Origin of the sequence: Streptomyces sp. NPDC029216, from assembly GCF_040648015.1 — a bacterium.
Classification (GTDB): Bacteria; Actinomycetota; Actinomycetes; order Streptomycetales; family Streptomycetaceae; genus Streptomyces.
This window is the reverse complement of sequence record NZ_JBEZWL010000019.1, coordinates 1-57671: the sequence shown is the minus strand read 5'-3', so window position 1 is coordinate 57671 and position 57671 is coordinate 1. Positions and strand designations below refer to the sequence as shown.

At 68.6% G+C, this 57671-nt stretch carries 46 protein-coding genes and 2 pseudogenes (1 of these 48 running past the window's edge); 32 read left to right on the top strand and 16 right to left on the bottom strand.

Translation table 11 applies throughout. From position 1 onward, the window contains the following. A protein-coding gene (locus AB0F18_RS10585) for an SMC family ATPase (protein WP_362057264.1) crosses the window boundary here: on the bottom strand, nucleotides 1-2534 show its 5' portion. The gene continues 478 nt to the left of window position 1, outside the view; only the first 2534 of its 3012 coding nucleotides appear in the window; the start codon lies at nucleotides 2532-2534; the stop codon falls past the left edge of the window. Next, nucleotides 2531-3697 carry an exonuclease SbcCD subunit D gene (locus AB0F18_RS10580; RefSeq protein ID WP_362057261.1) on the bottom strand — a complete coding sequence of 389 codons (1167 nt, stop codon included), beginning with the start codon at nucleotides 3695-3697 and terminating at the stop codon, nucleotides 2531-2533. Before AB0F18_RS10580 ends, AB0F18_RS10585 begins: the two co-directional genes overlap by 4 nt. 225 nt (nucleotides 3698-3922) lie before the next feature. On the opposite strand from AB0F18_RS10580, the gene AB0F18_RS10575 reads away from it, so the two are divergent. Further along, nucleotides 3923-5245, top strand: a complete 1323-nt coding sequence (locus AB0F18_RS10575) for a vanadium-dependent haloperoxidase (protein ID WP_362057258.1) — start codon at nucleotides 3923-3925, stop codon at nucleotides 5243-5245. Between the two features lie 15 nt (nucleotides 5246-5260). Here the strand turns inward: AB0F18_RS10575 and AB0F18_RS10570 are convergent, their stop codons facing one another. Further along, nucleotides 5261-5890, bottom strand: coding sequence for a YigZ family protein (locus AB0F18_RS10570; RefSeq protein WP_362057255.1), 630 nt, complete (start codon nucleotides 5888-5890; stop codon nucleotides 5261-5263). A 486-nt stretch (nucleotides 5891-6376) separates the two neighbouring features. Here AB0F18_RS10570 and AB0F18_RS10565 point away from each other — a divergent pair. Next, nucleotides 6377-7619 (top strand): annotated as a pseudogene (locus AB0F18_RS10565) (IS110 family transposase). Here AB0F18_RS10565 and AB0F18_RS10560 read toward each other — a convergent pair. After that, nucleotides 7616-8050 (bottom strand): hypothetical protein, encoded by a 435-nt coding sequence (locus AB0F18_RS10560; protein ID WP_362057252.1) that lies wholly within the window; start codon nucleotides 8048-8050, stop codon nucleotides 7616-7618. The pseudogene AB0F18_RS10565 and the gene AB0F18_RS10560 sit on opposite strands and share 4 nt — an antisense overlap. Nucleotides 8051-8218: 168 nt before the next feature. Between AB0F18_RS10560 and AB0F18_RS10555 the strand changes: the two genes are divergently transcribed. After that, entirely contained in the window at nucleotides 8219-8623 is a 405-nt protein-coding gene (locus AB0F18_RS10555; RefSeq protein ID WP_362057341.1) for a CoA-binding protein, read from the top strand. 16 nt (nucleotides 8624-8639) lie between these two features. On the opposite strand, the gene AB0F18_RS10550 is transcribed toward AB0F18_RS10555, so the two are convergent. Beyond that, the gene (locus AB0F18_RS10550) at nucleotides 8640-9230 is read right to left on the bottom strand and encodes an XRE family transcriptional regulator (RefSeq protein ID WP_362057338.1); all 591 of its coding nucleotides are present in this window, start codon (nucleotides 9228-9230) and stop codon (nucleotides 8640-8642) included. Nucleotides 9231-9337: 107 nt separating this feature from the next. On the opposite strand from AB0F18_RS10550, the gene AB0F18_RS10545 reads away from it, so the two are divergent. Next, on the top strand, nucleotides 9338-10204 hold the full coding sequence (locus AB0F18_RS10545) for a DMT family transporter (protein WP_362057249.1): 867 nt from the start codon (nucleotides 9338-9340) through the stop codon (nucleotides 10202-10204). A gap of 53 nt (nucleotides 10205-10257) precedes the next feature. On the opposite strand, the gene AB0F18_RS10540 is transcribed toward AB0F18_RS10545, so the two are convergent. Then, a complete protein-coding gene (locus AB0F18_RS10540; RefSeq protein ID WP_362057246.1) occupies nucleotides 10258-11007 on the bottom strand; it encodes an acyltransferase in 750 nt (249 codons plus the stop codon). Nucleotides 11008-11138: 131 nt separating this feature from the next. Between AB0F18_RS10540 and AB0F18_RS10535 the strand changes: the two genes are divergently transcribed. Further along, nucleotides 11139-11705 carry a gamma carbonic anhydrase family protein gene (locus AB0F18_RS10535; RefSeq protein ID WP_362057243.1) on the top strand — a complete coding sequence of 189 codons (567 nt, stop codon included), beginning with the start codon at nucleotides 11139-11141 and terminating at the stop codon, nucleotides 11703-11705. Nucleotides 11706-11754: 49 nt separating this feature from the next. On the opposite strand, the gene AB0F18_RS10530 is transcribed toward AB0F18_RS10535, so the two are convergent. Both AB0F18_RS10530 and AB0F18_RS10525 read right to left on the bottom strand, forming a co-directional pair. After that, nucleotides 11755-12417 carry a DedA family protein gene (locus AB0F18_RS10530; protein WP_362057335.1) on the bottom strand — a complete coding sequence of 221 codons (663 nt, stop codon included), beginning with the start codon at nucleotides 12415-12417 and terminating at the stop codon, nucleotides 11755-11757. Nucleotides 12418-12594: 177 nt separating this feature from the next. Further along, nucleotides 12595-13047: a DUF4442 domain-containing protein gene (locus AB0F18_RS10525; RefSeq protein WP_362057240.1), complete on the bottom strand. Its 453-nt coding sequence runs from the start codon at nucleotides 13045-13047 to the stop codon at nucleotides 12595-12597. Nucleotides 13048-13143: 96 nt separating this feature from the next. Between AB0F18_RS10525 and AB0F18_RS10520 the strand changes: the two genes are divergently transcribed. Then, nucleotides 13144-14181 carry a hypothetical protein gene (locus AB0F18_RS10520; RefSeq protein WP_362057238.1) on the top strand — a complete coding sequence of 346 codons (1038 nt, stop codon included), beginning with the start codon at nucleotides 13144-13146 and terminating at the stop codon, nucleotides 14179-14181. 92 nt (nucleotides 14182-14273) lie between these two features. After that, nucleotides 14274-15596, top strand: coding sequence for an MFS transporter (locus AB0F18_RS10515; protein WP_362057235.1), 1323 nt, complete (start codon nucleotides 14274-14276; stop codon nucleotides 15594-15596). Here the strand turns inward: AB0F18_RS10515 and AB0F18_RS10510 are convergent. The 4 genes from AB0F18_RS10510 to AB0F18_RS10495 all read right to left on the bottom strand — a co-directional run bounded on the left by AB0F18_RS10510 (nucleotide 15583) and on the right by AB0F18_RS10495 (nucleotide 18821). Next, nucleotides 15583-16374 (bottom strand): fused MFS/spermidine synthase, encoded by a 792-nt coding sequence (locus AB0F18_RS10510; protein ID WP_362057332.1) that lies wholly within the window; start codon nucleotides 16372-16374, stop codon nucleotides 15583-15585. The two genes, AB0F18_RS10515 and AB0F18_RS10510, sit on opposite strands and share 14 nt — an antisense overlap. An 87-nt stretch (nucleotides 16375-16461) precedes the next feature. Beyond that, nucleotides 16462-17322: a patatin-like phospholipase family protein gene (locus AB0F18_RS10505; RefSeq protein ID WP_362057232.1), complete on the bottom strand. Its 861-nt coding sequence runs from the start codon at nucleotides 17320-17322 to the stop codon at nucleotides 16462-16464. Nucleotides 17323-17408: 86 nt separating this feature from the next. Further along, nucleotides 17409-18590, bottom strand: a complete 1182-nt coding sequence (gene tuf, locus AB0F18_RS10500; protein WP_362057229.1) for an elongation factor Tu — start codon at nucleotides 18588-18590, stop codon at nucleotides 17409-17411. 90 nt (nucleotides 18591-18680) lie between these two features. After that, nucleotides 18681-18821 carry a hypothetical protein gene (locus AB0F18_RS10495; RefSeq protein ID WP_362057226.1) on the bottom strand — a complete coding sequence of 47 codons (141 nt, stop codon included), beginning with the start codon at nucleotides 18819-18821 and terminating at the stop codon, nucleotides 18681-18683. A 164-nt stretch (nucleotides 18822-18985) separates the two neighbouring features. Here AB0F18_RS10495 and AB0F18_RS10490 point away from each other — a divergent pair, with 164 nt between their 5' ends. The 3 genes from AB0F18_RS10490 (at nucleotide 18986) to AB0F18_RS10480 (ending at nucleotide 21532) form a co-directional block, all read left to right on the top strand. Then, on the top strand, nucleotides 18986-19702 hold the full coding sequence (locus AB0F18_RS10490; RefSeq protein ID WP_362057223.1) for a VTT domain-containing protein: 717 nt from the start codon (nucleotides 18986-18988) through the stop codon (nucleotides 19700-19702). A 48-nt stretch (nucleotides 19703-19750) separates the two neighbouring features. Beyond that, on the top strand, nucleotides 19751-20629 hold the full coding sequence (locus AB0F18_RS10485; protein WP_362057220.1) for an undecaprenyl-diphosphate phosphatase: 879 nt from the start codon (nucleotides 19751-19753) through the stop codon (nucleotides 20627-20629). A gap of 663 nt (nucleotides 20630-21292) precedes the next feature. After that, entirely contained in the window at nucleotides 21293-21532 is a 240-nt protein-coding gene (locus AB0F18_RS10480) for a GNAT family protein (protein WP_362057217.1), read from the top strand. A gap of 1248 nt (nucleotides 21533-22780) precedes the next feature. Here AB0F18_RS10480 and AB0F18_RS10475 read toward each other — a convergent pair. After that, nucleotides 22781-23290, bottom strand: a complete 510-nt coding sequence (locus tag AB0F18_RS10475; protein ID WP_362057214.1) for a helix-turn-helix transcriptional regulator — start codon at nucleotides 23288-23290, stop codon at nucleotides 22781-22783. Nucleotides 23291-23735: 445 nt separating this feature from the next. Between AB0F18_RS10475 and AB0F18_RS10470 the strand changes: the two genes are divergently transcribed. The 18 genes from AB0F18_RS10470 to AB0F18_RS10385 all read left to right on the top strand — a co-directional run bounded on the left by AB0F18_RS10470 (nucleotide 23736) and on the right by AB0F18_RS10385 (nucleotide 52862). After that, nucleotides 23736-24128: a hypothetical protein gene (locus AB0F18_RS10470; RefSeq protein ID WP_362057212.1), complete on the top strand. Its 393-nt coding sequence runs from the start codon at nucleotides 23736-23738 to the stop codon at nucleotides 24126-24128. Between the two features lie 138 nt (nucleotides 24129-24266). Then, entirely contained in the window at nucleotides 24267-25571 is a 1305-nt protein-coding gene (locus AB0F18_RS10465; RefSeq protein WP_362057209.1) for a hypothetical protein, read from the top strand. 57 nt (nucleotides 25572-25628) lie between these two features. Next, complete coding sequence (locus tag AB0F18_RS10460; RefSeq protein ID WP_362057206.1) at nucleotides 25629-27890, top strand: phage tail tip lysozyme; 2262 nt, start codon at nucleotides 25629-25631, stop codon at nucleotides 27888-27890. Nucleotides 27891-28084: 194 nt separating this feature from the next. Next, nucleotides 28085-29068, top strand: a complete 984-nt coding sequence (locus tag AB0F18_RS10455; protein ID WP_362057203.1) for a hypothetical protein — start codon at nucleotides 28085-28087, stop codon at nucleotides 29066-29068. Further along, nucleotides 29065-29766, top strand: coding sequence for a hypothetical protein (locus AB0F18_RS10450; protein ID WP_362057201.1), 702 nt, complete (start codon nucleotides 29065-29067; stop codon nucleotides 29764-29766). Before AB0F18_RS10455 ends, AB0F18_RS10450 begins: the two co-directional genes overlap by 4 nt. Before the next feature lie 74 nt (nucleotides 29767-29840). Then, nucleotides 29841-30629, top strand: coding sequence for a hypothetical protein (locus tag AB0F18_RS10445; RefSeq protein ID WP_362057198.1), 789 nt, complete (start codon nucleotides 29841-29843; stop codon nucleotides 30627-30629). After that, nucleotides 30626-31336, top strand: a complete 711-nt coding sequence (locus AB0F18_RS10440) for a hypothetical protein (RefSeq protein ID WP_362057195.1) — start codon at nucleotides 30626-30628, stop codon at nucleotides 31334-31336. The genes AB0F18_RS10445 and AB0F18_RS10440 overlap by 4 nt, the downstream gene beginning before the upstream one ends. 63 nt (nucleotides 31337-31399) lie before the next feature. Beyond that, entirely contained in the window at nucleotides 31400-31924 is a 525-nt protein-coding gene (locus AB0F18_RS10435; RefSeq protein WP_362057192.1) for a hypothetical protein, read from the top strand. Then, complete coding sequence (locus AB0F18_RS10430) at nucleotides 31924-32970, top strand: hypothetical protein (protein ID WP_362057189.1); 1047 nt, start codon at nucleotides 31924-31926, stop codon at nucleotides 32968-32970. Before AB0F18_RS10435 ends, AB0F18_RS10430 begins: the two co-directional genes overlap by 1 nt. Nucleotides 32971-33058: 88 nt before the next feature. Further along, nucleotides 33059-35338, top strand: coding sequence for a relaxase MobL (gene mobL, locus AB0F18_RS10425; RefSeq protein ID WP_362057186.1), 2280 nt, complete (start codon nucleotides 33059-33061; stop codon nucleotides 35336-35338). 86 nt (nucleotides 35339-35424) lie between these two features. After that, complete coding sequence (locus AB0F18_RS10420) at nucleotides 35425-35973, top strand: hypothetical protein (protein WP_362057183.1); 549 nt, start codon at nucleotides 35425-35427, stop codon at nucleotides 35971-35973. Between the two features lie 367 nt (nucleotides 35974-36340). Beyond that, nucleotides 36341-38095, top strand: coding sequence for an AAA family ATPase (locus AB0F18_RS10415; RefSeq protein WP_362057180.1), 1755 nt, complete (start codon nucleotides 36341-36343; stop codon nucleotides 38093-38095). A gap of 141 nt (nucleotides 38096-38236) precedes the next feature. Continuing rightward, nucleotides 38237-40294 carry a hypothetical protein gene (locus AB0F18_RS10410; protein WP_362057177.1) on the top strand — a complete coding sequence of 686 codons (2058 nt, stop codon included), beginning with the start codon at nucleotides 38237-38239 and terminating at the stop codon, nucleotides 40292-40294. A gap of 136 nt (nucleotides 40295-40430) precedes the next feature. Continuing rightward, the gene (locus AB0F18_RS10405; RefSeq protein ID WP_362057174.1) at nucleotides 40431-44477 is read left to right on the top strand and encodes a type IV secretory system conjugative DNA transfer family protein; all 4047 of its coding nucleotides are present in this window, start codon (nucleotides 40431-40433) and stop codon (nucleotides 44475-44477) included. 166 nt (nucleotides 44478-44643) lie between these two features. Beyond that, nucleotides 44644-50199 (top strand): hypothetical protein, encoded by a 5556-nt coding sequence (locus AB0F18_RS10400; protein ID WP_362057171.1) that lies wholly within the window; start codon nucleotides 44644-44646, stop codon nucleotides 50197-50199. Between the two features lies 1 nt (nucleotide 50200). Then, a complete protein-coding gene (locus AB0F18_RS10395; protein WP_362057165.1) occupies nucleotides 50201-51940 on the top strand; it encodes a hypothetical protein in 1740 nt (579 codons plus the stop codon). Nucleotides 51941-51981: 41 nt separating this feature from the next. Continuing rightward, a complete protein-coding gene (locus tag AB0F18_RS10390; RefSeq protein ID WP_362057163.1) occupies nucleotides 51982-52347 on the top strand; it encodes a hypothetical protein in 366 nt (121 codons plus the stop codon). Between the two features lie 131 nt (nucleotides 52348-52478). After that, a complete protein-coding gene (locus tag AB0F18_RS10385; protein ID WP_362057160.1) occupies nucleotides 52479-52862 on the top strand; it encodes an HU family DNA-binding protein in 384 nt (127 codons plus the stop codon). Between the two features lie 172 nt (nucleotides 52863-53034). Here the strand turns inward: AB0F18_RS10385 and AB0F18_RS10380 are convergent, their stop codons facing one another. Both AB0F18_RS10380 and AB0F18_RS10375 read right to left on the bottom strand, forming a co-directional pair. Next, entirely contained in the window at nucleotides 53035-53580 is a 546-nt protein-coding gene (locus AB0F18_RS10380; protein WP_362057157.1) for a hypothetical protein, read from the bottom strand. Continuing rightward, nucleotides 53540-53947 (bottom strand): hypothetical protein, encoded by a 408-nt coding sequence (locus AB0F18_RS10375; RefSeq protein ID WP_362057154.1) that lies wholly within the window; start codon nucleotides 53945-53947, stop codon nucleotides 53540-53542. The genes AB0F18_RS10380 and AB0F18_RS10375 overlap by 41 nt, the downstream gene beginning before the upstream one ends. A gap of 509 nt (nucleotides 53948-54456) precedes the next feature. On the opposite strand from AB0F18_RS10375, the gene AB0F18_RS10370 reads away from it, so the two are divergent. Beyond that, a complete protein-coding gene (locus AB0F18_RS10370; RefSeq protein ID WP_362057151.1) occupies nucleotides 54457-54765 on the top strand; it encodes a hypothetical protein in 309 nt (102 codons plus the stop codon). 150 nt (nucleotides 54766-54915) lie between these two features. Beyond that, nucleotides 54916-55410 carry a LysM domain-containing protein gene (locus AB0F18_RS10365; RefSeq protein ID WP_362057148.1) on the top strand — a complete coding sequence of 165 codons (495 nt, stop codon included), beginning with the start codon at nucleotides 54916-54918 and terminating at the stop codon, nucleotides 55408-55410. Between the two features lie 332 nt (nucleotides 55411-55742). On the opposite strand, the gene AB0F18_RS10360 is transcribed toward AB0F18_RS10365, so the two are convergent. Further along, complete coding sequence (locus tag AB0F18_RS10360; RefSeq protein ID WP_362057145.1) at nucleotides 55743-56261, bottom strand: hypothetical protein; 519 nt, start codon at nucleotides 56259-56261, stop codon at nucleotides 55743-55745. Nucleotides 56262-56500: 239 nt separating this feature from the next. Here AB0F18_RS10360 and AB0F18_RS10355 point away from each other — a divergent pair. Together AB0F18_RS10355 and AB0F18_RS10350 are read left to right on the top strand one after the other, a co-directional pair. Beyond that, nucleotides 56501-56677, top strand: a pseudogene (locus AB0F18_RS10355) (helix-turn-helix transcriptional regulator); the annotation flags it as partial. A gap of 33 nt (nucleotides 56678-56710) precedes the next feature. After that, nucleotides 56711-57376, top strand: a complete 666-nt coding sequence (locus AB0F18_RS10350) for a helix-turn-helix transcriptional regulator (RefSeq protein WP_362057329.1) — start codon at nucleotides 56711-56713, stop codon at nucleotides 57374-57376. Nucleotides 57377-57671 lie beyond the last annotated feature (295 nt).

Sequence of the window (57671 nt, the reverse complement as noted above, 5' to 3'; positions counted from 1 at the left end):
AGCACGTACGACTCCAGCCGCATCTTGCGCTCGTTGTCGGCGGAGGTGCCGGCGGTGAGCCCGGCGAGGCGGGCCACGCGCTCGTACGCCTCGCGCAGCGGGCCCAGGGCGCGCAGCTCCTGCTCCGCCTGCCGGGAGAGCCGGTCCAGCTCGGCGCAGCGGACCCGGGCGGCGTCGACGGCCGAGGCGGCGGTGCGCAGCCGGGCGGCGGCCCGTTCCCCGGCGGCCTCGGCCGCGGCGGGGTCGGCCGGGGGCAGGGCGGCGGCCGCGGCGGTGTCCGCCTCGGCGCGGCGGTCGGCGAGCATCGCCTCCTCGGCCTGCCAGGCGTCCAGGCGGTGCTGGAGGGCGGTGCGTTCGTACTCGGGGAGCACGGCGTCGGCGGCCGCGTCGGTGGTGTCGAAGCCGGCCTTGAAGGCGGCGTCGGCCAGCTGGTCGTCGGCCTCCTTCAGCCGGGCGGCGGTGGCCTCGGCCCGGCGGAGGGCGGCGGCGGCCGTGGTCACCATCCGGATGCGGTCCTCCAGGGTGCGGGCGCGGGCCGCGACGCTGGGCGAGTCGCCCCGTACGAGGACCAGTTCGGCTTCGAGGGCGGCCTGCTCCCGGTCGAGTGCCTCGCGCCGGGAGGCCCGGGCGGCGGCCCGGCGCTCGGCGTCGAGCCGGTCGGAGCTGCGCGCCTCGTGCTCCCGCTCGGCGCGGGCGAGGCGCTCGCGGGCGGCGTGGAGTCCGGCGGCCTCGGCGTGCGCGGCGGCGTGCCGGGCGCTCAGGTCGCCGGTGAGGGCGAGGAGTTCGGCGGTGGTGGCGTCCCCGGCGGCGGCGGCCGCCTCCGCCTCGGCCTCGCGGACGGCGGCGAGCCGGCGTTCGACCCCGGCCCGGCGTTCCTCGGCCTGCTCGAAGCGGGCGTGGGCGGCGTCCTCGGCGGCCCGGTCCACGTGCCCGGGGGCGGGGCGGGCCGGAGCGGGGTGTTCCGCCGAGCCGCACACCGTGCAGGGCTCCCCGGCGGTCAGGGCCCCGGCCAGTTCGGCGGCGATGCCGCGCAGCCGGGCCTCCTTCAGCTCCAGCCAGCGCTCCTTGGCGGCGTACGACTCCTCGCGTACGGAGTCCAGCTCGCCGGCGGCGGCTTCGGCGTCGGCGGCGAGGGCGTCGCGCCGCCGGGCGGCGGTGAGCTGCATCCGGGCGGGCTCCAGCCGGCCGGCGAGCTGCTCGGCCAGGGTGAGGGCCTGCTGGGCGGCGTCGACCCGCTCCTGGAGGGCGGCGCGGGTGGCCTCCCAGCGGGCCAGCCACTCGGCGGACTCCTGGTGCTGCTCGTCGGCGTCCCGGGACTCCCGCTCCAGCGTGGCCCGCTCGCGGCCGATCTCGGCGCTGCGCTGTTCGGCCCGCTGGGCGGCGCCGGCCGCGCCGAGGTCCTCGCGCAGGCGCTGTTCGACGGCGCCGAGCTGCTCGGCGCCGGCCCCGGCGAGGGCGGGGGGCAGCTCCGCCCGGGCGAGGGTCTCGGCGTGCGCGGCGGTGAGGTGGGCGGCGGCCGCGGCCCCGCGCAGCTCCAGGGCGGGGGCGACGAGGGCGCCCCGGCGGGCCCGGTCCAGCAGCTCCCGTACGCGTGCGCGCTCCGGTGCGGCCTGCTCCAGCAGGGCGGCCCGGCGGGCGGTCTCGGCGTGGCGGCGCTGGAGCCGGTCGAGTTCCCGGGCCTCCTCGGCGGCGCGCCGGGCCGCCGCGTGGCGTCCCTCGGCGGCGGCCAGGGCGTACTCGGCGACGGTGAGCCGCTCGCGGGCGGAGCAGCGGGCCACGGCGGCCCAGGCCCGGACGGCCTCGGCGAGGCCGGGGTCGCCCGGCTGGTGGGCGGGCAGCGGCCAGGCCCGCAGGTCGGCGCTGTCGCCGGCGGCCTGGGCGAGGCGCTGGGCGGCGGCGAGCACCTTCTCGTCGCCGGCCCGCACCCTGGCCTCGGCGGCCCGGCGGCGCTCGGCGAGCAGGTTCTCGACGGCGGCGAAGCGGCGGGTGTCGAAGAGCCGGCCGAGGAGCCGGCCGCGGGCTTCGGCGCCGGCGCGCAGGAACTGGGCGAACTCCCCCTGCGGGAGGAGGACCACCTGGCAGAACTGCTCGCGGCTCATGCCGAGGAGCTGTTCGATCTCCTCGCCGATCTCCTGGTGGGAGCGGCTGAGCGCGGTCCAGCCCGCGGGCGTGTGCTCGCGGAGCCGGCTCTGGGCCTTGTCCTTGGTGGTGCCGCTGCCGCGCTTCTTGGGGCGGTCCTGTTCGGGGCGGCGGGTGATCTCCAGGCGGCGGCCGCCCGCGGTGAGTTCGAGGGTGACCTCGGTCGGGGTGCCGGGGGCGGCGTGGTCGCTGCGCAGGGTGGTGCCGGGGGCCTGGCGGGAGCCGGGCACGGATCCGTAGAGGGCGTAGCAGACGGCGTCGAGCACGGAGGTCTTGCCTGCGCCGGTGGGGCCGTGCAGGAGGAAGATCCCGGCGCCGGAGAGGGCGTCGAAGTCGATCGTCTGGGGTTCGGCGAAGGGTCCGAAGGCAGTGACCTCCAGCCGGTGCAGCCTCATCGGGCGGTCTCCTGACGGCCGTCCTCGACCCGTACGGCCTCGAAGGCGCCGCGCAGCACGGCCCGTTCGGCCTCGTCGGCGCTGCCGCCGCCGCGGACGTGGGCGACGAAGTCCTCGGCGATCTCCTGGTCGCTGCGGCCCCGCAGGCGCTGGGCGTAGGAGGCCGCGCCGTCCTCCTCGCGGCCCTCGGGTTCGAAGGCGAGGCTGAGGGTGTGGGGGAAGCGGGCGGTGAGGCGGGCCATCGGGTCCTGGGGGCGGACGGGGTCGGTGAGGGTGGCCTCGACCCAGCTGTCCTCGCGGTCGGCGAGCGCGGGATCGTCGAGGAGGTCCTCCAGGCGGCCGCGCAGCCGGGCGAGGGGCCGGGGGACGGGGGTGTCGAGCCGTTCGGCGGTGATCTCCCCGCGCGGGCCGAGTTCGACGAGCCACATGGTCTTGCGGTGGTCGGCCTCGGAGAAGGAGTAGGCGAGCGGGGAACCGGAGTAGCGGACCCGTTCGTTGATCGTCTGGGAGCCGTGGAGGTGGCCGAGGGCCGCGTAGTCCACGCCTTCGAAGACCGACGCGGGTACGGCCTCGACCCCGCCGACGGCGATGTCGCGTTCGCTGTCGCTGGGCTGCCCGCCGGTGACGAAGGCGTGCGCGAGGACGACCGAGCGGGTGCCGTCGGGCCGTGCGGCCAGGTCGGCGCGGATCCGGTCCATGGCCGCGCCGAGGACGGCCTCGTGGCTGACCTTCTCGGCGGCGAACTCGTCCTTGACCAGGGCAGGTTCCAGGTACGGCAGCCCGTAGAAGGCCACGTCCCCGTGTACGTCGGCCAGCACGACGGGGTCGGCACAGCCGGCCGGGTCGGTCCTGAGGTGGATCCCGGCCCGTCCGATCAGCCCGGCGCCGACCCCGAGCCGGCGGGCGGAGTCGTGGTTCCCGGAGATCATCACGGTGGGCACGCCGAGGTCGGCCAGGCGGTGCAGCGCCCGGTCGTAGAGCTCGACGGCGGGCAGCGGGGGCACGGCCCGGTCGTAGACGTCCCCGGCGACGAGGACGGCGTCGACCTCGTGCTCGCGCACGGCTTCGACGAGGTGGTCGACGAAGGCGGCCTGGGCTCCGAGCATGTTCACGCGGTGGAAGGACCGGCCCAGGTGCCAGTCGGAGGTGTGCAGGAACTTCACTCGACCGCTCCGACCCGCACGCCCGCTCTCCTCCACGACTCCGCACCGGCACCGCTGCGCGCCGGCCTTCCAAGGTAACCCGTCGGCCGCCCCGCCCCGGCCCGCGGGGGAAACCCGCCCGCTGCGTTACGGGGGCATGGCGGCGGTGACAACGTTCCGTGGCCGGTCCCCGGTGGCGGCTTCGCGTGCTTGTCCGCCGTCGCGGCCGCTCGCTAGCTTCGCCGCATGCCTTTCCCGCGACCTTCCCGCATACCGCTGCCGGGCCCCGCCCGCGTGCCGCTGCCCCGTCCCTCCCGCACGCGTCCCGCGCTGCTCGCCGCGGGCGGCGCGGCGCTGCTCGCGCTGACCGCCACCGTTCCCTCGGCCGCCGCGCCCGTACGGCCGGACCGGGCCGGCGCCGGTCCGGTGGTGCTCGACTGGTACGACGTCACGGCGCGGACCGTCGCCGCGACGGCCGCCCCGACGCAGATCACCAACAGCCGCACCTGGGCCGTCGGCTGGACGGCCGCCGCCCGCGCCGCCCACGAGGCCCCCGGCGGCGGAGCGTCCCGGGACCGGTTCCAGGACGCGGCCGTCGCCTCCGCCGTCCACGACGTGCTGGTCGTCCTCGCCCCCTCCCGCAAGGACGACCTCGACACTGCCCTCGCCGCCACCCTCGCCGGGATCCCGGACGGCCCGGCCGAGGACCGGGGCGTGGCCGCCGGGGCCCGTCAGGCCAGGGCGGTGCTCGCCGCACGGGCCGGCGACGGCCTCGACCCGGCCTCGTCCAACGCCCCCTTCCCCGTTCCCCCGGCCGCCCCGGGCGTCTGGCAGCCGACGCCGGACGGCTACGCGCCGGCCATCCAGTACGGCAACCGGCTCGCCAGGCCGTTCCTGCTGGAGCGCGCCGACCAGTTCCGCCCGGGCCCGCCGCCCGCGCTGGACTCCGGCCGCTACCGCGCAGACCTGGAGGAGGTGCGGGCGTACGGCGCGGCCGACAGTACGGTGCGCACGCCGCGCCAGACGGAGACCGCGAACTTCTGGTTCAGCGGTTCGCTGACGCTCTACACCGACGCGCTGCGGGTCGCCGTGGCCCGCTCGCACGGCTCGACCGCCGACCGGGCGGCCCTGCTCGCGCTGTTCCACGCGGCGTCGGTCGACACCCAGATCGCGACCTCCGACGCCAAGTACACGTATCTGCGCTGGCGGCCGGTGACGGCCATCCGCACCGGCTCGACCGGCACGGACCCGGCCTGGCGCCCGCTGCACAACACCCCGGCCCACCCCGACTACCCCAGCGGCCACACCACCTACGCGGGCGCCGCGCAGGCCGTGCTGGACGCCCTCGCCGGGCCGGTGACGGAGCCGGTCGAGCTGACCAGCCCGACCGCGCCGGGCGTGCGCCGCACCTACACGGGCTGGGACCAGCTCACCCGGGACAACGTGGACGCCCGGGTGTACTCGGGGATCCACAGCCGCACCGCCGACGAGGCGGGCGCGCGGCTCGGCGAGACGGTCGGTCGGTACGCGCTGAGCCACGCGGACAGGCTGCTGTCCGGCCGCCTCTGACGGCCTGGCCGGGGCTCAGCCCTCGCCGTAGGCCTCGCCGCCGAGCTCGAAGCCGGCGGTCCCGGCGGTGACGTCGTTCAGCCAGGCCCGGAAGGACTCGACGTCCGCCTCGGGGAGGCCGATCTCGATGGAGACGTCCTCCCCGTAGCGCACGTCGAGCACCGCGCGGCCGGTGGAGCGCAGGTCGTTCTGCGTCTTGCCGGCCCGCTGGTGGTCGACCGTGACGGTGGCCAGCCGGTAGCGGCGGCGGGTGACGGTGCCGAGCGCGTCGAGCGCCTCGCCGACCACTCCCCCGTAGGCCCGGATCAGCCCGCCGGCGCCGAGCTTCACGCCGCCGTAGTAGCGGGTGACGACGGCGACGGCGTAGCGGACGTCGCGCCGGGTCAGCATCTGCAGCATGGGCACACCGGCGGTACCGCCCGGCTCCCCGTCGTCGCTGGCCCGCTGGACGGAGGCGTCGGCGCCGATCACGTAGGCGAAGCAGTTGTGCGTGGCGGTGGGGTGCTCCCTGCGGATGCGCGCGATGAAGTCCTGCGCCTCCTGCTCGGTCGCGGCGGGCGCGAGCGAGCACAGGAAGCGCGAGCGGTTGATCTCGGACTCGTGCGATCCCTCACGGGCCACCGTCTCGTACTGGTCTGCCTTCACCGCTCCACCCTAATCCGTGGTTAAGAGCGGTCCGGCCGGAGGAGAACAGGCGGGCCGTTCGAGCGCCGGGGCCGTCACATCTGTCTCCACCCAGCTTGCGAGGCCTTCCCGTAGATCGGTGGACGGCCCTGGCGCTCTGGGTGGCGGCGGTCGGGTGGGGGTCGAGGCGACGCCTTCCGTAAGCCGGGCATGCGATGCCTTCACGGAGATCGTGCGGGTCTCGGCGCCTCCCCAGCCCCGCCACCTTGACGGGTGTTGGCGCCGACGGGTGCCGGACGGATGTCTTCTCATCACCAGGCCGCTCAGGCCTTTGCCCAGAGGGACGCGTCCGGCACCTTCGGACCGAGGCCCGTGGGGTGAGCTGGTGCCACGAACAGCTACTGAGGTGGCGGACCGACCCTCGCGTCGAGTCCTGGGATTAGGTCGCTGCGTGGTCCCGCATGAGCTCGTGACCAGTACAAGCACCCGCTTATCGGGAGGGGAAAGATCTTGATCTACTGCGGCATCGACTGGGCGGAACGCACACACGACGTCGCCTGGTCGACGACAGAGGCGAGTTACTGGCCAAGCGGCACATCACCGATGACGCCGCTGGCTACAAGATCCTGCTGGATCTGCTCGCCGAGTACGGCGACACGGAGGAATCCCCGATCCCGGTCGCGATCGAGACATCACGGGGCTTGCTGGTCGCGGTGCTGCGGACCGGCAAGCGGCAGGTGTTCGCGATCAACCCGATGGCCGCCGCCCGCTACCGCGACCGTCACTCCGTCTCACGCAAGAAGTCAGACCCGGGCGACGCCCTGGTCCTGGCCAACGTGCTGCGGACCGATATGCACGCCCACCGGCCGCTTCCAAGGACAGCGACCTGGCCCGCGCCCTCGCTGTCCTCGCACGCGCCCAGCAGGACGTCACGTGGAACCGGCAGCAGATCTCCAACCAGCTCCGATCACTGCTGCGCGAGTACTACCCGGCCGCTCTCACCGCCTTCGAACCCTGGAAGAACGGGCTCTGCCGGCCCGAGGCCCACGAGCTCCTAAAGGCAGCCCCGACGCCGGCCAAGGCAGCTCGGCTTACCCGCACACAGTTACAGGCCGCGCTCAAGCGGGCCGGTCGCCAGCGGGGCATGGCAACCGAGGCCGAGCGGCTCCGCGACATCTTCCGGGCCGACTGCGCCCACCAGCCGCAGCCCGTCGAGGATGCACTCGGCAAGCAGATGCTCGCCCTCCTGGTTCAGCTGGAGGCCGCCTGCACAGCAGCCGACAACCTCGCCGAGGCGGTCGAAGAAGCATTCCCTCAGCACCCGGACGCTGAGATCATCCTCAGCTTCCCCGGCCTCGGCACCCAGCTCGGCGCCCGGGTCCTCGCCGAGATCGGAGACGATCGACAGCGGTTCGCCAACGCCCGCGGCCTGAAGGCCTACGCCGGCGCCTCGCCCATCACACGGGCTTCAGGCAAGAAGTCGAGCATCACCCGACGCTGGGTGAAGAACGACCGCCTCAACCACGCCGGATACCTCTGGGCGTTCTCCGCGATCACCGCCTCGCCCGGCGCCAAAGCCCACTACCGGCGGCGACGTGATGATCACGCTGACTGGCACGCTGCCGCACAGCGCAACCTGTTCAACCGCATGGTTGGCCAGCTCTACCACTGCCTCCAGCAGGACCAGCAGTATGACGAGGAGCTGGCCTTCCCACCCCCACCTGCCGAGATGGGCACAGCAGCCGCCTAGCCAGGGGCTGCTTGCTGGTCCGGGGACCTCACCCAGGGGGCGAAGCGCTGATCCGGGCCTGCGTCCTCGCGCCAATACCGCAGGACGGATTCCTGGACGACATCGAACCGCTCAGCTGCGATCAGGCACGAGACCGGCTCCTGCCCGCCCGCGTCGGCCTCGAAGGCGACCACGACGGGCGGCCTTTCGCCGACCTGACGCGTGACTCTGAGGAGCTCGTCCGCCGTCGGTGCACGGAAGATCGGATCGTAGAACACCGACGGGCAGCAGACGAAGAACGGATCGCCGAAGACCAATTCCAGGCCGTGGTGGTACGAGAGGTCGTAGCCGGCAGCAAGCCTGAGCTGCCCGCTGTTCCAGGCGACCACGTCCCACTCCCACCAGGACCCTTCAGGGAGCTGGATCGCAGCATGCGCTCCGTCGATGTCCACCCACGTCCCCCTTGCCCGTTCGAACAGATCGACAGGCTACACAGCGGCTATGACCGTGCGGCTTGACGAGTTAGGGCCCTGAGGTGTCTACGGGGAATCGGACAGGTGTCCCTTTCGTTGAGCTGGCGGAGCACCCATCAGACCCGGCAGCAGCAGGAGGCGGCGTACGTGTACGGCGACCAGGCGACCATCCGCAGGATCCTCACCGAGCTCGGCGACACCTGGGCGGTGGTCGGGCTGTCCAACAACGAGGACCGGGCCGCCTACGGCGTGGCCCGGGTGCTCCAGCGGTTCGGCAAGCGGGTGGTTCCCGTCCATCCGAAGGCGGAGACGGTGCACGGCGAGCCGGGCTACCCCTCTCTGGAGGCCATCCCCTTCAAGGTGGACGTGGTGGACGTCTTCGTGAACAGCAGGCTCGCCGGTGAGGTCGCCGACCAGGCCGTCGCCGCCGGGGCCGAGGCCGTCTGGTTCCAGCTGAACGTGGTCGACGAGGCCGCCTTCGCCCGTACCCGCGAGGCCGGGGTGGAGATGGTCATGGACCGCTGCCCCGCCATCGAGATACCGGCGCTCTAACGGCCCCCGGCGCCCGTCAGCGGTGGCCGTCGGCCCCCTGGACGGGCGGGATGGAAACGGCCATCGTCATCTCCATCGGCACGGCGCCCTCGTTGCGGTAGGCGTGCGGGACGTTCGCCTCGAAGGAGACGGCCCCGCCCGCCGGTACCACGTGCCGGGCGTCGGCGATCTCCAGCGTCAGTTCCCCGGCCGTGACGTGCAGCATCTCGAAGGTTCCGGCCGGGTGCGGGTCGGAGGCCGTGCCGTCGCCGGCCTCCAGCCGGTAGTTCCACATCTCCACCGGCCCGCGCCGGTCGTCGCCGAGCAGCATCCGTGCCTCGCTGCCCAGGCCACTGGACCACATCCGCACCCCCTGCCCCGGCGGCACCACGTGCACCTGCGGGCTGCGGTCGTGGTCGAGCAGGGTGGTGATGCTCACGCCCAGGGCGTCGGCGAGTTTGACCGTGGTGCCGACGCTGGGGTTCGTACGGGCCTGCTCGATCTGGATGATCATGCCGCGGCTGACCCCCGCGCGGGCCGCGAGCGCGTCCAGGGTGAACCCGCGCTCCCCGCGCCACCGCTTGAGGTTCCGGGCGAGCGCCTGGGTGAGCTGTTCGAGATCCGACACCATTCCGTCCAATATTTTGGATGACACAGTTCAACAGACTGAACTAACCTGCGGTGTAATCGATGCTGCACTCCACCGTTCACTGAACTGTACTGCGAGGTCCTGTCATGACCGCCCTCTTCGCCCTGGCCACAGCCGTGCTGTGGGGCCTCGCCGACTTCGGCGGCGGGCTGCTGACGCGCCGCCTGCCGGCGCTCACCGTGGTCGTGGTCTCGCAGATCGCCGCGGTCCTCGTACTCGGCTCCGTCGTCCTCGCCACGGGCGCCTGGCACGAGGCCGGGCCGCAGCTGTGGTTCGCGGTGGCGGCCGGCCTGGTCGGACCGGCCGCGATGCTCAGCTTCTACAAGGCGCTGGCGCTCGGCCCGATGGGCGTCGTCTCGCCGCTGGGCTCGGTCGGCGTGGTCGTACCGGTCGCGGTCGGGCTGGTCCTGGGCGAACGCCCCGGCCCCGGCCAGTTCGCGGGCATCGCGGTGGCCGTCGTCGGCATCGTCCTGGCGGGCGGGCCCGAGCTGCGCGGCGCGCCCGTGCAGCGGCAGGCGGTGGTCCTGACCCTGGTCGCGGCCTTCGGCTTCGGCGCCGTGATGGCCCTGATCTCGCAGGCCTCCACCACCGTCACCGGGCTGTTCCTGGCCCTCCTCGTCCAGCGCGTCACCAACATCGCCGTCGGCGGGGCCGCCCTGTGGGCGCAGACCCGGCGCGGGGTCCCGGCCCTGCCGGAGGGCACCGGCCCGCGCGTCCTGTGGGGCCTGCTGCCCGCGCTGGTCTTCGTCGGCCTCGCGGACGTCGCGGCCAACGGCACCTATTCGCTCGCCGCCCAGAACGGCCCCGTCACGGTGGCCGCCGTGCTCTCCTCGCTCTACCCGGTGATCACCGCCCTCGCCGCCTTCGCCGTGCTCAAGGAGCGGCTGCGCAGCGTCCAGGCGGCCGGCGCCGGCCTGGCCCTGGCGGGCACGGTCCTGCTCGCGGCGGGCTGAGCCGGCCCGACCCGAAAGAGCGGGCTGAGCCGACCCGACCCGAAAGAGACGGCCTACGGGGCCCGCTCGGCCTCCGCCAGCGCGGCCAGTCCGCGCAGCTGCTCGGAGGTCACCCCGTCGGGGACCGGCACCGGCGCCGGGGTGCGCAGGGGCGGCTGCCAGCCCGTCTCCGGCTCCCAGCGGCGTACGATCCGCGCCGGCGCCCCCGCCACCACCGCGTGGTCCGGCACCTCGCCCCGTACGACGGCCCCCGCGGCCACCACGACGTTGCGGCCCAGCTTCGCCCCGGGCAGGATCACCGCCCCCGTGCCCAGCCAGCAGCCCGGCCCGATCTCCACCGGGGCACTGCGGGGCCACTGCTTGCCGACGGGCTCGTGCGGGTCGTCGTAGCTGTGGTTGGTGGAGGTGATGTAGACGCCGGGCCCGCAGAAGGTGTCGTTGCCGATGGTGATGGGGGCGTCGGCGATGACGTGGCTGCCCCGGCCGAGGACCACGCCGTTGCCCAGGACGAGCACCGGGTCGGGGCCGAGGTCGAGGTCCGGCATCATCCCGGCGGTCAGGGTGACCTGCTCGGCGATGATGCAGTGCCCGCCCATGCGGATCCAGCGCTCGCCGAAGACGGTGCCCTGCGGGAAGGCGAGCCGGGTGCCGTCGCCGATCGCGCCGAAGCGCAGCCGGCCCGGGTTCTGCGCGGTGACCGCCCCGGCCTGCTGCATCCAGCGCCAGCCCGCGTGGACCGCGCGGCTGGCGAGGCGGCGGCGCAGGGCCGCCAGAGATGAGAACGTGTTCTGGTTCTTCGGCACCCGGCCACGGTAGTGGCCCGCGCGCCGGACGTCCGGACCGCGTTCCTGTGATCTTCACCCCATCGCCGCCCCCGGGCGCGCCGTGCCCTACGGTGCCGGTAGCGCGGCATCCGGAAACAGAGGGAACGATCATGACGAACCAGACGGACCAGGGCTTCGGCCAGAGCCACGGAGCCCTCATCGCGGGCGTGGGCGACCGGCGGCCGTCCGTGGACCCGACGGCCTTCACCGCCCCGACCTCGGTCGTGGTCGGCGACGTCACCCTGGCCGCGGGCTCCAGCATCTGGTACTCGGCGGTGCTGCGCGGCGACTGCGGCCCGATCACGCTCGGCGCGGACAGCAACGTCCAGGACAACTGCACGCTGCACGTGGACCCCGGCTTCCCGGTGTCCATCGGCGAGCGGGTCTCGATCGGCCACAACGCCGTCGTGCACGGCTGCACCGTGGAGGACGACTGCCTGATCGGGATGGGCGCGACCGTACTGAACGGGGCCGTGATCGGCGCCGGCTCGCTGGTGGCCGCGCAGGCCCTGGTCCCGCAGGGGATGGTGGTCCCGCCCGGCTCCCTGGTGGCGGGCGTGCCGGCCAAGGTGCGGCGGGAGCTCACGGCCGAGGAGCGCGAGCACATCAAGGTCAACGCCGCCATGTACACGGAGCTGGCCGGGCAGCACCGCGCCTCGGTCACCCCGGGGTCCTGAACGCCCTGACCCGGATGCCCCCGGGGCCACCGCCCCGGGGGACGGGAACTCAGTCCGCGGCGCCCGCGGGGGCGGTCACGCGCTGCGCCTCCTCCTCGCGGGCGGCGGCCGCCGCCTTCTTCATCCGGGCGCGCACCACCAGCGTGACGACGAGCCCGATCAGCAGGGCCACCACCAGGGCCAGCCAGGAGAACCGCTTCAGCCACGGCTCCGCGACGATCCCGACCGTGTAGATGACCGCGGTGGTGCCGCCGGCCCAGAGGATGCCGCCGAGGACGTTGGCGATGAGGAACCGCCAGTAGGGCATGCGCAGCACGCCCGCCAGCGGCCCGGCGAAGATCCGCAGCAGGGCCACGAACCGGCCGAAGAACACGGCCCACATGCCCCACCGGTCGAAGGAGCGCTCCGCCACGGCCACTTGGTCGGGCCCGAAGTGCTTCGGGAAACGCCGTCCCAGCTTCTCCAGCAGCGGCTTGCCGCCGCGGCGCCCGATCGCGTACCCGATGGAGTCGCCGACGATCGCGCCCGCGATCGCGCACAGACCCAGCACCACGGGGTCGATGTGCCCGTGCTGCGAGGCCAGCAGGGCCGCGCTCACGAGGATGATCTCCCCCGGCAGCGGGATGCCCAGGCTCTCCAGTCCGATGACCAGACCCACCAGGAGATAGACACTGATCGCCGGAATCGTCTCCAGCCATTCCTGGACGTGCACCGGTTCGCCCTCCCTCGTCGTCACCGGCGAGCCCCGGGGCACGCCGAACGAGCAGCCTATCCGCTCCCCCGCCACAGGCTGCCCTCAGCACGCGTTCCCCGGGCGAACAGCCGGGTCGGCCAGGGGGAGGGCGGCGCCCTGGTGAGACATCCGTCACACTCCCCCGCAGGCCGGCCGTTACGCGTTCGGGCGCAGCGTCCAGACGACGGTCATCTCGCCCGTGACGGCCTCGTCCTCGCGCTGGATGGCGATGGTGACGGGGAACTCGGGGCGGCCGCCGGCGTCGAGCTCGGCGACGATCTCGGAGGCGGGGCGGCCGAGGGTGGCGGTGGCCGTGACGACGCCCTTGGCGAGCTTCTTGTAGCCGATCTCGGCCCTGACGGCCAGCGGCACCGCGCGCGAGAGCTGGTCACCGAAGGCGGCCAGGACGATCGCGCCGCTCGCGGACTCGGCCAGGGTGAACATCGCGCCGGCGTGCGGGCCGCCGACGTGGTTGTGGAAGGCCGGCTGGTCCGGGAGGCGGACGACGGCGCGCTCCGGAGTGGTCTCCAGGAACTGGAGGTTGAGGGTTGCGGCCATCGGCACGGTCTTCGCGAGCAGTTCGCCCACGTTCATCTGTTCTGCGCTCATGGCACGCGATGTTACCCGCCAGTAGATGAAGTTGACCAGAGTCCGCGAGGGGGCGGACGTGGCTCCGGCAGGCCACTCCCACTATGGTTACCGGCCATGTGGCCAGGACAGCAGCAGCCGCCCGGGGGACAGCAGGGCCCCCAGGACGCGCAACAGAACCCGTACCAGCAGCAGCCGGGACAGCCGAACCCGTACCAGCAGCAGCCCCAGCCGGGATTCGGTCAGCAGCAGCCCGGCTACGGCTACCCACAGGCGGGCGGTTACCAGACCCCGCCGCCGGTCCAGCCGTGGGGGCAGCCCACCCCCCAGCCGCCCGCACCCCGAACGTCCGGCGGGAGCCCGTTCTCGACGAAGACCGTGGCCATCGTGGCGGCCTCGGCGGTCGTCGTGACGGCGGCCGCGACCGCCGCGTTCGTCCTGACCCGGGACGACAAGGGCAGCAACCAGGCGAACGACAAGCCAGCCGCGGCCTCCTCCGCCCCCGTCACCTCGGCGGCTCCGCCGGCCCCGAGCGGCAACCCGCGCGGCGGCGGCGACCTCAAGCCCGTGATCCCGGGCTGGAAGGTGGTCATCAACCCGAAGCACGGCACCGCCTTCGACGTCCCGCCGGAGTGGAACGTGGCGGGCTCCGGTGTGATCGCCGGCTTCGAGGACTCCAAGAAGGGCGACGGCTCCCCCCTCGTCACCTTCTCCGCACCCGCCTTCCTCAAGGAGGACTGGTGCAAGGTGGACTCCAACAAGGACGGCAAGGAGGAGAGCACCGGTCTGGCCGGCAGCGGCACCAAGGGCGGCCAGGGCGCCAAGGACACCGCCGGGGCCGCGCACAGCGAAGCGGGCACATGGGTGTTCGCCGCCTTCTCGCAGAAGCTGCCCGAGGACCGGGTCAAGATCTCCGAGTCCAAGGAGTACACGACCCTCTCCGGCCTCAAGGGGCACTACGCGACCGCGACCGTGAGCGACATCCCCAAGGAGAACAAGTGCACCTCGGACGGCAAGAGCATCGCCTTCAGCTTCCGCAACTCCAAGGGTGACTTCGCCAGCTGGGTCCTGTGGAGCGCCGCCGGGGTCCCCGGCGAGGTGGACCAGGCCACCCAAGAGAAGATCATGAGCTCGGTCCGCCTCGCCGGCAACTGACCTCACGCACCACCTCATCCCCCCCCCGGGTCGATTATCCGATTTCCTCTTATTCGTTTGGATTCTCGGCCCGGGGCAGGGATAGTCCCCGGGTGAGCTCTCCCCCCACCCGCGCCCCCTCACGCCGCCTCCCCTCCTGGGCGGGGCGCAACTACGCCCTCCTGACCGGCGCCGCGGTCGTGACGAACCTCGGCAGCCACGGAGCGCTCATCGCCTCCGCCTTCGCCGTCATGGAGGCGGGCGGCTCCGGCGGCGACGTCGGCCTGGTCGCGGCCGCCCGTACGCTGCCCCTCGTCCTCTTCCTGCTCGTGGGCGGCGCCCTCGCCGACCGGCTCCCGCGCCACCACGTGATGGTCGCGGCCAACGCCCTCAACTGCCTCTCCCAGGCGGCCTTCGCCGTGCTCGTGCTCACCGGCGACCCGCAGTTGTGGCAGATGATGCTGCTCACCGCGCTCTGCGGCACCGGCACCGCCTTCTTCAACCCGGCCGCCGAGGGCATGCTGCTCTCCAGCGTCTCGGGCGAGCACGCCAACCGCGCGTTCGCGCTCTTCCGGATGGCGATGAACGGCGCGGGCATCGGCGGCGCGGCCCTGGGCGGCGCCCTGATCGCCGCGATCGGCCCCGGCTGGGTCCTCGCGGTGGACGCGGCCGCCTTCGCGGTGGCCGGCGCCCTGCGCGCCTTCCTCGACGTCGGCCACATCGCCGAACGCAGGCCCGGCGGGGGCCTGTTGTCCGACCTCCGCGAGGGCTGGGCGGAGTTCCGCAGCCGGGCCTGGCTGTGGAGCATCGTGCTCCAGTTCTCCGTGGTCGTCGCCGTCGTCGGCGCCGCCGAGGCGGTGTACGGGCCCCTGGTCGCGCGTGACTCCCTGGGCGGGCCGGCCCCCTGGGGCGTGGCCCTGGCCTTCTTCGGCGTGGGCACCATCGCCGGGGCGGTCCTGATGATGCTGTGGAAACCGCGCCGCCTGCTGCTGGTCGGCACCCTGTGCGTGTTCCCGCTGGCCCTGCCCTCGGCGGGACTCGCCGTTCCGCTGCCCGCGTGGGGGCTGTGCGCGGTGATGTTCGTCAGCGGCACCGCCATCGAGGTGTTCGGCGTGAACTGGATGACGACGATGCACCAGGAGATACCGGAGGAGAAGTTCTCCCGGGTCTCCGCCTACGACTGGTTCGGCTCGGTCTCCATGCTCCCCCTGGCCACGGCCCTGGCCGGCCCGGCCGAAACCGCCTTCGGCCGCACCCCGTCCCTGTGGGGCTGCGCGGCGCTGGTGATCGTCCCCACGGCCCTGGTCCTCCTGGTCCCGGAGGTCCGCCACATCACCCGCAAGCCGGTCCCCCCGAAATCCCGCACGGGCGACGCGCCCGCGGCCGAGTCCAGCCCCGCGGGGGCGGAGTCCCGGGGAGCCGTCACCCCAGGCTGAACGCCCCCTCGGGCGGCTCCGGCGAAGCGACGGCGTCCGCGTCCGCCACCACCGCCGCCCCCCGCATGAACCGCCGGAGCCCCTCCCCCGCCTCCACCCGCGCGGGAAACGCGTCACCGGCGCACCGCCGCCCGAGCGCGGCCACCGGCAGCGGAGCGTCCGAGGCCAGCAGCACCGCGTTCCCGAACCGCCGCCCCCGCAGCACCCCCGGCTCGGCGATCAGCGCGAGCTCCCCGAACACGGCCGCGAAATTGGCCAGCTGGGCCTTCAGGAAGCCGAACGGCGCCCCGTCGGCCAGGTTCGCCGCGTAGATGCCGCCGGGCCTCAGCACCCGCGCCGCCTCCCGCGCGTACTCGACCGAGGTCAGCTGGGCCGGCACCCGGGAGCCCCCGAACACATCGGCGACCAGGACGTCCGCGCTCGCTTCCGGGGCCCGCTCCAGCCAGGCCCGGGCGTCGGCGGCGTGCACCTCCACCCGCGCTCCCGCGTCCAGCGGCAGGTGCTCCGCCACCAGCTCCACCAGCCCCGCGTCGAACTCGACCACGGTCTGCCGCGACCCCGGCCGGGCCGCGGCGGCGTAGCGGGGCAGGGTCAGCGCGCCGCCGCCCAGGTGGAGCAGGTCCAGGGCCGCACCCGGTTCGGCCGCGCAGTCCAGTACGTGCGCGAGGCGGCGTACGTACTCGAACTCCAGGTGCTCGGGCTCGTCGAGGTCCACGTAGGACTGCGGGGCCCCGTTCACGGTGAGCAGCCAGGCCCGCTCCCGGTCCACGTCCGGCATCAGTTTGGCGGTGCCCTGGCCCACTTCCCGGATCACCGGGATCTGTTCGTCGCTCACCCCACCATTGTCGGGCCCGCCGCAGGCCCCTCAGGCCGACGTCCAGACGGCGGCCGCCTCGGCCACGTGCGCGGCGGCCTGGGCCAGCCCCGCCCGGGCCGCGGGGGCCCGCCGGGCGGGGTCGAGGATGTTGCGGCCGAAGGCCTTGCGGGCCTCCGGGGACGAGGCGATCAGCAGCACCCGGGCCCCCTCGGCCCGCAGCCGCTCGGCCTGCTGGACGGGAGAGGGGAGCTTCCCCACGCCGACGGGCAGCGGGGCGAGGATCACCACGCGCCGGTAGCCGGCCGCCAGGTCGGCGTTGACGGCGGAGCGGACGCCGCCGTCAACGTACCGGCGGCCGTCGATGGTGACGGGCGGCCAGACCCCGGGCACGGCGCAGCTCGCCGCGACGGCGTCCACCAGCCCGGCCCCGCGCTCCCGGTCGAAGAGGGCGCTCTCGCCGGTCAGCGCGTCGACGGCGGTGACGACCAGCCGCCGCTCGGGCCACTCGTGCGAGACGAGCCGGGCCGCCAGGACCGCGCGCCGCTCCGCCTCGTCGGGGGTGTCGGCGGCGAGGGCGATGGCGCCGACCCGCCTGCCGTACTCGGCGGCGTCGCGCGAGCGGACCATGGCGAGGACGTACCGGGCGAGCAGGCCCGCGCCGAACTTCGCCGCGATCTCCCCGGCGGGGTCGGCGAGCTGGCGCTCGTACAGTTCGCGCGGGGTGAGCAGCCCGGAGGCGAGCTGCGCGGCGACCACCGAGCCGGCGGAAGTGCCGACGACGAGGTCGGCGCCGGTGAGGTCCACTCCGGCGCGGGCGAGCCCGTAGAGGATCCCGGACTCCCAGCCGACGCCGGTGAGCCCGCCGCCTCCGAGCACCAGTGCCGTGTCGCGTACCGTCTCGCCGCTCATCCCCGCCCGCCCCTCGCTCCCCCCACGGGCCACCCGTGTGGTGACGGCAGTCTGGCAAAGCCGGACCGCCGCCACCACAGCCGGGGCTACCCGAGCACCTCGGTCACCGTCCCCGCGCCGACGGTGCGCCCGCCCTCGCGGATCGCGAAGCCGAGCCCCGCCTCCAGGGGCACGTCCCGGCCCAGCTCGACGGTCATGGTCACCGTCTCACCGGGGCGGGCCACCCCGGCCTCGCCCAGGTCCACGTCGCCGACCACGTCGGCGGTGCGGATGTAGAACTGCGGCCGGTAGCCGGAGGACAGGGCGGTCGTCCGGCCGCCCTCGCGCCCGGAGAGCACGTACACCCGCGCGGTGAAGCGCCGGCGCGGCGCCACGCTGCCGGGCGCGGCGACCACGTGCCCGCGGCGCACCCCGTCGCGGTGCACCCCGCGCAGGAGCAGCGCGACGTTGTCCCCCGCCTCGGCGGACTCCATCGGCTTGCCGAAGGTCTCCAGGCCGGTGACCACGGTCTCCACGACCTCGCCCTCGCCCCCGAGGAGGGCGACGCGGTCTCCGACCCGGACGGTGCCGCGCTCGACGGCGCCGGTCACGACGGTGCCGCGGCCGGTGATGGTGAGGACGTTCTCGACCGGCAACAGGAACGGCGCGTCCGTGTACCGCACGGGCATCGGCACGTACGTGTCCACCGCGTCGAGCAGCGCCTCGACCGCCCCCGTCCAGCGCGGGTCGCCCTCCAGCGCCCCGAGCCCGGAGACCCGCACGACCGGGGCCTCCTCGCCGCCATAGCCGTGCGCGGTGAGCAGCTCGCGGACCTCCAGCTCGACGAGGTCGGTCAGCTCCGGGTCCCCGGCGTCCGCCTTGTTGAGGGCCACCACGATGTGGTCCACCCCGACCTGCCGGGCGAGGAGCACGTGCTCGGCGGTCTGGGGCATGACCCCGTCCAGGGCGGAGACGACGAGGATGGCCCCGTCGAGCTGGGCCGCGCCCGTGACCATGTTCTTGATGTAGTCGGCGTGGCCGGGCATGTCGACGTGGGCGTAGTGGCGGGTGTCGGTCTCGTACTCGACGTGCGTGAGGTTGATGGTGATGCCGCGCCGGGCCTCCTCGGGGGCGCGGTCGATCCGGTCGAACGGCACGAAGGAGGCGCCGCCGCGCTCGGCGAGGACCTTGGTGATGGCGGCGGTGAGGGTGGTCTTGCCGTGGTCGACGTGACCCATGGTGCCGATGTTGAGGTGCGGCTTGGTGCGGGTGAAGGCCGTCTTGGCCATGTCTCTTTCCCGTTGTCTCGAAGCTGGAACGGGACCCCTGGAGCGAACCGACCCTCCCCCTGCGGGGTCCGCCGGACGATCCGGGAAGGGTCAGCTTCGTGCGCCGTCGAACGCGGCGGGTGCCGCTGCGGCGAAGGCCTCTGCCAGGGCGACGGCCGAGGAGGCCGGGACGGCAGCCTTCGGCGCGTCCGCGACTGCGGACGGCGCTGAGGGGAAGGCGTACCGGGACATGCCCCCGATCCTGCCCGAGGGGCCGGGGCGCGTCGAACGATTTACCACGGCGCGACGTACCGCGGCGCGATGTACCGCAGCGCCCCCGCGTCCGCCCGGCTCCGTTCGTCCGGATGAGGTCTGGATTACGGCGGGCTGCCGCTCCGGTCGGTTAATCTCCCCGGATGTCCCTCCTCCTCGCGCCGTGGACGCGGCTGGCGCTGCTCGTCGTGCTGCTCGTGGCGGCCGGGGCCTGCGTCCTGGTCTACGAGCCCCAGCGGTTGCTCTCCCAGGGCTGGCCCCAGGGACTCCCCGCGGGCGCGGCGGTGCTGCTGTTCGCGGGCGCGTACGGGCTGTGCACGGCGGCGTTCGTGCCGCGCCCGCTGCTGAACCTCGCCGCCGGGGCGGTCTTCGGAGCCCAGTCCGGGCTGGTGGCGGCCGTCGCCGGCACGGTGCTCGGCGCCGGGATCTCCTTCGGGCTGGGTCGGGCCATGGGTCAGGAGGCGCTCCGGCCGTACCTGCGCGGGCGCTGGCTGAAGGCGGCCGACGCCCAGCTGAGCCGGCACGGGTTCCGTTCCGTGCTGGCGGTCCGCGTCTTCCCCGGGGTGCCGTTCGCCGCCGCCAACTACCTGGCGGCGGTCTCCCGCTGCGGCTGGTTCCCGTTCCTGCTGGCGACGGCCCTCGGTACGGTGCCCAACACGGCCGCGTACGTGATCGCGGGGGCCAGCGCCTCCTCGCCCGGATCCCCGGCGTTCCTCGTCTCGTTCGCCTTCATCGCCGTCTCCGGAGCGGTCGCCGCGGCGGTCGGCTGGCGCAAGCGGCACCGCCTCGCCGCCCCCGCCGCAGGCGAGCCCGCGGCCGTACACCCCCCTGTGGTCGGAGCCGCTCCCCACGGGCCCTAGCATCGGACCCGAACTGCCCGACGATCACAAGGACGAGCGCACCCCGACATGAGCTGGTTCGAATCCCTAATCCTCGGTCTCGTCCAAGGTCTTACGGAGTTCCTCCCGATCTCCTCCAGCGCGCACCTGCGGCTGACCGCGGCCTTCGCCGGCTGGCACGACCCGGGTTCGGCCTTCACCGCCATCACGCAGATCGGCACCGAGGCGGCCGTGCTGATCTATTTCCGCAAGGACATCGCGCGGATCGTCTCGACCTGGTTCCGCTCGCTCTACACGAAGTCGCTGCGCTCCGAGCAGGACGCGCGGATGGGCTGGCTCGTCATCGTCGGCTCGATCCCGATCGGCGTCCTCGGCGTGACCTTCAAGGACCAGATCACCGGCCCCGCCCGTGACCTGCGGCTGACGGCCACCACCCTGATCGTGATGGGTCTGATCCTCGGCTTCGCCGACTGGCTGGCCTCCCGCGACGAGGAGGGCGGCCGGCACCGGGTGGTCAAGCAGCGCAAGACGCTCAAGGAGCTGGGCGTCAAGGACGGGCTGATCTTCGGCGTGTGCCAGGCGATGGCGCTGATCCCGGGCGTCTCGCGCTCCGGTGCGACGATCTCCGGCGGTCTGCTGCTGGGCTTCACCCGCGAGGCGGCGGCCCGCTACTCGTTCCTGCTGGCCATCCCGGCGGTGCTGGCCTCGGGCGCGTTCGAGATCAAGGACGTGATCGAGAGTCCCGGCCACATCACCTGGGGTCCGACGATCTTCGCCACGGTGATCGCCTTCTTCGTGGGCTACGTCGTCATCGCCTGGTTCATGAAGTTCATCTCCACCAAGAGCTTCATGCCGTTCGTGATCTACCGCATCCTGCTGGGCATCGTGCTGTTCGTCCTCATCGGCATGGGCGTGCTCAGCGCGGAGGCGGGTGCGTCCGGGTCCTGAACCCGGGCCGCACATGTAGCGCCATCTAGCATTTCCTAGCGCCTGACTGCATCACCACGCCATGATCATCTCCCACTCGTCTCCCACCTGGGAGGCGGGACGCACGGTGCGGAAGGTGGTCCAACGGCTAGCCGGAGCGGGCTCGTGGTGAGGCGGGACACGATCATCACGGCCCGCTCCCGAGTGCCCTGGGGAGGCCACGGGAAGGTCACCGTGTAGCCGGCCCGCTCGAACTGCTTGGCCTGGAACTCGCACCCCACGCTCCGCGCCGTCTCCGTGAGGACGAGTTCGCCGCCCTTCTTCGTCAGGGCGGGCGCGAGTTGATCGACAGCATCCCGCATTGAGCCCTCCGCGGGGGCGTAGCGGCGGGCCTCGTCTGCCCGTCCGCGCCCTCGCCGGGACCACGCCGCCGAGGAGTCGGCCGAGTTACGCCATCGAGGGCGGAGCTCAGCGGCCATTGTCGGTGCGGGCCCGTACGATTCATCCATGCCCTCACCCGCCAGGCCTCACGGTCGACTGCGCCCTGCTGCTGCGCGGGCGTGCCGCCCAACTGCCGATCCAGGCTCCTCCGGTCGACGTCGCCCCGTCTGTCAGCGCGCGCAGGCTTACGAGTAGCCGCACGATAATGACGCGATCTTGATCGCGCAGGAGCCCGCGACTTGAGTGCTGGTATCAGCCATCGGCGGGGAACTTCCCGGCAGAGGGTTTGGGCTGAGGGCACTGCACCGGATCTATGCGGCCTGCGATCCTCGCAACGTCGCATCGGCCCGGGTGCTGGGCAAGCTCGGCATGACCCACGAGGGTCGACACCGGCACACCGCGCTGATCCGGGACGGCTGGCGTGACTCCGAAGTCTGCAACATCCTCGACCAGGAATGGGCGCACCGGCCTGGGCCTGAATGATCGGGGCGTCGGTGGTCAGGCTCCGGCAGCCGCCCTGGTGTCCGAGGCAAAAAGCCGCGCGGGATCATCTGGGGTGTGAAGTCAAGTTGGGCCCACGTGGCCTATTCTGATTCTGCCCTGTGCGGGATCTCGAAGGAACACCTGGGTGCACTGATCACCGAGTTGGCCGGGTCGTGGACCGCAGCCCGAGAGTCTGAGCTGACCAAACGGCGTGGCCACGGCCGATTGCGTGCGGCCGGGGCTGGGCCGGATCACCAACTGGTCTTCGTGGACCGGGGAGCTGTGGCTCGGGGCGATCCGCCCAGGTCGGATGCACGATGTCACTGCAGTACGCACCGAGGGCCGCGAGGAGCAGTTGCGTCTGCACCCGAACGTGAAAGCCGAAGTCGATTCCGGCTATGCCGGCCTGGCCCGCGGCTTCCCCGGCCAGGTCAGCGCCCCGCCGAAGAAGCCAGCGACGGACGCCGGGCCGTCCGAGCGCAACTTCTCGCTACCCGTGCCGCGCTCATCCGGACACGGCGAGGCGAGGTTGCCGATGTCACGCTTGACCACCGGTTCACTCCGGGGCAGAAGCCTCTACTTCTGCGTGCGCCCTCAGGTCAGCGCAGGCCATCTGTGTCGTCGCACTCTTCGCCGACTGGGAGTGGCCGATGGTCGCCCCCCAGGGTCTCGCTATAGATGACCGAGGAGACCACGCTGTCGTATGCCTCGTCGAGGCCGTTCCCGCTTGTGCCGAGTATGTTTTCCCAGTCAATTCCCATACCTACGATCCTATCCGAACCGCCCGACAGCGTCGGCGATTTGGGACACTGCGGCCGTGCGGCTGCACGGCCTGGAGCTACATCTGATCGACGGATCTACGGGCCCGTGGCCAGCCGAAGGCCAACCAGGACAATGTGCTTCTTCGACGCGCACGTCTTCGGCGCCGCCGGCCACGCGGGGCTGATCAGCAGCGCGGACCTTGGTCGTCCACTCTTGCTGCGGGCGACGCCCCCCATTCGAAGGGGCGCACGGATCCACACGACCGGCGTGAGCGGCGACGCGCTGCACGCCATGCTGCACCGGCACATGGGAGGGGCCGGGAGGGATCCGTCGGCATACGACTTCCACAGTCTGCGGGCTGGTCATGTCACCCAGATAAGGCGGAACGACGCGAGCACCGAGGAGATCATGCAGGCCAACCGGTGGCGGAAACCGAGACGGTGAACCTCTGCGACCGGAAGTTCAACCCGGCCGCCCGCAACAGCGTCATGCGCCTGGGCCTGCACCCTCTCCGGCCGGCTTGTTCCGGACATCACGCATCCGGACATCGAGAGAGGCCTGGGTCTCAGGGTCGAGCTCGTGGTCGCCGGCGGTTTCAGGGTTGACGCTCAGCGCGTGGGAGCGGAAGGCCTCCCGCTCGGCGGAGAGTTGCTGGATGGTCTGGGTGATCCGATGGATCTTCTGCCGCAGCCTCTCCCGCTCCTGCTCGGCGATGGCGAGCTCGGCGAGCTGCTTCTGGATCTCAGCCTCGTTTTCCCGGGCGTAGTTGTCGCTGACCAGTGTGATCAGCGGAACCCCGAGAGCCTCGGCAGCGGTGACCGCCTCGTCGAGCCTGACCGCACGGGTCTGCTGCTCGATGCGCGTGATGGCGGTGGAGTCAACGTTCGTGCCAAGCAGTGCGGCCATACGGCGCGCTAGCTCTGCCTGGCTGATGCCGAGGCGTTCGCGCTCTTGACGAAGCCGGCGGGCGAAGAGGTCACCGGGCAGTGGGTTCATGGCGGTTTGACACTTCCTGGTGAAGATCGCGATCGACGGGGTGGTAGGTGGGGGCGGCCCACCTCGGAATCGAGCAGGCCGGCGTCGCGGCAGTGCTGGAGCAGCACATTACACATCTCGCACTGCGGATTCCACAGGCATCCACCGCACCTCCACGGCCACGCGCCACCTCCACGACCACGCGCCGCGACGTCGATTCGCCTCGTCTCCGAGCCTCTTTCGATGGTCTATCGATAGACCCTAGCGAACCCCTACGCCCCATCATTTGAATGGTGTAGGTTAGCCACTCAAGATGCGCACGTATACGAGTCAGCAAGAGGAATCGATGGATGCCATCGATCACTTCAGCTCCTATCGTCACCTGCCATGGTAGGCAGCCCACGCTTGTTGCCTTGCGACTCGACGCCACGTCACTGAATGAATCGAAAGGTGAGAGGAAAGAAGTATGCCGAAGACCTACGGGGCAGCCGTCCTCACACAGGCACCCCTGCCGAGCGCCGCCTGGGACCTGACCAGCTTCCTGCAGAACGCCAAGTCCCAGGTCCAGCTCTGGGGAGGTTCTGTACTCATGCTGCTCGGTGTTGTCGGCCTGGTCTGGGGCGGCGTGCTCTTGATCAAGAAGCTGATGGCCAACCCGCAGTCCGCCGGCCAACAGCAGGGCTGGGGCACGGTCGCGCTCCTCATTCTCGTCGGCGGAGCGTTGAGCACCGGCGGGTGGACGCTGATCTCGACGATCGGCTCCGGCGGCCAGCAGACCATTACGGATCTCGGCGGCGGCACGGTGATCGTGCAGACCGTCGACCAGGTCAGCGGGTTCCTGAGCGGCCCTTCCAAGTAAGGGGCCGTCACAGACTGCGCACACGAACGGTGACAGAGGCATCGAGCGAACCGGGTCGGTTGAGGTGCAAGGCCTCTTCCGACCCGGTTCGCCATATCCGGGCTCGCAGCACGGTGCAGGCGCGAAAGAGAGCAGGACATGGGGATCAAGGTCAAGGCGCTGGCCTTCAGCAGGAAGTTCAAGCTTGACTCGCACCACGCGATCGAGCGTTTTGGGGTGTTCTTCGGCATCTTCGCGGTCACGGGCGCGATCGCGATCGGCACCTCAGGAGTCTCGGCATACCAGGCGGAACGTGACTCGCTGTCGCAGACGGCGCTGTACACCAGCGACTTCAAAACGTCGAAGACGAATCTCGACGGCACCGTAGACGGGGTCTACACCAACGAGAGCGGCAACAAGGCGCTCGTGATGATGCACTTCAGCCCGACCGCCCAGATCTCGTACAACGCCGCGGACTACAGGGCGTTCCTGCTCGGGTCGGACACCTCGCTCAACAGCGAGCCGGTCAGCACCAGCGGGATCAAGGGCTCCTTCTACGCCTTCGGCTCGACCGGCTACATCGGGGTCCTCCTGACCGCCGACCGGCCCTTCGACCGTCAGGTGTTGAATCTGACGGTCCGTGCGAATGCCGAACTCACCGCGCCCGGAGCGCAGCAGAGGCAGAGCAGCGGCAAGCTGGCCGGCGACGAGACCTTCTCCAAGTACGACCAGTGGCGGGTCTTCTTCAACCCCGGTGCGTCCGGGGTCCGGAAAATCGCGGCGCTCAACGCTCCGACCTTCGATCCCGCGCAGGCCTACTACGGGGTCGCACTCAAGGAGAAGGAGACCGAGGCCAGGAACGCCCTGGACCAGAAGCTCGTCGAGATGCGCGTGAATCTGACGCAGATTCGGTCTTATACGTCCGACCTGCAGACGACGAAGATCGACGGGTTGTTCCTGCGTCCGCCGACCGTTCCGGCCTCGATCGCCACCGACAAGATCACGGGGGTCTCCGCAACCGAGGCAAAGGATGGTGTCTCGACGCTGGCGCTGCAGACCAATCACGTCGTCCCCGGCGGCTTCGACCTCAACTGGCGTACAGGCAACGTCTACGACGGCTACCTCGATGCCCTGGCGCCAGCCGGACAGAGCTACGCCCAGTTCCTCACCAAGAAGCGTGACGAGGGCTCAGATCCGACGAGTCAGCAGATCTCGGACATGCAGTGGATTCTCTCGGATGGCACCAGTCTCACCAAGGACTACCAGTCCTCTGACGTGACGATGCGCCCGCTCATGAACATCATGAACAACCTTTCACATGCGTATCAGAACTACTCAGGGAACAAGTCTAAGTACCAGTCGGATCTCTCACTCGACCTACTCCGACTGGACGTGAGTCTGCGGGACGTGCAGTCCAACAGCACCATTCGCGACGACAAAGACTTCCTCACCACGCTCCACTGAGTGCGGCGAGGAAGTGTCGCACCCTGCTACCTGGATTGAGCCGGAAAGGAAAATAGCATGGCCGCCGACCAACCGAATCGGAGCTCCAAGAAGGGGACGACGAAGGACCAGCCGGACACGTCGGTGAGTCAGGGGATGCCCCGGCAGGGTCGCGGGACCAAGAGCCTCGGTTCGGCGGCGCCCCAGCGCCAGCACAGCAGGATGAAGGCGGCGCCGCCCACCCATAAGGAGGGCATCGAGAAGCCTCCTGAGGGCAAGGCCACCGTGCTCAAGCAGTTCCCGGGGCGGGAAGCTGATTCTTCCGGTCCTTCTGGCCCATCTGGCACGGCGAACACTGCGCCGAAGATGTCGGAGGCTGGGTCGAAGATACCGGACAGCGCAGACACCGCAGGCAAGACAGCCGGGGCCGCGAATGCCGGGGCGACGATCAAGCAGGGTATGAACGGCGTCGCCGGGAACATGGCCGGACACGCGACCCAGAAGGCGATCGAAGGAGACGGCAGCAGCGCGACCCGTCGTAACGTCGGGCGCTACACGGGAGCCGCTGTCTCCGGTGCCGTGGCCGGCGCACAGGCCGGCGGGCTTCCGGGAGCCGCCGTTGGCGCAGCGAAGAACGTCGCTGTCGAGGGTGCCCAGGACGCGGCCAAAGGCGTGTCCAAGGCCACCGGCGGCAGCCCGGACGCCAAGCCGGCCGACCAGCGCGAGCTGGGTGTCGGCGGCACGGGCTACGAGCGCAGCGCGGGGAAGGACGACGAGGGCCTGGGCTCGAAGGCGGCCAAGGGCGTCGCCGTCGGCGGTGGTGCGTCTGCTGCTCCGCCGGCCATGGGCGTGGTCATGGCCATGGCCTTACTGAACTGGCTCAAGTCCATGTTCTTCGCAGCCATGGCGATGGCCGTCAACGCCGGGAAGCTGCTGTGGATGCTCATTGTCAACATCCTCAAGGCGGTTGGCCATGCGATCGCTGCGCCGTTCATGGCGATCGGCAGCGCTATAGCCAAGGGGGCCGGCACGGTCCTGGGCATCACCGTCACTGCGACGATGGCCCCTGTAGCGGCAGCGATGTCGGGTGCGGTCGCGATGACTGCCACCGTGGCCCTGCTGGGCTCGGTCCTGACCGGTGTCCTCAACTCGACGGCGTTGACCGAGGGCAGCATCAACGCCAACAGGGCGGCGTGCGTCGTGAACGCGGGTAGCGTCGGCGACGGTTCCGGTGCCACCGTCCCGGCGAACGTGGAGAAGAACGCCAAGGAGATCTACTCGGTACTCAGCAGTTGGGGAATGCCGAAGGAGAACATCGCGGGCATCCTCGGCAACTGGTCACAGGAGTCCGGGATCGACCCGACGAGCGTGCAGAACTTCCCGACCGGGACGTATTCCATGACCGCCGTGAAGGCCGGCGCCGCAGAGAACACGGACAACGGCATCGGTCTCGGGCAGTGGACGTTCGGCCGCAACACGTTGCTGCGCCAGTACGCGAAGAGCAAGGGCGTCGACTGGTACACGATCAAGGCCCAGTTGGCCTTCATGATCGGTGGTGACAACCCGGGCGATGTCACGGTCTTCAAGGGCATGCTCAAGAAGTCACAGGGCTCGCCGCGTGCGGCGGCGCTGCACTTCCACGAGAACTGGGAGCGCTCGGCCGACGGCGCGGCCGGCGTCGCCGCACGCGGCGACAAGGCCGAGATGTGGTTCGGCAAGATGAGCGGCTGGTCGGTCGACAGCTCGATCGTGGGCGGCGTCGAGGACATCATCGGCGGGATCATCGAGAACATATCGAACGGGATCGACACGATCCTGGGCAACTGCACCTCCAAGAACGGCAGTTCCGTCTCGCTGAAGGACGGCGGGATGACGCAGGAGGAGGCCCAGGCCCTCGTCGACCTCTTCAACAAGGAGGGCGACAAGTTCCTCGACGACCGATACGGTCCGGGCGGCGGCCCTGGTTCCTGCGGCGACAATCACGCGATGAACTGCGTGAGCTTCTCAACCTACTTCGTGAACAAGTACACGACGTTCCAGGCCTACCCGGTCGGTGATGGCAAGGAGACGGCCTACACGATCGCGAGGGAGACCGGCAAGGCGATGCAGTCGACCCCTGCCCCCTACTCGGTCGGGTCCGGGCCGGGATCCACTCCGGTCGGCCACACCCTCGTGGTGCTCGGCGTCCAGGGGGACAAGGTCATCGTCGGCGAGGCCGGCTACTGCGCCTACATGGGCCGGGTCCGCGTCGACAGCGCGGCGCGGATGGCTGCCCAGGGCTGGAAGTTCGTGGACATGTCGGATGCGATGCTCACCTCCGACAAGATCAAAGCGGCCTGATGCGCAGCATCTGACCTGGGAGGAAGAAGCCGGTGCTCGGCGATCCGGGCACCGGCTTCTTCGTGTCCGAGTCAGGTCCGCGCGCCAGTTCCACCTTCGACGCTCTTGTTGAATGGATTTCAAACTCGGCCACGAATGGCATTTGATATAGGCTTGAGTCGTTTATGAGGACAATGCGGAGTGAGGAGCGTTCCGTGACGACAACCCCTGACGAGTCCGAGAGCACCGGATCGGAACAGGAGAGCGAGTCGACGTCCGAGGAGAAGCCCGCGGCATCGAAGGCGCACACGAAGGTCACCGGAGTCGAGCTCGAAGAGCGCTTCGCGGGCTGGATGATGCGCCAGCGCGAGAAGGGGCAGGCCCGCGCCCCGGCGGACACCGCGCGCCTGCTCCGCCGCGGCGTCACCGCGGTGATGTGTGCCGGGATCCTCGCCCTGGTCATCGCCGCGGGCGTGACTGGCGAGAGCTTCAAGACGACCACAGCGGACAACGAGGCCCGGATCTTCCAGCTCAAGGAACAGTTGGACGATGCCCAGTCCACGCCCGTGAAGGCGGACGCCGGCGCGCAGCTGTCAAAGCTCGCCGAGGCGGCAGCCGCCGACGCGAAGAAGGTCGCGGCGGGTGAGCAGACCTTCGCCACGCTGTACCACCAGGCCAGTGTCCAGCCCAGCCCGAACAACGGGGCTCCGAACCAGGCCACGCTGGAAATCGTCAAGCACCGACGGGACCTGGCGCGACTATTCGGCAAGGACTCCTTCCTGGTCAGTGACGAGGAGGCGTACAGCACCTCGACACTGACGCCGTTCGATGCGACCACCGAGATCGATCCGCGCCACGCCTGGTACATCCGCTACGACGGCGAGAAAGCAGCTGCCCCGAGCACGTACGCGTGGAAGGTCGAGACGGTGATGCCCGATCTGAGCGTGAAGGGCGGCTCGGGCGCGACGAACCAGGCAAGGGTCGTCTGGCTGTGCCGGGATACGACGAGCGGCGAGGTGCTCGCCTGGGCGAGCGCGCGTTACGTGCGCAATGGCACGGCGGGGGCCTTCGACCATTTGGCCCTCGTGGTAACCGCCGCTGGGGCTCGGTACGAGAACCCGGCGGTCAAGGTGCCGGCCGGGTCCGGAGTACCCGCACTCAGCGGCACGGGCACACAGGAGGAGAGCGGGAAGCGATGACGGAGCAGACGACAGCACCCGCGCGGCGGGGATTCTTCCGGCGCAACCTCTCGGCCCTGGGGACGGCAGCGGTCCTCGCGGTCGTCGCGACGGTTGGCGGAGTGACCTGGAGCAGCCGGCACGCGGCCCTGGTTGAGCAGGAAGCCCAGATCAACGATATCGAGGGACAGCTGGCGGCAGTCCGGAAGAGTCGCGCCGAGCAGGTGAACGCGGACGTCATGGCGGCCCTGGGTGTCAGCCGGAGTCGGCTGAGCACCGACGGTGAGCGCATCAAGTCGCTGCTCTCGATGGTCTTCACGTGGGACTCGGGGCAGAGCTACGAGGCTGCGCGCGAGAGGCTGAAGAGGCGGTTCGACCTCACCGAGAACGAGACGTTCCTGAAGTCGTTCATGCCCCCGTCGAGGTTCAACGAGGATTCCCAAGGGCGGCGTTACTACTACATCGACACGGTTGGCCTGAACTCGGCCGTAGGCGCGGATCCGGACATAGAGATCATCGACGCCAAGGCGGGCGTCTACACCTACGCCGTCCTTGCCGACGTCGAGGTCACCTCCGACGCGACGTCCCAGAACAAGGCGAGCAAAGCCAGTGTCACGGCGTACCGGCGCGCGCTGCTCTTCGTCACGGTCGACGCCCAGGGCAAGGTCTCGAACCTCTCCGGCGTACCGGCGAGCGGCGAGACTCGCCATTCGAAATGACTCACGCCACCTTTCGACTCGCCTCGCTGATAGAGTTAGACTGATATTTGAGTGGAACGGCGAGTTGAGGAGTAATGGCATCGACACAGACTGACGAGTCGAGCGGGTCCGCGGTACGCAAGACGCGCTTCGTCGCGACGTCCGGCTCCTCGCAGGAGGGCGCGGACACTCCTGAGCGCATGCAGCCCGCGGGCAGGCTGCGCAAGCCCACCCTTGCGGCCGGCCTGAGCATGGGTGTCGGCGCACTGCTGTGCTTCGTACTCTCCGCAGGAATCTCCGACGGCCAGAGCGCGGTGCGCGGTACGGCTGCACCGGAGGTGTCCTCTCTGCAGGAGCAGATCAGGATCACCGAGGCGAAGACTGCGGCGCTACCGAAGGCCGACGACGCCGAGCGCGGTCTGACCGCGGCCCTGACGGCGGCTGGTCAGGTCGCGAAGCTGCAGAACGACTACCGCTACCTGACGCCCAACCTGGCGGCGAACGGCGGCAAGCTCGACCCGGCGACGTCTCAGTCGACGCTACGCAATCTCATCCCCTACTTCGCCCCCTCGGTACACCAGGGGGACCTGGGCCCGTGGTACCTGCTCGCCGGCGACAAGGACGTACCAGCCGGCGTCGGGATCCCAATGAGCTTCGGCTCCGGCTTCGAGTGGGCCGGCCAGGTGCCTTACCTGGTCAACGACGACGGCACCATCGCGGTGACCTGGCTGGCGATGGAGACCCGGACCGGTGCGGGCGAGAAGCCGGCGGTGCTGGCCTGGGCCCGCGCCGACTACGACCTGGTCCGCAACGCGTTCGTGAACGTCCGGACCGGTACGACGGCCACGGGCGAGGCTCTGAAGCAGGAGGTGAAGGCACCGTGAAGGAGGAAATCAAGGACAAGTTGCGCCTGCACGCCGGGAGGATCCTGCTCGGCGGCACCGGGGCGCTGCTCGCGCTCTCGGTGGTCACCCTCGGAGCCGGCCTGCTCAGCGACGGTTCGGCTGCGTCGGACATACCGGACAACGCGGTTGTTCAGAAGCTCGAAGGCAACCTCAGCGCCGCCCAGACCAAGCTCGCAGCACAGCACACGGCGCTGCTGGCCCAGCTGCCGGGCGTGGACAGCGAGCGGGTGAACCGTGACAAGACGACGGGTCGGTCCCTTCTGCTCAGCCTCACGGACAGCTCGGCGTCGAGCCGGACCGTCAAGGAGCAGCAGGCGCTACTCGACGCGCGCTACGGCTTCCTCGACCACGAGTCCCGGGTACTGACCGAGTTCGTGCCGGAGTGGATGAACGCGACCGAAGCCACGAAGGGCGCTGGGACGACGTACGCGCTTGCCGATCTGGACGTTCATGTGAGTCGGGTGCAGGGCCTGAGCTACTCCTACACGGGGGTGGCCCGTCTCGATCCGGTCCGCGTTGGACCGGATCAGAGCAGCGCTGCCAAGAGCGAGTTCGTGGTCCTCACTTACTCCACCGCTCAGGACGGCACGGCGACGTCGCTGGACGCCTATCGGGCCTCCGGCAAGACCCGCGACGCCGTCGTCGGCGCCGGCAAGAAACAGTCCTCCCCCAAGCCGAAACGGTGAGCGAAGCGCCCACCGTTTCGGCACTCACCCCAGAAGACCTCTACGAGACGTAAGGACACGAACATGTCGACTCAGGCCCTGGAGAAGACCGAGACGACTGTCCCGACGAGCACGGCCTCGGGGGCGAGGAAGACCACGGCCAAGCCTGAGAAGGAGCACAAGGCTTCGAAGCCGCGCACCGGATGGCGGCGCCTGGCTCCGAGGAATCAGGCCGGTAGGTTCTCCGTCGTGGTGTGGGCGGGGTTCTTCCGGGCCGTCGTCCTTCTCGCCGACTACCTGCTGGCATTCATCACGGCCATGGTCATCCTCCCGCTGCTGGGCGCATGGCTGCACCAGCAGTCGGGCGCATCCCGGGGTGCGCTCAGCGCGGATGGAACCATCGCCATGTGGCTGATGCCGCTCCTCTTCCTGGTCGTACTCCTCGCCGCGGGCGAGATCGTCGTGATGCGCGGCATGTGGCGCTGGGCAACACGGATGATCGCGAAGATCCAGGACGCCCGTGACGAGGCGACCGGGGCCGACGTCACACCGGAGTCCACGACCAGGACCACCAACCAGAGCCGGACCTACCGCAAGAGGAGCAAGTGATGCGTACCGCAGGACTGACGATGAACGACGTATGGGCCCACCGTGTCCTGCGTGAACGAGGAGTGGAGACGTACCGGCTGGAGGGGGTGGTCGCCGAGCTCGGCGTCATGGTCGAATCGCTCTACCTCAAGCATCGGGGCGAGGAGGAGAACTATCGTCCGTACCTGCACATGAGGGGCGAGCTGCGCTCGGTCACCCCTGCCGAGGCCCTGCCGTTCGGTATCTCCCAGGTGACCTACTCCCCCGGCCAGGGCGAGAAGGTGGACGCCTTCTACGAGTTCGACGACGAGCAGCTGGTGGTGCTGGCCGGCAAGGGATACTTCACGACCGGCTTCACCGTGCCCGAGCAGGTCACCGGGATCGAGTGGGAGCTGCCGGCCACGGCGGACGTGCTCGTCCTCGCTCCGTCGGAGGTGCAGACCGAGGGCGATGTGCCCGTGGTCTTCACCCAGGTCCACGGCATCGGGGGCTTGGAGATCGATCTCGAGTCCAGCGGCTATGACCTCGCCGGCTACTTCGCCGACCAATCCAAGAACGGCGTCCCACGGGCCGAGGCCGTAGTCGATGCACGTGGGCTGAAGTCGCGCTCGGACGCGATCAACCCGCTGTTCACCGAGGACGAGCTGGGCCTGGACACCGAGGTCAAGCAGGTCGTCGGAGCGCCCGTGCCCGAGGCCGCGCCGGTCGCTGACGGCATGAACGCGCGCTTGCGGCAGATCGAGGCGGAGATCGCCGTCGAACGGGAGCAGTACGAGACCGAGCGTGCGAGCACCGAGGGCACCACGGAGAACCTCTACCGGAAGCGCGTGGCTACACCACTGCACAGGGCTGAAGAGCAGGAGGTGCCGTCCGCTTCCTCGGTCCCGACCCGTGAGGCGCAGCGCGACCTGAACCTGGATCCCGACCTGGAGGAGGAGGCGGAGGAGGAGACACGCCGACGTGAGGTCAAGCCCGTCCCGAGCCTGGACGAGCGCAAGCTCCAGGTGGCCCAGCGTGCGGCCGATCTGGACTTCGGCGTTGACGACGAGCAGACCTTGGGCTCCTGAGGACGGATCAGGCGCGCGGCCCCGGGTACCGGCGGACAGCAGCCGGGGCGTCGTAGTGCATCGGTAGCGAGATGGGAGGAGAGCGGCGATGGGCCTGAAGCAGGACATCGTGATCGTGAACGAGTTCAGCGTGCTGCTGCCCGGCGGCAAGGGATCGCGCGGCGCGACGCCGGGCGACTACGTCACCCGGTACATGGCCCGCGCACAGGCGACGGAGTCTCTGGCTCCGATCCAGCGTCTGCGCACCGACGACTTCATCCTGCGCTACACGGCGCGGGAGTCCGCCGTCGAGCGCGCCGGGATCTCGCGGGGCGCGGCGAAGCACGAGATGCGTCAGGCCCAAGGCGACGGCGGCGTGGCCTTCGGCTACGGCTCGGTCTCGCTCTCGGACGAACAGCTCAAGGCGGCCGGCAAGGACATCCAGCACTACTTCGACGCGGGGCACACCGTGTTGAAGACAGTGCTGTCTTTCGACGAGGAGTACCTGCGGAAGCAAAAGATCATCGACGATGACTTCCACTGCGAAGCCCGCGGCGACTACCGCGGCCACATCGATCAGATGAAGCTGCGCATGGCGATCATGTACGGCCTGGAGCGGATGGGCTCGGGCACCAGCGGCTTCGACGACCTGCGGTACGTGGGGGTCATCCAGGTCGACACCGAGCATGTGCACTGCCACCTGGCCATGGTCGACGGCGGCCGGGGCCAGGTGACGAAGAACGGCACACAGCGCGGCAAGCTACTGGACCGGCACAAGTCCCGGCTCCGCCGCGGCGTCGATGCCTGGCTCGACGAGAAGCAGGCGGTGGCTCACCTCTCCAGCGCCGTCGGCTACGAGCGGCGCAACGTCACCACCTTCGTCAAGCGGTGGGCGCACGAGCGAATCCGTGCCGAGTCTCTGCCGCAGTTTCTGCTCGCCTGCCTGCCTCAGGACCGAACGCTTTGGCGCGCCGGCTCGAACGACGCTCGCATGCGCAAGGCGAACCAGCTGGTGACCGAACTCGTGCAGGAGCAGCTCGAACGTGCTGGGTCCCCGATGCCGGAGGCCATGGAGCGCATCGTCGACTACGCCAACGAGCGCCGCGCGAAGGAGTCCCTGAGCACGGAGGAATGGCAGAAGCTGGTCGAACAGGGACGTACGCAGACCACGGAGCGTGCCGTCAACGGCATCTACCAGATGCTGCGAGCCATGCCGGAGTCGGAACTGCGAGTGCGCACGCCGATGCTCGAAGTCATGGGGATGGACTACCAGCAGATGGCGGCGCTGGCTGCAGATCGTCAGGTGGACCACGAGAACACGGAAGCTGATCTGGTCTCCTTCGGCTTCCGGCTGCGCAGCTACGCCTCACGTCTACGGCATCACCGGGAGAAGGTCGGGGTCTATCGCGATCTCACCCACCAGTGGGAACAGGCCGATAGGGCCGGTGCGGCCGCCGAGGATTCGCGCCCGCTCTACGACTTCTATCGCTTCGAGGAGGGCTACCACTGGAGGCTGATGAGCAAGTACCGGCACTTCCTACCCTTCGTCGGGGATGCGGGCGCATGGCACGAGCAGCAGCAGGACGTGGCGGCTTACGGCCGGCGGCTGCTCTCGCTCATGGCCCTGCGCGCGGATGCCTCTCTGCAGCGGATGAAAGACTCCGAGGAGGCCGAGAATCTGGGCCGGACGATCTACGATCAGCCCGGCGGCAGGCTCCTGACCGAGGGCGAGCGCGGCCGGGCGGTGCTGGACGCACGTATTCGGATGATGAAGCAGTCCTATGACCAGAAGTTGGACGGCCTCCGGGCCGATCTCGCTTCCTCCGGCCTGGTGCTGCGCGTGGGGTCGAGCGCCGAGGGTCGGGCGAGTACGGAGACGGACGCGGTCAGCACGGACTTCAAGGTCGTCGTCGGTACGACGTATGACTTCGACGAGGTCAAGGGCTTGGATCTACATCACCTGGGCTACGACTTCGTCACCGACGTCCGAATCGGGCCGCGCGCACACCAGGCCTTCGTCGAGACGGCCAGGGATCGCCGACGGCTGCTGCTGGCAGCGATGGACTACCTGGACCAGTCCGGTCAGGCAGAGGCGATTCCCGATCTGCCGGTGAACGATGTCGCGGCGATGACACGGGTCTCCCGGGAGCTGACGTCCCAGCAGACGGGCCAGGGATCCGGCTCGCTCATGTTGCGTTCCCGAATCGCGGAGCTGCGCGCCGGGCGCGGGCAGGCCGAGCGGATGCGGCGGTCCAAGGCTTCCTCGCTGGACGCCGGCCTGGTCGTGCGGGTCCAGGCCCGGGTCGATCAGGCTGTGACCACAGCAGACGCCGAGATGGCATTCGACTCTCATCAGCCGTCCATCTCAACCGCTTTTGAGCGTGACTAGACAGGCTGGTTACGTCTTGTTCGGGCGATGTGACCGATCGCGGACGACTGTCAGATGACAGTCGGAACAAGTGGAGGGAAAGGATCATGGCACTTCTCAGGGGCCCGGGCGCGATGACCGGAGTCAACCTCATCGCGATAGCCTACAAGAAGGGCTTCACCAGCAATGGCAAGTCCCAGTACGCCGACATCCAGCTTGACGCTCGAGATCTGCGCGGCCCGAAGCAAACGAACCTCCATCTGAAGTCCGATCGGGTTCAGGGCGAGGACGGCAAGGTCCGCTACAACAACGGCGCCCCGTACTCCACCGGTCAGATGGAGGAGATCGCCAGGGCCGCGGGGCCGAACACCGAGCCGATCCTGGACAAGGACGGCAACGAGATCGGCACCATCTACGGCTTCAAGGGCAATGTGATGCCCGCGACGCACGGCACCGGCCTGGTGGTCAACACCAAGTCCGTCGAGGCCTCCGAGTTCACGGTCGACAGCAAAACGCTGGACCACCAATTGGCCTCCATGCGCGCAGCCCGCAAGGCCCAGGCCGCGGCCAAGGAGTCACAGGCCCAGGCTTCGGCTCCCGAGACCGAGCGGGAGCAGGCAGCCGAGGTCGAGGTCGACCAGCCGACGGTCGGCTGAGACCAAGGTCGAGGCCGAGTCAAGCCCTCGAAAGGCCCCTGGAATGACATCCAGGGGCCTTTCGGCTACACGGGGGCGCCTGCCCGCCGGTCAGCTCGCACCACCGAAACCGTCAGCGCGCGAGCGCACGCATCCGGACGCACAAGTCGATCGCCTGACCTCCTGGAGTACACGACCCACGACTACGAGACGTCGAGCACTGATCGCGCGGGCGCCTCCGATCCAAGACCCATCTCCGAATGCCATCACGGACCCTTCCAGCCCCCCATTGAGCGCCCTATTGAGTACGACTCATGATAGATTTCGACTGGTTTTGCAGTCGAATCGTCAGCCCTGTCGAGAGGTCTTGGGTGGCATGTTTCAAGAGGTGCAGCTCAACGAGCGCTACCGGCTCCTGTCCAAACTCTCGGAGCCACTGAAGAAGGCCGAGCGCGACATCGTCGGCCGCGAGCATGAGACGACACAGCTGCTGGCCTCGATGAGCCGTCCCGAGCTGTGCAACGCGCTCCTGTTGGCCGAGGCCGGCACAGGCAAGACGGCCCTGGTCCAGGCCACGATGCTGGTGGACAAGGAACGCCTCTACCTGGAAGTGGACCCAGCGCGCATGATCTCCGAGGCGGGCACCGCCGAGAACATGGCCGCGATCCTCAAGGGCTTCTTCGACGAGGCCGAGGACTTCGTCAGAAACGAGAAGCACGAACTGGTCCTCTTCATCGACGAGTTCCACCAGATCGCTCAGCTCTCCGACGCCGCCGTCGAGGCGATCAAGCCGGTCCTCGCCGCATCGGGAACCCGCGGCATCAGGATCATCGCGGCGACAACCTACGAGGAGTTCCACAAGCACATCTCGCCGAACCAGCCACTCGTCGAGCGACTGCAACGCATCAACCTGAACCCGCCCGACCAGTCGACGACCATCAAGATCCTGCAGGGCATGGCCGAACGATATGGGGTGGCTGACGAGTTCTACGACGACCACATCTTCCGGCAGATCTACGAGTACACCCAGCGCTACATGCCGGCCAGCGCTCAACCGCGCAAGTCGATCCTCGTGCTCGACTCCATGGTCGGCTGGTCTCGCCTGACGCACCGGCCGATGGACCGGGACCTGCTCTCGGACGTGCTCATGGAGACCCTGAACGTCAACGTGGCCTTCAAGGTCGACGGCGCGAAGATCAAGAAGCAGCTGGACGAGAAGGTGTTCAGCCAGGAATGGGCGACCGGCGCGGTGGCACGTCGCCTACAGCTGGCGGTGGCGGACCTCAACGACAAGGGAAAGCCAATGGCGAGCCTGCTGTTCACGGGCTCCACTGGTGTCGGCAAGACCGAACTCACCAAGCAGCTGGCGAAGCTGCTGTTCGGTGATGACCAGCGGCACCTGATCCGTTTCGACATGACGGAGTACGCCGAGGACTCGTCATTCGCGGCCTTCCGCTCCGAACTCACCAAGCGGGTGTGGGACCTCTCCCACGCCGTGCTGCTTTTCGACGAGGTCGAGAAGGCCTCGGCGATGGTCACGCGCGTGCTACTACAGGTGCTCGACGACGGCCGGCTCAACGACGACAACAACCGCGAAGTGAGCTTCCTCAACACGTACATCGTTCTGACGACGAACGCCGGCACGGAGATCTACAAGAGCATCTCGCAGTACGCCGCCGACGACACCGGCTCGGGCAAACAGCTGATGGAGTACGAGAAGCTGATCCGCCGCTCCATCTCCTCGACGTCAGGCGACAACCGGTTCCCGCCCGAGCTACTGGGCCGCATCGACGCGATCGTACCCTTCCAGCCGCTGTCGCTGCCGACGCAGCAGAAGATCGTGCGGAAGAAGCTGCGGCAGATGGTGCAGGAGGTGTTCATCAAGCACAACGTGCGGGTCGACGTCGATGCGAGGGTGCTGCAGTACCTCATCGAGGACAAGGGTGACACCGACTCCGATGCCGGCGGCGCGCGTGCGGCCGTGGCGAGGCTGACCGACGAGGTCACCACCGCGGTGGCGACCTTCCTCAACGAGCACCCCTCAGAGCGACGGATCCGCATCGACGTCGTCGGCGACTTGGTCAGCGACGACAAGAACCTGCTGAGTTCCGATGCCTACATCGAGGTCAGTGCGGTGCGATGAGTCGGCCAAGGCCGGCGGGGCCTAGTCGACTAACGAGTCGATAGCCGTTCGACATCCTATAGTTGCTTACTCTGACAAGGCGACGATAGGATGCTCGTAAACCAGGCGGACTGTGTTCTTTGGGCGAGGGGATCGGCATCAATGGGCATTCTGGGAGCGGCGGCGGTCCGCCAGAAGAAGGAACGGAAGAAGAAGCCCAACGAGCTTCTGGCCTCCGTGGTGAGAGAGACGGCGATCCCGGCAGCGGTCGAGTTGCTGCGGTCGAACACTCCGTTCGTCTTTCCCAGCGGCACGGCCTGGGTGATGCTCGTGCTTGCTGCCGAGGAGATCGGCGGCCTGAGTACGCGGCACGGCCGGGACGAGGCGAAGGGCTCGATCATCGAGCTCATCAGCTCCGACCAGATCCGCACGGTGGCCACGGCAGAGATGCTCGAAGAGGAAGTCTTCGGCATCATCCCCACCGACGAGACCCTCGCGCGCATGGAGGAGTACTCGCTGCTCACCGGTGCCACCTACGCCTGGGCCGTCGTGTGGCAGAAGCCCGGCGGCGATCTGCTCGTCGATCTGGTGAACGATGCGACCTTCGCAGAGGCGCGGTTCGTCGCTGCAGGTATCACGACCCTCGAAGAAGCCGTGGGTAAGAAGGCGTGGGAAGAACACAGCGGCCTGGTCGCCGAGGCGGGGACCGCCGACCCCTCCCCGGCGGTCCTCGATGAGGACGAGGGGGATGCGATCTTCGATGAGATCCCCGGTGACGAGGCGGCTGACGAGGGCCTGGACGACGAGCCGCGTTTCAGCGACGTCGTCGACGACGATGAAGGGGTGGACGCACCCGTGTTCGACGGGGACGACGTGGGCACCGCTTCGGTCGAGTCAGAGCCGGACTACGACGGCGACGAGGTGACCGACTACGAGGGCTTCGACGAGACCGACGCCGGCTACGGCATCGAAGGCGACCACCAGGAGGCCGGCGACGCCGTGCTGTTGGCGGATCAGGCCCAGGTACGCGACGTCATCGCCCGCCGGTTCCTCTCCGAGGAGCTGGACTTGGACGTCCGGCTTGACGAGTTCAACGCGACCTTCACCATCGGCGCACCGGTCGTACAGATCGCCGTGCCCGAGGGAGCGACCGAGTGGCTCGGGGACCAGGTCGCCCAGCTCAACCGGCAGGCCAACGCAGACTTGATGCAGCTCCGTTCCGCGCACGAGGTCGAGCTGCGCGCGCTCTACGTCAACCTCATGTCGGCGCACACCGAGCAGGTCATCCGTGCGGTGGCCACCGACCGCGAGGGCTCCCGGTACAAGCTGTTGAAGGACGCGGCTGAGGCTGAGCACCAGCAGCGGCAGACGGAGAGGGAGGAAAAGGTCCGAGCCCGCCGGGCGGAGATCGCCAAGGACTATGAGGCGCAGGCCACCAAGGTGGCCCAGCAGGCGGCGCTTTCGGCGGAGCTGCAGTACAAGGAGCGCAACCGCTCGCGGATGGAGCGCGAGCAGATTGACTCCGTCGCCCAGATCGAGCGGGACATCGAGGATACCCACGCGCACAACCAGCAGGAAATCCTGCGGGTCCGGCGGTCCGACGCAACGCTGAAGATGCAGACCGGGCAGACGCGGATATTCGAGGTGCTGGCCGAGCGGCAGTCGGAGTACCTGGCGGCCGAGGAAGAGCGCCTGAGCCAGTGGAAGTCCGAGATCCAGCGAATCGTCGACGACAACCGCAAGGCCGACATCGCCCAGTCCGAGGCGCTGGCCGAGCACCAGCGGACCACGGACGAGATCGGCATCCTGCGCCGGGAACAGCAGGACCTCCTGGAATCGGTGCGCTCTGAGCACGCCGACCGGATCCGCCGAATGGAGGACGAGCTCGAACGCAACCGCAAGGACGCCATCACGCAGATGACGACTCGGGACGCCGAGTGGCAGCACAACCTCAACCTGGAGAAGGAGAAGACCAACTTCCAGGTGACGCGGGTCACCGACCTGCTCAAGCAGCTGTCGACGGTCGAGGATTCAGTGGCCAGGCGGTACGAAGCACGCCTGACGGAGATGCAGGCCGACAAGGAGGCCTACGCCAACGAGCTGGCGCGGGCTTCCGAGATGCAGAGCCGCTCGAACAAGATCCTCGTCGTCATGATCGTCACGCTCTCGCTCCTGATGGGTGTGGCCGGCTTCATCGTCGGGGTGGTCTTGATCCGTTGAGCGATCCGGTCATGACCGACGGGGTGATCTGACGGCGCATGGGGCGCGTTCCCCATGCGCCGTCGTCGTCTGCGCAGCCGGGCGCACTGGACAGCGGGACAGCGAAATGAGCGAGGCTCGAGAGTAAGGATTCACGATGGCCACGAACAGGCGGAAGGCGGCACGGCCGAAGGCGAGCAGCTGGGAGAAGATCTCGGCGCGGACGCCCGGCGAGACGCTGACGAACCGAGACGTCTACGACAACCAGCAGTTGGACCGCAGCAAGTTCCTGACCCTGAGGTCGACCAGACCGGGCATCGTCGTCGCGGTGATTACCGGAGTGCTGGTGACGGTCGTTGCCTGGGTCTTCTACTCGCTCATCGCCGCGGCGGTGCTCTCGGTGGGCGTGTCCGTGGGCTCGGGTGTGTCCGGCCGCGGCAGCGGCAAGCCGACGGCGTACTACGTTCAGGACACCGTGACGGGTGCGGGCGGCTCGGTCGTGAAGTGTTACCGGCCCCTGACCAAGGACGGCAACCCGGACGTGAGGGCGAAGTGTTACCCCAGCGCTGAGGCTGTTCCGGTCCCCGCCTGGTACACCGCGGCGAAGGACGGCAAGCTCGGCGCCGGCAGGCCGGCTGAGCCCAAGAAGAGCGCGACGACGGTCGGAGAGCAACTGGCCGACGTCTCGGGGTTCAAACTTTTCATCACGCTCGGCTCGGGTCTGATGGTGGCCCTCATCATCGGCACGTGGTTCTCGCGGCGGGTCGCCGCGGCGAACCTGATGAACACCACGAGCGACATCAACCAGTACCAGAACGACCAGCACATCGCTCTGCCGGAAGAGATCCAGCAGAACTACGACTGGTTCCCTGACGCCGGTGCTCACTCGAGCGTGCAGGTCAGCTCGATGCTCAGCCACATGATGCTCAGGCAGAAGGGTCTGGGCACCGTCGAGGTCGCCCAGCGCGCCAAGGAGGACGTCACCGATGAGGAGGGGAACCTCGTCTATTACGCCGGCGAGGTCATGGACGACGACGAAGGCAGTCCGCTGACGCAGACCCTGCCGATCATCGACGAAGTCTTCGGCGACGAGCTGTTCGAGGCTTCCGGCCTCCCCGATGACAAGACCCTGCGGCAGAAGTACGACGCCACACGCATCCCGTACAACCCTGACGGCAAGAACCGGGACAAACTCGGCTTCGGATCGGACACGTACAAGACCGTCGCTGCCCTGATCAAGGAGGACTGGACGTTCCCGGAGTACGAGGTCCAGCGCCCTGCCGGGGCGTACGTAGTCGATACCGCGCCGGTGAACACCATGGTGCTGGCCATCACCCGAGCCGGTAAGGGCCAGACGTACATCGAGCCGGTCATCGACATGTGGTCGCGAGAGAAGAAGCCCTCGAACATGGTCATCAACGACCCCAAGGGCGAGCTGCTGGTGAAGAACTACGTGCCCCTGGTCACACGGGGGTTCGAACCGGTGCAGTTCAACCTGATCAACTCCATGAAGACCGACATCTACAACCCCCTGGGGCTGGCGGCCGACGCAGCGCGTGAAGGCAACTTCACCAAGTGCGCACTGTATGTGGAGAACATCGCCGGGATCTTCTTTCCGCTCGACGGCGGCGAGGACCCGGTCTGGCCCAATGCCGCCAACAACGCCTTCAAGCGCGCGGCCTACGGACTCATCGACTTCTACCTGGAAGAGGAACGGGAGCTGCGCAGCGCCGCAGCCGTGCTGAACATGGACCCGGCGCTGCTCGAGCAGAAGCTCGATGACCTCTGGGGCAAGGTCACGCTCTACAACTGCTACCAGCTCTTCGTGCAGATGAGCTCGAAGAAGATCAAGAACCCTGAGGCCGAACTGGAAAAGCGGGTCAAGGCCGGCGAGTTCGAGAACGACGCGGACGCCCTGGCCGAGGAGCAGGAGAAGGCTGCGGCCCGGGCCTTCATGTGGGAAGGCAAGGCCGATCAGGACATGCTCAGCCTGTACTTCAACGCGAGCGAAGCGCTGCCCCGCAACAACATGCGCACGATGGTGGGCAACGCCCACAACGCGCTGCGCTCGATGGCCGGCGCAGAGAAGATGCTCGCCTCGGTGTACGGCATCGCGATCACCGCCATGTCGTTCTTCACCGACCCCACGATCTCGACGCTGACCTCGGGCAAGCCGTCGCAGAACACCGACCTGGCCGGCCTGAGCTTCCCGCGTCGCCTCGGCGTGCGCTTCGCGCCGACCTACGTCAAGCGCGACCACCTCGTCGGTCAGCAGGCCGTGTGGTCGGCCTACGCGGACCCGATGTTCACCAAGAACCTCGGCGAGGACTTCGAGCACGAGGAGATCGTCGGCCGCGAAGGTTGGGCCCGGTACAACTTCAAGGGCAAGTTCCCTGGCGACGAAGCCTGGCTCAAGCTGGAGCTGGTCAACCCACAGACGAGGATGCTGCTGCGCACCTTCTACTTCAGCTTCACGAAGACCCATCAGGTCTCGCTCAATGGCCGGCATTACGTGGTCGAGCCGGTGACGGGCAAGAAGATCGTGAAGAACGGCGTGATGCGCGAGCTGAAGCCGGTGCGTGAGGGTGGCACTCGGGACGGGAAGATCCTGTCCTTCCAGGCCGGGGACACGCTCTACCCGGACACGCGACTCGACTTCTCCGGCGGCGGCAACCCGGAGAAGGTCTCGTATCAGGCACGGGCGATCACGCAGAAACTGTCTCGCTACTCGGAGTCCCCGAAGGCGCTGTTCCTGGTGACTCCGCCTCACCTGATGAAGTACGCGAAACTGATCCTGATCTTGGTCAAGCAGCTGTTCGACGTGAGCGCCGACCAGTCGTACATGACGAAGTCAAACCAGAAGCCGCTCTACCGCACGCGGTTCATGCTCGACGAGCTCGGCAACCTGCAGTCGGAGGGCAAGGGCATCGACGGCTTCGCGACGATGCTCTCCATCGGCCTGGGCCAGGAGCAGCAGTTCACGCTCATCCTGCAGACCCTGCAGCAACTGCGCGACGTCTACGGCGAGAGCGTCGACAAGATCGTGCAGGGCAACACCTCGAACATCGTCTTCTTGAAATCCACGGACGACTCGATGATCGAGACGCTGGAGAAGATGAGCGGCAAGACTCACCGGTCGTACAGGGACAGCAAGCAGATCAGCCAGGATCTCGACAAGGTCATCGGCGGCAAGACCGAGGGCCGGGTCTCCTACACGATGAGCACCAAGGAAGAGCCGCTGATCAGCTACAACGACATGGCCTTCCTCTCGCCGCGCAACTCAATCGTCTTCCGGGCCGGCGATGCGCCGATCTGGAACCGCAACCAGACGATCCTGCCGATGTCGGTCCGGCTACTGGGGAACACGATCAAGCACCCGGGGCACACGTACTCACTGCAGACGATCCCGACGCTGTCCAGTGCCATGGACTTCGACGTGCGGATGAATCAGCCGGACTTCGTGAAGATGCTGGAGAAGCGCATGCGGCAGGCGGTCAAGGCCGCGGACGCGAAGGCGCAGTACAAGGAGATCTACGGCTACCGGGAGGTCGACGTCGAGCGCCTGGACCCGGATGTCTACGCCGACGAGGTCATGGAGGTCATCACGACGATGACCACGGTCGACAAGGGCCAGGACCCCAACGCTCCGGTGGTCGTCGACCCCGACGAGTACGAGGGGATGAGCATGTTCGACGAGGACCAGTTCATTGAGAACGTCGAGGTCGGTGTCGCAGTCGCCGAGAGTCAGGCGGTCAGCGTCGAGCGGCAGCGTCTGCTCTACGCGGAGGGGACGATCAGCAAGGAGATGCTGGTCAACCCCGACGGCTCGGCGAAGGTCAAAAGCCTGGACATCGAGATCGCTGAGGCTTACAAGTCCGCGCAGACCGAGTTGGAACAGGATCGCGAGCACTTCTCGGTCGGCGGCGACGGCGAACTGCGCAGCGCCGATGGGTCTCAGACCTACATCAGCCAGATCCGCTCGGACGCGTACGCCAAGGCCGCCCGCCGGATCAACGGCCACGTGAAGGACGAGGACTCGCGGGTGTTCGCGGAGGAGGACGTCACCGAGGAGGACCTGAAGTCACTGGCGACGGTGAAGGTCTACTCGGCCTTCTACCAGTACCTGGCCTCGCTGCCGAGCTGGGAGGTGCTGGCCGACGGCCGGTTCGACAGGGCGATGGCCATCGAGATGAACTCGAAGTAGCTGACGGCCGCTTGGGGTCGGACAAGGATCGGCAACCAGTGCCGAGGCCATCTCTCACCCAAGAGAGACAGCCTCGGCACTGACCTTTCAAATAGCCTCCAACTCTCTTTCGATAGGCGATGTAGGCTCTATGCAACCCGGAGCATCCACAGGAAGCTGATTGACTATGAAGAAGGCACGCGGACTGCGGAAGTACTTCTACGAGTACGTCTACTACAAGGCAGTCGAGCAGGCCCGGGTGCAGGCCGGACAGGTCGTTCCGATCTCCCAGGCCAAGGCGATCCGCGCCCGAGTCGACGAGATCCTCGGCCGGCGGGGCACCGCACTGGCCGACCCCCGGCTGGGCATCGCGGACTGCCTCTCCGCGATCGACCAGGCGTTCGGGGAGAAGGTGTCCGACTACGAGCCGCAGTTCGGTGATCATTCCCCGCAGAACGAGCGCTATCAGCAGCTGCAGCGGGAGTTCACCCGCGTCACCGGTGTCGGTGCCCAGGTCGACTCGCAGTCGGCCCGGCTGCCGATCAGCCCCTATGACCCCGACTGGTCCGAACGCGCGACCGTGAAGCGCGCCGGAACCGCGCTGCTGTACCTGCCGGACGAGACGATCGGACGCGTGGCCGGCGGCGAGGTGGAGACCCTGGCCGATCCGCGGCGCGGAAACATGGTGCTCTGGCGGGTCGACGACAATGGCCGGCCGTTCGAGGCAGGCCGCGCGATGACGAACGACGACGCCGCGGGACTCACCGCGCTCATGGACAAGATGAGCCGGCAGGAGTACGAGCAGGTGCGCGAGTGGGTCATCGACGGCGGCCGGAACCCGCAGACGAACCGCGTCGACGGCAACCGCTTCATGTCCCGGCGCGCCGTGGCGCGCTCGGCAGCACTGCTCGAAGAGCTGAAGGCCCAGGGCGTGTCCTACGCGGTGATGCGCGACCGCGAGCCAGGTCAGATCAAGGCGAAGATCGCTGGGACCGGCATGGAGATCCGCCTCATCGACACACGCCAGGAGGAGTACGCCGGAGCTCGGATATACGACAACGGCACCGTGCTGCGCTACTCGACGAACCACCGGGTTCCCGGCGGCATGGCGGTCTACTCTCCCTCGCCGGCGGAGGCCGTCCAACTACTGCGCTTCGCCCAGGGACACCGCGTCGAGCGTACGGATCTTCCGGGGCACGCCGCCGGCGAGACCGGCGCGACACACCAGGAGCCCGGCCGTGGCCGCATGATGGTGGACGTGCCCGACAGCTACCACGTTGACCGTGACCGTGAGTCGATGTTCGTGGTCGGCGACTACGTGGCCCCCGGTGAGTCCGGCCCTCGGCCCGGCTCGAAGGTGATGCTGCGCCGGGACGCGAAGAACCGCTCACTGCCGGCCTTCTTCCTCGACACCGAGTCGGCCGAGGCCTATGCGAAGACCGCCGTCGAGAGCGCTCGGGAGAACCTGCGGGCAGCCCTCGGCGTCGAGGATCTCATTGCTCGTGCCGAGACGGAGCTGGAGCGAACCGGCGGACAGCTGGATGCGATCGAACCGCCGGAGTACTCGGCTGACTCCGAGGTCGCTGCGATCCAGCGCTCGTACTGGGACGTCCTCACAGGCGCGCACGGCGAACTGCTGCGCCCGGGTGCGACCGAAGAGATGTACCAGGAACGGCTGGAGGGGATCGGCGAGCTGCAGGCCGAGGAGGCGCCCGAGATGGGCAACCTCGTCTACGGCGGCACCGCCGTGGACAAGGTCCGGCAGCACGCTGAGGACGTTCCCTTCGAACTCATCGGGACCTGGGAGGCGGAGCCCCACGACGTCGACGGCGAGTGGGTCGATCAGCGCTTCAACCCGGAGCGGGTGGCGCGGTACATGACCAGCCCCACGGGGCAGTGGTCGAACCTCGACAACCTCGCCTCAGCGCTTCGTCGTTGCGGGATCTCCCCTGACGAGATAATGGGCTCGACCTTCCAGACGACCCGGTTCAAGGACCGGCTCGTCCGCTTCAACGCCGAGCGTTCCGTGCCGATCGCCGATCACGAGTCCGCGTTCATGCGGCGTATCGGGGTCACCGTGCGTGAGAGCATTGAGCGCAACGCGGCGACGGTCTCCGAGATCCTGGTCGACGATCACGGCGTCATTCGCTGGAGTGGCGAGAAGCTTCGCCGTGACGGCAAGGGAACTCCGATCTCGGGTGAGATCGGCCAGGTCTTCGATGTCGGCGAGTACGGCGAGATCACCACCGCCTTCGCCAGCGGGCAGAACGCCCTGATCGTGCCCGGCTACGAGGCCACGATCACGGCCCAGACTCCGGGCGAGGCTCCGACCTCGGTCGAGGAGCGCACGCGCCTGCGCGGCTACGAGCAGCTCATGCACGAGCGCATCCAGTACCAGATCGCCGGTGACGTCATCGCCGGGCGGAGCGAGACCGGCGAGCCCTCCTCGCTCAACACGGTCTACTCACAGCTTTACGGCACCAAGCACCCGATCGACTACATCGAGCGCGCCACCACGTACCAGCGGGACGAGTCCACCGGCGAGATCAAGGCACACCTGGAGGAGTGGACGGCAGCGATCCTGCAGACCGAAGCGCGCCGTGTGCGCTACTCCAACGAGATCAAGGCCGGCTCGACCGTCTACGCCGAGTACAGGGCCCAGCGCGACCGAACCGACCCGGCTGATGACAACCGCTTCGACGCCTGGCAGCTCACCGGCGGGCGGAACATGGCGGTGCTCACCGGCAAGGACCGGAACAACGTGGCTGCGCCCAGCGGCTACTTCGACCCGGTGATGACCGGAGGCTCGACCAACCAGGGCATCGTGCGGTACCTGACCACTCAGGCCCAGGTCGACACCGATGGTCGGATCGTGCCGGGCGACGAGAGCGTGGCCGGACAGCGTGCGCCGCTCATGGCTCTCCCCGAGCTCGAGACGCTGCGGTACGACCCGTTCGACCGTCAGCAGATGACGGCCTCGACGATCATGCAGTCCTCTGAGGTCACCGCGCCGGCGAAGACGGCGCTGATGACCTTCGGCGGCTGGACGGCTGATGACCCGATCGTGGTGTCTAAGGAATTCGCCGGGCGCCACCGCATCCGCGGGGCCGGCGGTCGGGAGCGCGATCTCGTCGTGGGCGACAAGATCTCGGATCTGCACGGCAACAAGGGCGTGATCTCGCTGATCGTCGACCGGGACATGCCTCTGCACGACGCGCAGCAGCAGGCCGTTGTCGAAGAGGTCAACTGGTTCCGGGCCAACCCGGGTCTGGACGTGGTGATGAGTCCGTTCAGCCTCATCTCCCGGCGCAACGCGGGCTCGGCGCGCGAGCTGATGAGCGGGAACGTCTCCGATCTGCGCTCGCCCAACGGAGAACTGCGGCCGAGTGCCCTGGGCGAGATGCGCTTCGTGGTCACCCATATGGCCGTCGACGAGAAGACGAAGATCTACGACGACGAGCAGGTGCGTGCCGGCAAGGGCCGTAAGGCCTCCGCTCAGCTGGCCTGGGCGCTGCAGTCCCAGGACTGCCCGGCGATCATGCGCGAGTTCTACGGCCACAACAGCGGGGCCGAGTCGAGCCTGCGCGAGTACCTGCTGGTCACCGGCATGGACATGGACGCTGACGGCACGCTGCGCGTGATCGGCCAGGCCGAGGGCCTCGACGAGCGTACCGAGCGTCGGTTCATCCCGATGCCCGACTTGCTGCGCACGCAGCCGCGCAAGGCGGGCCAGCTCCCGGGACTGAATACCACGGCGATGCGCAAGTCCTTCGGCGACCTCATCGGCGACCGCGGCGGCGACATGGAGATCCCGTTCCCGCTCACGTATCCGACTGGTGAGCAGACCGAGACGGTGAGCGCGAGCTCGTGGAAGCTGCCGGTGATGTCCTCGCATCTGCGCAGTGGTCAGGAGTTCGAGGATGGGTCCTCCGTCACGCACGACTACACCCGCAGCTACCAGGACGTCTTCGTGGAGGCCTGCCGCTACCGCTACATGGCCGAGCAGCTGGACGGCCAGGGTCTGTCCGCCGAGAAGCGCGCCGATGTACGTCGCGGCATGAGCGAATCGGTCTCGCGCGCTCAGCGCGCCTTCGAAGCGATCACGACCGACGTCCAGAACCGAGTGCTGACAGGCAAGAGCAACATCTTCAAGACCGGGCTGATGTCCTCACGGCTCACCGACTCGGCGACGATGGTGTGGACCGCAGACCCACGGCTGGACGTCGACCAAATCGCGCTCAGCTCGGTCAAGGCTGCGAAGTTGGGGCTTGCCGAGGGCGACCACGCGCTGGTGTGGCGTGACCCGGTGCTCCGTGATGCCGGTGTGCGCTACATGCGGGTCGCGATCGACGACCGGCTCACCGGCGCGGCGATCAACCCGGTCATGGACGCTTGCTTTGACGGCGATTTCGACGGTGATGCCGTCGCCGTGGTGAAGCTGCACAGCGAGGCAGCCAAGGCTGAGGCCCTGGCGAAGCTCTCGGTGCCGGCCAACCTGTTGGACACCGGAGTGGTCAAGGGCGATGGTTCACACCCGCTGGCCATGCAGGTGTCGCTGGACACCCAGGTCGCGTTTTCCAAGAACGCGGGAATGGCTGATGAGTTGGAGAGTTCGCGGAGCGAGGCGAACCGGCTCCGGCTGCGGGCGATCACGGGTTCGGATTCGCCGGAGGACATCAAGCTCGCCCAGCAGATCGTGACGGAGGAGCTGAGCGGGCTGTACCGCCAGGCGCAGCGTGGCGAGTTCGGTGCGGCACTGACGTTCTCGGATCGCGAGGCACACCTGCAGAGCGTGCGCGAGGTCTGTGTCAAGACCGGAGCCAAGGGGAACGAGAAGAAGCTCAACGACTACGCCCGGAACCTGGGCGATGCACAGGGCACGCCCGGCATCACCCAATCCGACCAGGAAGCCTCGATGTTCGCCACGGCGATCAAGTCCCACGGCACCGGCTTGGGTGGCTCGTTCAGCCAGCGCGCCGTGCGCGCGCTGCGCGGCGCGGACCTCAAGGCCGTCCTGGAGGTCACCTACCCGGTGACCCAGTCGATCCTGCAGGCGAAGCACGACGCTGCCGAGGCCCGGCACAAGTACGCGATGCTCCAGGGCCCCGGCCGCGATCTCTGGAGGGGCCGCAGCATCGAACGTGTCGGCCCGGGCCAGTGGCACACGGCATTCATGGACGGTGAGCCCGTCCAGGCTACGGCCGAGGAGTGGGAGAAGCAGTTCATCGAGTTCTACGAGTCCAAGGAGGGCTTCGGAGTCACGGTCAATCCGGAGTATGTGGCCCGTGTGGCCAGTGCACTGGAGGACCCGGCGACCGGGCTCATCCGCAACTTGGAAGAAGATGTGTCGCTGCGGGGAACCGTGATGGACCGGATGGCCTACGGCGGCGCGTTCGCCGATCTGGTCGAGGCGGCCAAGAACCGTGAGAGCGTCTACGACGGCGAGAAGAACGAGCAGTTCGCGTCCTCGGCGGCTCTGAAGGCTCGGGTGCAGATGTCGTGGCAGCTCGATCAGCTGGGCTCCACCGAGAGGCACAGCCTGGACCACGCCGTGATCGCTGTCGATGACTCGGTGGTCAAGAGCGACGTGATCTCTCCAGACGCGGCGGCGTCCCGCACCCGCGGCTCGCATCGCCGCTCCGCGCATGCCGTGGGCGTGGGCGCGAGGCGCCCGGTCTACACGCCGAGCATCGAGATCGATCAGCCCGAAGTCAACGACGGCGACTACGGGATGGGGTACTGAGATGGCACAGCACAAGGAACTGGGAACAGGACCCGCGGGCCGACGGCGCGCGATCAAGGTGCTTCCGGTTGGCGACGATCGGCTTCAGACCGGTGAGCCGCGGGGCAACACCTATGCCTACTGGGACTCGCGCTCGGAAGAGCCGATCGACGCCGAGGTGATCGACGATCCGGGGCCGCAGGACGCAGACGGTGCGCGCGCCTGGCGTGAGCGGCTCCGGGACCGTGCCCGCGAGTTCTTCGGTGAGAAGACCCGGAAGCGGATGGCCGACCGTGACCGCGTGCACGGGATCGACGTCGACCGGGCCGAGGACGAGAGCGAGGGCCTGGATCAGCGCGAGCAGCTACTCAAACTCAGGGCGGAGACGCGGCTGGCCTGCGAGAAGTACATGGCCTCGCTGCGGGACTCGAAGCTGTTGGTGCCCGGCTTTACCGACGAGGAGCGGACGCAGGATCTCGGCGTCATGCACCACGTCTACATGCAGATGATGATGCAGGCGTGTCTCAAGCCGCTCTCGCGCGGAGTGAATGCCAACTCGATCATCCAGGCCGTCGGCATGGTGATGACGATGCGGATGCTCGCCCCGGATTTCAAGAAGGAGATGGACAGCTACCTACAACCCCTCAAGTACAAGATCCAGGAGCGCATCGACACCAGGACCCGTGGCATGGTGGCCTTTGCCGAGAGCGGCATCACGCACCGCCAGAGGATCTTCAAGGACCTGCCGAGCGACGCCCGGCGCGAGCGCCTGATCGGCAGCACGGATCCGCGTGACCACCTGTCGAAGAAGTGGCGCAAGCGCTTCGACGCGATGCAGCATCGTGAGCGCGGCCACCGGGAGATGTTCACTCCGGACTCGGCAGCCATGACCGAGGTCGCGCTCATGGAGAACGCCTTCTGGAAGCTGCGTGAGCCGGGCGCGGACGTCGGCCTGATCCGCGATGGCTACCGGGCGCTGCGCAAGCGGCTGTACGAGCAGATGAGCGAAGACGGCCTGGAACGCCGGGAGGTCGTCCAGCGCGCCCGAAAGATCATCGGCGAGCGGATGGAGTACGAGCCCGAGCTGCGCACGATGTTCAACGGCGTGGCCCACGGACGGATCGTCAAGGCCCCCGCACACGAGGAGCAGATCGCGGGCTCCGACCGGGTCCACACGGTTTGGAGCGGGGAGTTCGACGACCAGTTGGGCCGGCGTCTGCCCGAGGACGGGATGTTCACACTGCGCCGACCCATGGACGCGGACGCCCACCAGGTTCAGCTCGCCGAGACGATGAAGACCTCGCTTCTCAACGCGCTGGGCCGCGGCGACCAAGAGGCCTACGGGGGCAACATGCTCGGCTACCTGGTCGGCTTCGCGGCGCAGAAACAGGGTCTGGACACCAGCGGGCTGCCCGACATGCTCCAGCACCGCCTGGACCAGTCCGAGGTGATGATCGCGAGCATGGACATCGACGGTCTGCCACCCGAGGAGCAGCAGCGGGTCTACTCCAACGCCTACGTCGACGCGATGGAGGCAGTGAACGAGAAGTACCCGGATCTCGAGGCTCAGCTGAAGCGGAGCCTCGGAGAGAACTGGCAGCAAACACTGCAGACGGCGGTCGACGACCCCCGGGCCTTCTTCGAGGAGCAGCGACTCAAGCCGCGGTCGCGCCCCACGGGTCCGTCGGCCGAGCAGGAGGCCGGCGCGCAGAACGACGGCCCGAACGCCGAGGCCGACTCCGAGGACTTCCAGCGCACCTGAGCGCGATCCGAGAACACGAACGAGGAGCAGGAGGAGGGGGCATGAAGCAGGAACAGAACGAGGGACAGCAGGTCAGGTTCGGATCGCGCTTCGCCCGGATGTTCGGCTACGTCACACCGGAGGATCGGAGCCGATGGGAGCAGCAGCGGGCGCAGAACAAGTCGAACGTCAACGCGATCCGGCAGGGCGCGATGTCGGCACTGAGTTCGATGATGGAGTTCGGAGAGCGCAACATCGGCGCGAAGCTCGATGCGGCCCACCGCGTGGCGGCGCAGCAGCGGTTCGAGGAGTCTCACGACAAGGTCGTGAACCAGCGCCGCGATCCGAACACGCGGAACATCATCGAGTCGGTCGCCTATGAGCCCAAGGACGACCTGGAGGGCATCGAGCCAGATCTGGAAATCTAGTCAAAGAGCAACGATAAGCATGGCGACTGCACTTGATAGGCCCAACTCCCCTTCTCCACTCATGACCATCTCCGATAGACTGGTTTCCAAGTGGAACCGTGCATTGATCGGCCATAGGGCAGGGTGTAGACATGGAAACGACGAGGACACCGCGTGTCAATAAGCGTGAGTTCATCTCGCGGGTCGCGACTCGCAGCAAGTTGCCCATCCGGGTGGTGAACAAGGTATACGAGTCGTTGCTTGGTGAACTCACTGGAGCGGTCAGCTGCGGAGAGGCGGTCGTACTCACGAGCTTCGGCCGCTTCTACCGGCAGGACCACAAGGGTCACAAGGTGCGCTTCGGCAAGAGCGACGTCGATGACTACGTGGTTCTCAAGTTCTCCGCATCGAGCAGCTTCAACCGCCGACTGGGGGGCAATGAGGACGACGCCCCACCGGAGACCTACGGGACGATCGGGGATGCCGACAAGTTCGAAAACGTCATTGAGGGTCGTGAGCTGCGGCCCGCGTCGTAGACAGCGAGGAGCCGGCAGAAAAGAAAATCGCCGTGACGCCTACAGGCATCACGGCGATTTTCTTTATGGATGAGACGAGTTCGGCCTCGAGGCTCAGCCGTCGGCGCTGACGAAGATCAGCACGAGCGCGCTGACCGGGACGATGAGCACGCCGGCCACGGCCAGGTACAGGTCACTCGAACTGGTGGTCAGGCTCGTTCATGGATGGCGTGTCGAAACTGCCGGTCAAGCGCTGTCTGGGTCGCGAGGGACTCGCAATCGGCTCGCGCTGCGCGGCCAGCTCGGCGAGAGTGAAGCCCACAGGGCGGCCCAGACGCTGGCCGGCCATGTAGTAGGCCTGCCCGTTCGCGCGTTCACCCAGGGCGATGATCTCGCGGATAACGGGCTCGCCCGGGCGCTGGGGCGCGCGCTCCCGCCAGACGATCCGGTGCGAGGGCTTTGCATTCGGATCTGCGCCGACGTACGTGGTCTCACAATCGGAAAGATCGGGATAACTGGGCATGTACCCCAGCGGGTGCGTGCCCGGCGCGCCTTGCTGGATCCGGCCCAGCTGGTTGAGAGCCACGCGCAGGAGCCGGCCCTCTGGTCCTTGAGGTTTCTTCAGCGCAGCGTCGTGGAGAGTCTGGAGGTCCTGCTTGAGACCGGCGGTCGGCAGGATGCGGATGACAGGCCGACGCTCACTCATGACGCTTCTTCTGCTGGGCAGCACGATGGTCATCCGCCCACTGCTGACCGAGCGGGCCGAGGCTCTCGGCCAGCTCTTCGATGGTCATGGCCGCCTCGCCGGAGGCGTCGGACTCCTGGATGCGATGGGAGAGCTCGGCCTGGAAATCAGCCTCAGCGTGGACGTGGGCCGCGTGGTCGTACTTCATGAGGCGCACGAACGCGGCAAAGGGGATGATCGCGGCCTCGGGCTTGTTGCCGTCTCCGAAGATCAGCGGCGTGATCTGGCCGCGGCGATAGAGGTTCAGGACCGTGGCGAGTTCCTCGTGCCTGAGCTGGTCTGTCGGGACGACATTGACAGAGAACTTCGGGAGCTCGGCGCCGGGACTGCTGCCGCCGTGAGCATTGTCGTTGCGAGTCATACCTTCAGTATAGTCAGTCTAGATTGACTTGTTGTCGACTCGCATACGAGGGTCATCGCCGAGTCGACATGGACGTCGAATGATGGCTCACTCCATCTCCGAGAGGCGGGCCAGGCAAGAGGAGGAGGAGCCCGTGCTCCAGTCCTGCACGGTGCGGGCTGGAGCACGGGCTCTGATTGATGGACAGTCACGACTCCAGGAGTTCCCCTCGTCGACCTGCATGCAGACAATGCCGAGCGAGCACCACAGGGCCACCACTCGGTCACGGCCGTCCAGGGCCAAGAGGACGTCGTAAGGCGTCACGAATGTGGGCGTCGAACAGCTCGTGCTTGACGGCGTGGTCGGGGCGGATGTCTCCCCGTCTGCGCATCAGGAGCAGAGCATCGATAGCCCACTCCCCCGGGGTTGACCCAGCCGGCCCCAGGTCGCAGTTCGGACGCTGAACCCGCGGTCATCCTGCTCAGATCGGCCAGAGCAGAAGATGTTCGGATCGCGAACTGGACCTCGGCGTGAGTGATCGTCGCGGTGCTGTGCGGCTCGCCGACGGGGTTCATGCCGTTCGTCGTCTTGCGCCGGTCGCTCGTGACGAGTTCCGCGCCCTCGACGAGGCGGGCGAGTACGGCCAAGCCGGGCTTCCTGCGGATGAAGACGTTCTTGCCCTCGGTGACATGGCCGGCAGACCGGAGCAGTTGGCCATGGTGGTGCGATTCCCTCGTTCGGCCTGGCGGTCGATGGTTCGGGGATCCATTGGCGATCTCTCGGGCATGGTTTCAACTACCATTCAATCCCTTATTTCATCGACTTGGATTAGACTATGAGTAGAATGCCAATGTCAGACGCGGATGACTCTGCATGCTATTCATAGAGGAGTTGGGGCAGGGATGGCGGCTACGGTTCAGAGGCCAGAGGGGACGGCGTCGAAGCCGACGGCACAGACGAGAGCAACTGCCCGGAGTCACGCCGGCCCGATGGGCTTCGGCAACGGGCCGCTCATCGCGGCCGGCCTCATGGCGGGCGGAGCGGCGCTCCTCGCCGGCTGGGGCCTGACGCAGCTCGCGACTTCCGACGGCGGCTTCACCCAGGCACTGCATGGCAATCACGCCCCGGCCGAGGCACCGGGCAACCCCGACGAACAGAACGCCGGAGGCAGCAGCGCCCAGCAGCCGAGCGAGGCCGGCACGGGGAAGCAGGACGAGAGCGGGGCGAGTCCGACTTCGAAGCCCGGTCGCGGCAGCGAGGACGAGGGCGAGGACGAGGGCGAGGGCGAGGACGAGCCCAACGGATCGGGCGCACCCGCCGAGCCCGCGCCGAAGACGAAGCCGCGCACCATCGTGCCAGGCGATACGCTCGCCGAGATCTCAAGGAGGACGGGGGTTCCGGTCGACATTCTGGTCGAGGCGAACAAGATCCAGAATTCGGATCTCATCCACGCGTGGGCCTCGCGGCTCATCCCACGGGCGTGACGACGCGACAGGGCAACACCGTCACGTACCGAGCCTGAATCGACGCCCTGACGCCACGAGGCCGTCAGGGCGGCATCACGGGTTCCACTCCTGGAAGGCGACTGTGTCGAAGATGAACTGCGTGACCTCGCGGGGCTCACCGCCAGGCGTCACCCGGGACCGGCGTGAGCCGGTCCACGGCATGCCCGCACTCGACCTGGGTTCGACACCCGGATCAGCTGTGCCGATCCCCCCTCGTTGCGAGAATGCAGCGCCGTAACAGCGTCAGAGATCAGGCGACCCCGCCGGCAGCCTGGCCGGCGGGGTCGTCTGACGTACAAGATCGTGGCCCCTCACGCCGCATCAGCCTCATCGGACTCACCTTGGCCGAACAGGAATCCGCGGACCTCGCCGTTCTTCATCATGTCCTGCAGATGCACCAAGAACACCGCACGCTGCGTGGCCCGACGATCGACCGAGGGCTCGTACTCGCGCAGTACCTTCAGGTTGACGACCCAGCCGTTCTCGCGAGAGATGGCCTGGTCAAGCTGCGAGTCCGGCACGACGTCCATCCCAGTGAAGTCGTGGTCGAACTCGGAAGCGATGTCGAGGTGTTGATTCGGCCCGTCGACGTAGAGCGTGTCAACGCCGACCTGCCGGCCGGCCTCGTCGAATGCCACGAGGAACACGCGGTCTGCCCTGGTGGTGTTGTCGACGTGGACCGCTGCAACGTTGGCATCACCGATGAAGCTCGTCTCCTCGAACCGCTCGCACACGCGGGCACGAGCCTCATAGCACCACATGATGCGCCGGGCTTCGTTGAAACCTTTGAACTCGCCAGAGTTGGACAACTCTGAGTGAGACTGGATCATCGGTGGGATCCTTCCAGGTTCCTAGGCCGTTGCATGACCTGGTCCGGTGGACCCGCCTTGAACAGGGCGGGTAGTTGAGCGATGGACTAATCGGGGCATAAGATCGACGCGCGAGCAGAGCCCCACCGTCAAGCGCGATACAGAAACGTACGGTAGATGCATGGATCGATCAAGCCGGTTTCCGTTAGGGTTCTCTCATCGCCACCCGAGGTCTAGACCGCCAAGTCGCAGGAGTTCATGTGCCACGTCAATTCGACGGCAGCCGAGTGCGAGCTGTCAGACGGGGCAAGGAGCTCAGCCAGAAGGAGTTGGGCGCGAGAGTAGGCGTCCGCGGCCCCACCGTGGCGCGATGGGAAAGCGGCGAGGAGTTCCCCAAGGGGGAGAAACTCCCGGGGATCGCGTCGGCACTTGGTCAGGACCTTGACGCCCTCTTCCCCTACGACGGCGCCGTGGACCTGCAGTTGCTCCGCTGCGACGCCGGCCTCAGCGTGGCGCAGGCCTCCGAGGCCATCAACGCCAGTCGCGTGCCGCTGAGCAACGCGGAGTCCGGCAGGCGTCGGCTCCAGGACGCCTACGTGGGACCTCTCTCGCACGCCTACGGGGTGACGACAGAAGAGCTGCTGGCCGCGCAGGATGTCTCGTTCGGGCTCCGCAGGGTGCGGCCGCTGAGGGAAGCTCGTCCGTCTGCACCTCGTACGGTCGGCGAGAAGATCAACTATCTGCTGGAGCACGGGTACGCAGGCCAGACGCCTCCGTCCAACGAGCAGATCGCGCAGGCCGTCAACGAGCACAGCGGCACGACGCACTTGACTGCCGATGACATCGCCACGCTCCGTTCGGGCGCCCCGACGACTGTCTCGGACGCAGTACGTGCCGGCCTGGCTCATGCTCTCCAGGTCGACATCGCCCTCTTCCAGGACGACGCCGAGTTGAGCCCTGCGGCCGGTGAATTCCTCGAAGCCATCCGCTTCCTCGGGTCGATTCACCAAGGCCAGATCCTCGGCCTCGCCGCCCGCGGCAACCAGGCGGGGCTGTCGGCCGGCATGATGGCCAAGATCAACGAAGTCGTCGGAGAGCTGAAGAACAAGCTGCCGGGTGAGCAGAGCGAGCAGTGACGCCGGCGCCACGCCTTGACAGCGCCGCCGAACCGTCCGCCCCCGGCCATGGCAGAGCCGGCCGCTTGCCGCCCTCAGCCTGACGCCCTTCGCGTCTGAGCTGCAGCTCGGGGCACGCCCCATGCGGCGTGTCGAGGTAACCGACGGCCGGGCTTCGTCCGGGGGCATAACGGCACCTTCCGTGTACCGGATGTGGTCCCGCAGTCCTGACGCGTACGACCAGGGTCCCGAGCCGCAGCGCACAACGCAGATCCCCGGCCGTTGGGGCCCGCGCCCCCCGGGGGGGCCACGCCCC

Excerpts from the sequence above, each read along its gene's own strand:
- AB0F18_RS10575 (WP_362057258.1), top strand. The coding sequence starts at position 3,923 with ATGCCTTTCCCGCGACCTTCCCGCATACCGCTGCCGGGCCCCGCCCGC.
- AB0F18_RS10545 (WP_362057249.1), top strand. The coding sequence starts at position 9,338 with ATGACCGCCCTCTTCGCCCTGGCCACAGCCGTGCTGTGGGGCCTCGCC.
- AB0F18_RS10535 (WP_362057243.1), top strand. The coding sequence starts at position 11,139 with ATGACGAACCAGACGGACCAGGGCTTCGGCCAGAGCCACGGAGCCCTC.
- AB0F18_RS10525 (WP_362057240.1), bottom strand. The coding sequence starts at position 13,047 with ATGAGCGCAGAACAGATGAACGTGGGCGAACTGCTCGCGAAGACCGTG.
- AB0F18_RS10520 (WP_362057238.1), top strand. The coding sequence starts at position 13,144 with ATGTGGCCAGGACAGCAGCAGCCGCCCGGGGGACAGCAGGGCCCCCAG.
- AB0F18_RS10510 (WP_362057332.1), bottom strand. The coding sequence starts at position 16,374 with ATGCCGGACGTGGACCGGGAGCGGGCCTGGCTGCTCACCGTGAACGGG.
- AB0F18_RS10505 (WP_362057232.1), bottom strand. The coding sequence starts at position 17,322 with ATGAGCGGCGAGACGGTACGCGACACGGCACTGGTGCTCGGAGGCGGC.
- tuf (WP_362057229.1), bottom strand. The coding sequence starts at position 18,590 with ATGGCCAAGACGGCCTTCACCCGCACCAAGCCGCACCTCAACATCGGC.
- AB0F18_RS10495 (WP_362057226.1), bottom strand. The coding sequence starts at position 18,821 with ATGTCCCGGTACGCCTTCCCCTCAGCGCCGTCCGCAGTCGCGGACGCG.
- AB0F18_RS10490 (WP_362057223.1), top strand. The coding sequence starts at position 18,986 with ATGTCCCTCCTCCTCGCGCCGTGGACGCGGCTGGCGCTGCTCGTCGTG.
- AB0F18_RS10485 (WP_362057220.1), top strand. The coding sequence starts at position 19,751 with ATGAGCTGGTTCGAATCCCTAATCCTCGGTCTCGTCCAAGGTCTTACG.
- AB0F18_RS10475 (WP_362057214.1), bottom strand. The coding sequence starts at position 23,290 with ATGAACCCACTGCCCGGTGACCTCTTCGCCCGCCGGCTTCGTCAAGAG.
- AB0F18_RS10470 (WP_362057212.1), top strand. The coding sequence starts at position 23,736 with ATGCCGAAGACCTACGGGGCAGCCGTCCTCACACAGGCACCCCTGCCG.
- AB0F18_RS10465 (WP_362057209.1), top strand. The coding sequence starts at position 24,267 with ATGGGGATCAAGGTCAAGGCGCTGGCCTTCAGCAGGAAGTTCAAGCTT.
- AB0F18_RS10460 (WP_362057206.1), top strand. The coding sequence starts at position 25,629 with ATGGCCGCCGACCAACCGAATCGGAGCTCCAAGAAGGGGACGACGAAG.
- AB0F18_RS10450 (WP_362057201.1), top strand. The coding sequence starts at position 29,065 with ATGACGGAGCAGACGACAGCACCCGCGCGGCGGGGATTCTTCCGGCGC.
- AB0F18_RS10445 (WP_362057198.1), top strand. The coding sequence starts at position 29,841 with ATGGCATCGACACAGACTGACGAGTCGAGCGGGTCCGCGGTACGCAAG.
- AB0F18_RS10435 (WP_362057192.1), top strand. The coding sequence starts at position 31,400 with ATGTCGACTCAGGCCCTGGAGAAGACCGAGACGACTGTCCCGACGAGC.
- AB0F18_RS10430 (WP_362057189.1), top strand. The coding sequence starts at position 31,924 with ATGCGTACCGCAGGACTGACGATGAACGACGTATGGGCCCACCGTGTC.
- mobL (WP_362057186.1), top strand. The coding sequence starts at position 33,059 with ATGGGCCTGAAGCAGGACATCGTGATCGTGAACGAGTTCAGCGTGCTG.
- AB0F18_RS10420 (WP_362057183.1), top strand. The coding sequence starts at position 35,425 with ATGGCACTTCTCAGGGGCCCGGGCGCGATGACCGGAGTCAACCTCATC.
- AB0F18_RS10410 (WP_362057177.1), top strand. The coding sequence starts at position 38,237 with ATGGGCATTCTGGGAGCGGCGGCGGTCCGCCAGAAGAAGGAACGGAAG.
- AB0F18_RS10405 (WP_362057174.1), top strand. The coding sequence starts at position 40,431 with ATGGCCACGAACAGGCGGAAGGCGGCACGGCCGAAGGCGAGCAGCTGG.
- AB0F18_RS10400 (WP_362057171.1), top strand. The coding sequence starts at position 44,644 with ATGAAGAAGGCACGCGGACTGCGGAAGTACTTCTACGAGTACGTCTAC.
- AB0F18_RS10395 (WP_362057165.1), top strand. The coding sequence starts at position 50,201 with ATGGCACAGCACAAGGAACTGGGAACAGGACCCGCGGGCCGACGGCGC.
- AB0F18_RS10390 (WP_362057163.1), top strand. The coding sequence starts at position 51,982 with ATGAAGCAGGAACAGAACGAGGGACAGCAGGTCAGGTTCGGATCGCGC.
- AB0F18_RS10385 (WP_362057160.1), top strand. The coding sequence starts at position 52,479 with ATGGAAACGACGAGGACACCGCGTGTCAATAAGCGTGAGTTCATCTCG.
- AB0F18_RS10380 (WP_362057157.1), bottom strand. The coding sequence starts at position 53,580 with ATGACCATCGTGCTGCCCAGCAGAAGAAGCGTCATGAGTGAGCGTCGG.
- AB0F18_RS10375 (WP_362057154.1), bottom strand. The coding sequence starts at position 53,947 with ATGACTCGCAACGACAATGCTCACGGCGGCAGCAGTCCCGGCGCCGAG.
- AB0F18_RS10365 (WP_362057148.1), top strand. The coding sequence starts at position 54,916 with ATGGGCTTCGGCAACGGGCCGCTCATCGCGGCCGGCCTCATGGCGGGC.
- AB0F18_RS10360 (WP_362057145.1), bottom strand. The coding sequence starts at position 56,261 with ATGATCCAGTCTCACTCAGAGTTGTCCAACTCTGGCGAGTTCAAAGGT.